At 59.4% G+C, this 57671-nt stretch carries 46 protein-coding genes (1 of these 46 running past the window's edge); 20 read left to right on the forward strand and 26 right to left on the reverse strand.

All coding sequences use genetic code 11. The features are described 5' to 3' along the window. Window positions 1–11 precede the first annotated feature (11 nt). Window positions 12–1310: a hypothetical protein gene (locus AABM55_RS23060; RefSeq protein ID WP_347927853.1), complete on the forward strand. Its 1299-nt coding sequence runs from the start codon at window positions 12–14 to the stop codon at window positions 1308–1310. Window positions 1311–1526: 216 nt separating this feature from the next. Here AABM55_RS23060 and AABM55_RS23065 read toward each other — a convergent pair whose 3' ends face one another. From AABM55_RS23065 to AABM55_RS23075, 3 genes are read right to left on the reverse strand one after another with little or no spacing between them, the layout of a single operon-like run. Further along, a complete protein-coding gene (locus AABM55_RS23065) occupies window positions 1527–2276 on the reverse strand; it encodes an enoyl-CoA hydratase-related protein (RefSeq protein ID WP_347927854.1) in 750 nt (249 codons plus the stop codon). A gap of 28 nt (window positions 2277–2304) precedes the next feature. Then, entirely contained in the window at window positions 2305–3240 is a 936-nt protein-coding gene (locus tag AABM55_RS23070) for an iron-sulfur-binding ferredoxin reductase (RefSeq protein WP_347927855.1), read from the reverse strand. Beyond that, window positions 3233–4339 (reverse strand): GGDEF domain-containing protein, encoded by a 1107-nt coding sequence (locus tag AABM55_RS23075; RefSeq protein WP_347927856.1) that lies wholly within the window; start codon window positions 4337–4339, stop codon window positions 3233–3235. Before AABM55_RS23075 ends, AABM55_RS23070 begins: the two co-directional genes overlap by 8 nt. A 491-nt stretch (window positions 4340–4830) precedes the next feature. On the opposite strand from AABM55_RS23075, the gene AABM55_RS23080 reads away from it, so the two are divergent. The 9 genes from AABM55_RS23080 to AABM55_RS23120 all read left to right on the forward strand — a co-directional run bounded on the left by AABM55_RS23080 (window position 4831) and on the right by AABM55_RS23120 (window position 22852). Beyond that, complete coding sequence (locus tag AABM55_RS23080; protein WP_019693298.1) at window positions 4831–6354, forward strand: fumarate hydratase; 1524 nt, start codon at window positions 4831–4833, stop codon at window positions 6352–6354. A gap of 234 nt (window positions 6355–6588) precedes the next feature. Next, entirely contained in the window at window positions 6589–11133 is a 4545-nt protein-coding gene (locus tag AABM55_RS23085; RefSeq protein ID WP_347927857.1) for a SpvB/TcaC N-terminal domain-containing protein, read from the forward strand. Next, complete coding sequence (locus AABM55_RS23090) at window positions 11130–13817, forward strand: RHS repeat-associated core domain-containing protein (protein ID WP_347927858.1); 2688 nt, start codon at window positions 11130–11132, stop codon at window positions 13815–13817. The genes AABM55_RS23085 and AABM55_RS23090 overlap by 4 nt, the downstream gene beginning before the upstream one ends. A 65-nt stretch (window positions 13818–13882) precedes the next feature. Beyond that, on the forward strand, window positions 13883–16615 hold the full coding sequence (locus AABM55_RS23095) for an RHS repeat-associated core domain-containing protein (RefSeq protein WP_347927859.1): 2733 nt from the start codon (window positions 13883–13885) through the stop codon (window positions 16613–16615). 109 nt (window positions 16616–16724) lie between these two features. Continuing rightward, window positions 16725–18491: an ATP-binding protein gene (locus AABM55_RS23100; RefSeq protein WP_347927860.1), complete on the forward strand. Its 1767-nt coding sequence runs from the start codon at window positions 16725–16727 to the stop codon at window positions 18489–18491. Then, the gene (locus AABM55_RS23105; RefSeq protein ID WP_347927861.1) at window positions 18485–19810 is read left to right on the forward strand and encodes a sigma-54 dependent transcriptional regulator; all 1326 of its coding nucleotides are present in this window, start codon (window positions 18485–18487) and stop codon (window positions 19808–19810) included. Before AABM55_RS23100 ends, AABM55_RS23105 begins: the two co-directional genes overlap by 7 nt. Window positions 19811–20016: 206 nt before the next feature. Further along, window positions 20017–21336 (forward strand): MFS transporter, encoded by a 1320-nt coding sequence (locus tag AABM55_RS23110; protein ID WP_347927862.1) that lies wholly within the window; start codon window positions 20017–20019, stop codon window positions 21334–21336. Window positions 21337–21787: 451 nt separating this feature from the next. After that, window positions 21788–22075: a hypothetical protein gene (locus AABM55_RS23115; protein WP_103315054.1), complete on the forward strand. Its 288-nt coding sequence runs from the start codon at window positions 21788–21790 to the stop codon at window positions 22073–22075. Window positions 22076–22219: 144 nt separating this feature from the next. Further along, entirely contained in the window at window positions 22220–22852 is a 633-nt protein-coding gene (locus AABM55_RS23120) for a flavin reductase family protein (protein ID WP_347927863.1), read from the forward strand. A gap of 9 nt (window positions 22853–22861) precedes the next feature. Here AABM55_RS23120 and AABM55_RS23125 read toward each other — a convergent pair whose 3' ends face one another. Further along, window positions 22862–23125 carry a hypothetical protein gene (locus AABM55_RS23125; protein WP_054593752.1) on the reverse strand — a complete coding sequence of 88 codons (264 nt, stop codon included), beginning with the start codon at window positions 23123–23125 and terminating at the stop codon, window positions 22862–22864. 9 nt (window positions 23126–23134) lie between these two features. Next, the gene (locus tag AABM55_RS23130) at window positions 23135–23500 is read right to left on the reverse strand and encodes a putative quinol monooxygenase (protein ID WP_054593753.1); all 366 of its coding nucleotides are present in this window, start codon (window positions 23498–23500) and stop codon (window positions 23135–23137) included. 335 nt (window positions 23501–23835) lie between these two features. Between AABM55_RS23130 and AABM55_RS23135 the strand changes: the two genes are divergently transcribed. Continuing rightward, window positions 23836–24765 carry an AraC family transcriptional regulator gene (locus AABM55_RS23135; protein WP_347927864.1) on the forward strand — a complete coding sequence of 310 codons (930 nt, stop codon included), beginning with the start codon at window positions 23836–23838 and terminating at the stop codon, window positions 24763–24765. Window positions 24766–24946: 181 nt separating this feature from the next. On the opposite strand, the gene AABM55_RS23140 is transcribed toward AABM55_RS23135, so the two are convergent. The 6 genes from AABM55_RS23140 to AABM55_RS23165 form a co-directional block, all read right to left on the reverse strand. Further along, window positions 24947–26002, reverse strand: coding sequence for an ABC transporter ATP-binding protein (locus AABM55_RS23140; protein WP_347927865.1), 1056 nt, complete (start codon window positions 26000–26002; stop codon window positions 24947–24949). 15 nt (window positions 26003–26017) lie between these two features. Continuing rightward, a complete protein-coding gene (locus tag AABM55_RS23145; protein WP_347927866.1) occupies window positions 26018–26866 on the reverse strand; it encodes an ABC transporter permease in 849 nt (282 codons plus the stop codon). Beyond that, entirely contained in the window at window positions 26863–27771 is a 909-nt protein-coding gene (locus AABM55_RS23150) for an ABC transporter permease (protein ID WP_347927867.1), read from the reverse strand. Before AABM55_RS23150 ends, AABM55_RS23145 begins: the two co-directional genes overlap by 4 nt. Before the next feature lie 218 nt (window positions 27772–27989). Then, window positions 27990–29093 carry an ABC transporter substrate-binding protein gene (locus AABM55_RS23155; RefSeq protein WP_054593758.1) on the reverse strand — a complete coding sequence of 368 codons (1104 nt, stop codon included), beginning with the start codon at window positions 29091–29093 and terminating at the stop codon, window positions 27990–27992. A 217-nt stretch (window positions 29094–29310) separates the two neighbouring features. Continuing rightward, window positions 29311–30759, reverse strand: coding sequence for an aldehyde dehydrogenase family protein (locus AABM55_RS23160; RefSeq protein WP_347927868.1), 1449 nt, complete (start codon window positions 30757–30759; stop codon window positions 29311–29313). Continuing rightward, window positions 30756–32393 (reverse strand): 5-guanidino-2-oxopentanoate decarboxylase, encoded by a 1638-nt coding sequence (locus tag AABM55_RS23165; protein ID WP_347927869.1) that lies wholly within the window; start codon window positions 32391–32393, stop codon window positions 30756–30758. The genes AABM55_RS23160 and AABM55_RS23165 overlap by 4 nt, the downstream gene beginning before the upstream one ends. Window positions 32394–32552: 159 nt before the next feature. Between AABM55_RS23165 and AABM55_RS23170 the strand changes: the two genes are divergently transcribed. Next, a complete protein-coding gene (locus AABM55_RS23170) occupies window positions 32553–33434 on the forward strand; it encodes a LysR substrate-binding domain-containing protein (protein ID WP_347927870.1) in 882 nt (293 codons plus the stop codon). 72 nt (window positions 33435–33506) lie between these two features. On the opposite strand, the gene AABM55_RS23175 is transcribed toward AABM55_RS23170, so the two are convergent. Then, a complete protein-coding gene (locus tag AABM55_RS23175) occupies window positions 33507–34121 on the reverse strand; it encodes an NAD(P)-dependent oxidoreductase (RefSeq protein WP_347927871.1) in 615 nt (204 codons plus the stop codon). A 155-nt stretch (window positions 34122–34276) separates the two neighbouring features. After that, the gene (locus AABM55_RS23180) at window positions 34277–35161 is read right to left on the reverse strand and encodes an MBL fold metallo-hydrolase (RefSeq protein WP_347927872.1); all 885 of its coding nucleotides are present in this window, start codon (window positions 35159–35161) and stop codon (window positions 34277–34279) included. 115 nt (window positions 35162–35276) lie between these two features. On the opposite strand from AABM55_RS23180, the gene AABM55_RS23185 reads away from it, so the two are divergent. Next, on the forward strand, window positions 35277–36182 hold the full coding sequence (locus AABM55_RS23185; protein WP_347927873.1) for a LysR family transcriptional regulator: 906 nt from the start codon (window positions 35277–35279) through the stop codon (window positions 36180–36182). A gap of 274 nt (window positions 36183–36456) precedes the next feature. Beyond that, window positions 36457–36630, forward strand: a complete 174-nt coding sequence (locus AABM55_RS23190) for a hypothetical protein (protein ID WP_173859945.1) — start codon at window positions 36457–36459, stop codon at window positions 36628–36630. A gap of 9 nt (window positions 36631–36639) precedes the next feature. Here the strand turns inward: AABM55_RS23190 and AABM55_RS23195 are convergent, their stop codons facing one another. After that, window positions 36640–37536: a helix-turn-helix domain-containing protein gene (locus AABM55_RS23195; RefSeq protein WP_054593765.1), complete on the reverse strand. Its 897-nt coding sequence runs from the start codon at window positions 37534–37536 to the stop codon at window positions 36640–36642. Window positions 37537–37713: 177 nt separating this feature from the next. On the opposite strand from AABM55_RS23195, the gene pobA reads away from it, so the two are divergent. Continuing rightward, window positions 37714–38907, forward strand: a complete 1194-nt coding sequence (pobA, locus tag AABM55_RS23200) for a 4-hydroxybenzoate 3-monooxygenase (RefSeq protein ID WP_347927874.1) — start codon at window positions 37714–37716, stop codon at window positions 38905–38907. 79 nt (window positions 38908–38986) lie between these two features. After that, window positions 38987–40504, forward strand: coding sequence for an MDR family MFS transporter (locus AABM55_RS23205; RefSeq protein WP_347927875.1), 1518 nt, complete (start codon window positions 38987–38989; stop codon window positions 40502–40504). A 130-nt stretch (window positions 40505–40634) separates the two neighbouring features. Here AABM55_RS23205 and AABM55_RS23210 read toward each other — a convergent pair whose 3' ends face one another. From AABM55_RS23210 to AABM55_RS23220, 3 genes are all read right to left on the reverse strand, one after another. Next, window positions 40635–41483 (reverse strand): ATPase, encoded by an 849-nt coding sequence (locus AABM55_RS23210; protein ID WP_347927876.1) that lies wholly within the window; start codon window positions 41481–41483, stop codon window positions 40635–40637. 100 nt (window positions 41484–41583) lie between these two features. Continuing rightward, the gene (locus AABM55_RS23215; protein ID WP_347927877.1) at window positions 41584–42582 is read right to left on the reverse strand and encodes an NAD(P)-dependent oxidoreductase; all 999 of its coding nucleotides are present in this window, start codon (window positions 42580–42582) and stop codon (window positions 41584–41586) included. A 71-nt stretch (window positions 42583–42653) separates the two neighbouring features. After that, on the reverse strand, window positions 42654–43547 hold the full coding sequence (locus tag AABM55_RS23220; RefSeq protein WP_103315070.1) for a LysR family transcriptional regulator ArgP: 894 nt from the start codon (window positions 43545–43547) through the stop codon (window positions 42654–42656). A 96-nt stretch (window positions 43548–43643) separates the two neighbouring features. Between AABM55_RS23220 and AABM55_RS23225 the strand changes: the two genes are divergently transcribed. The 3 genes from AABM55_RS23225 to AABM55_RS23235 all read left to right on the forward strand — a co-directional run bounded on the left by AABM55_RS23225 (window position 43644) and on the right by AABM55_RS23235 (window position 45424). Next, entirely contained in the window at window positions 43644–44045 is a 402-nt protein-coding gene (locus AABM55_RS23225) for an ACT domain-containing protein (RefSeq protein ID WP_145018033.1), read from the forward strand. A gap of 5 nt (window positions 44046–44050) precedes the next feature. Beyond that, complete coding sequence (locus tag AABM55_RS23230) at window positions 44051–44653, forward strand: LysE/ArgO family amino acid transporter (protein WP_347927878.1); 603 nt, start codon at window positions 44051–44053, stop codon at window positions 44651–44653. Window positions 44654–44827: 174 nt separating this feature from the next. Continuing rightward, window positions 44828–45424, forward strand: coding sequence for a superoxide dismutase (locus AABM55_RS23235; protein WP_054593772.1), 597 nt, complete (start codon window positions 44828–44830; stop codon window positions 45422–45424). 58 nt (window positions 45425–45482) lie between these two features. On the opposite strand, the gene AABM55_RS23240 is transcribed toward AABM55_RS23235, so the two are convergent. From AABM55_RS23240 to AABM55_RS23280, 9 genes are all read right to left on the reverse strand, one after another. Continuing rightward, a complete protein-coding gene (locus AABM55_RS23240) occupies window positions 45483–45776 on the reverse strand; it encodes a hypothetical protein (protein WP_054593773.1) in 294 nt (97 codons plus the stop codon). Between the two features lie 565 nt (window positions 45777–46341). Beyond that, window positions 46342–47292 carry a hypothetical protein gene (locus tag AABM55_RS23245; RefSeq protein ID WP_347927879.1) on the reverse strand — a complete coding sequence of 317 codons (951 nt, stop codon included), beginning with the start codon at window positions 47290–47292 and terminating at the stop codon, window positions 46342–46344. Beyond that, complete coding sequence (locus AABM55_RS23250; RefSeq protein WP_347927880.1) at window positions 47289–47639, reverse strand: hypothetical protein; 351 nt, start codon at window positions 47637–47639, stop codon at window positions 47289–47291. The genes AABM55_RS23245 and AABM55_RS23250 overlap by 4 nt, the downstream gene beginning before the upstream one ends. After that, window positions 47636–48586, reverse strand: a complete 951-nt coding sequence (locus AABM55_RS23255) for a hypothetical protein (protein ID WP_347927881.1) — start codon at window positions 48584–48586, stop codon at window positions 47636–47638. The genes AABM55_RS23250 and AABM55_RS23255 overlap by 4 nt, the downstream gene beginning before the upstream one ends. Further along, window positions 48583–48933, reverse strand: a complete 351-nt coding sequence (locus AABM55_RS23260) for a hypothetical protein (protein ID WP_347927882.1) — start codon at window positions 48931–48933, stop codon at window positions 48583–48585. Before AABM55_RS23260 ends, AABM55_RS23255 begins: the two co-directional genes overlap by 4 nt. Continuing rightward, window positions 48930–49877 (reverse strand): hypothetical protein, encoded by a 948-nt coding sequence (locus AABM55_RS23265; RefSeq protein ID WP_347927883.1) that lies wholly within the window; start codon window positions 49875–49877, stop codon window positions 48930–48932. Before AABM55_RS23265 ends, AABM55_RS23260 begins: the two co-directional genes overlap by 4 nt. Next, window positions 49874–53146 carry a toxin VasX gene (locus AABM55_RS23270; RefSeq protein WP_347927884.1) on the reverse strand — a complete coding sequence of 1091 codons (3273 nt, stop codon included), beginning with the start codon at window positions 53144–53146 and terminating at the stop codon, window positions 49874–49876. Before AABM55_RS23270 ends, AABM55_RS23265 begins: the two co-directional genes overlap by 4 nt. After that, window positions 53143–53976, reverse strand: coding sequence for a DUF4123 domain-containing protein (locus tag AABM55_RS23275; protein WP_103315077.1), 834 nt, complete (start codon window positions 53974–53976; stop codon window positions 53143–53145). Before AABM55_RS23275 ends, AABM55_RS23270 begins: the two co-directional genes overlap by 4 nt. Next, a complete protein-coding gene (locus AABM55_RS23280; protein WP_347927885.1) occupies window positions 53973–55997 on the reverse strand; it encodes a type VI secretion system tip protein VgrG in 2025 nt (674 codons plus the stop codon). The genes AABM55_RS23275 and AABM55_RS23280 overlap by 4 nt, the downstream gene beginning before the upstream one ends. Window positions 55998–56481: 484 nt before the next feature. On the opposite strand from AABM55_RS23280, the gene AABM55_RS23285 reads away from it, so the two are divergent. After that, window positions 56482–57671: the 5' portion of an EAL domain-containing protein gene (locus tag AABM55_RS23285; protein WP_347927886.1), read on the forward strand. The gene runs 862 nt beyond the window's last position; 1190 of the gene's 2052 nt are visible here — the first part of the coding sequence; its start codon is at window positions 56482–56484; the stop codon falls past the right edge of the window.

Genomic DNA, 57671 nt, shown 5'->3' on the forward strand with positions numbered 1-57671 from the left:
GGAATAGAACGATGAGCCAATACACAGCACTGACCGCTCGCGCCGCGGGTGATCTCGACCCGGAATTTGGTGAAGACAAAGACGGTAAAGTCATTCTGCGTTTTCCCGATGCACGAGATACTTCAGGCGAATGTATTGCCGAAGGCCCCGACGGCAAGATCTATGTCGGCGGCAGCGTCGACGCCGAAGGCATTGACATCATCCACAAGCTAGGTATCGCCTGCCTGCACAAGAATGGCACTTTAAATAAAGCGTTCGGCAAGGATGGATATGTAGTCTTACGTTTTGGCCCGATGCAAGACACCCATCTGCGCCAGATCCTTTTTCTCACCGTCGGGGGTGAACCCAGAATCCTGCTGTCCGGTATCGATACGAAAAGAGGTGAAGTTGTGCTTGCTCGCCTTCATATCGACGGGCGTGTGGATGTGCGTTTTGGCGTGAAAGGTCTGCTGACGGTCAAACAGCCTGAAAACCTTGCTAAAGACCTTGGGCTGGGTTTTACACCGCAGACGACCACCAGCATGGACGCCTCTGGGCCTTGCACGGTGGCGGATGGGAAAATTTATGTGGTCATGGAAGTGTACATGCCGATCTGGATTGCCACGGTGGCGTTACTGATCCGCCTCAATGATGACGGCTCGTTTGACACCACCTTTAACAACATCGGTTATGTCGCCGTTACCAATCAGTACTGGGGCAATAGCACCATCAAGGACATTTTGGTGCATAACGAAAAAATCACCGTGTGCGGAACACTGGCAGGTCATGGCATGGTGGCTCGCCTCAATGACGATGGTTCTTTCGTTCACACCTTCGCCGACAACGGTTTCAAACTGCTCGAGAACCCCGGTCCCTCGCTCGAAAAGCTCGTCCAGTATTCCAAAGGCGCTGTTCTTGCAGTCGGTTGGGTGTCGTCTCCGACACAGGGTGTGCTGGTTTGCCTTAACGATAAAGGTGAATTTGAATCAGAATTCAATGGCGGCAAGGTGCTGCTTCAATCCCTCGAAAAACATGTCATGTTTTTGGGTGTTGGGCTGTTTGATGGAAAAATCATCGTATCTGGACGTTTATTTCAAGATGACAAAACCCCTGAATTCCTGGTGGTGCGTTACCTGATTAACGGCAAACTGGATACCGACTTTGGCCACGGGAAAGGTTGGAGCTCCACCCGATTCGAAGACCATTACACGGTCGCAAACACCATGACCTTGCAAAAAGACGGGAACGTGCTGGTCCTGGGCGATTGGGGGGGCGGCGCCAACTACGCTGCGCTAATTGCCTGCTTCCTGAACCCCGCAGCCTCACGTTGAATACAGTGCAGAACCGCCCCCGTAGTAGCTGTCGAGCCTGCGAGGCGGCGTTAGAGGCGGACCGCGGTCGGGCGAAGTCCTCGCAAATCCTGCATACGCGGCTTTCTGGTAAGAATGCGTTGCCTGATTTTACGACTGCTTCGCAGCCGAACGCCGCCTCGCAGGCTCGACAGCTGCTACAGAACCGGATCGCGGGCTCGGCAGCTGCGGCAACCTTCAGGCTCTGTTGATAAACCCCGACAACGCCGCAATCGCTTCCGGCGAGCGCAGCCGTTGGACAAACAGCTTGCCCTCCTCCTCGATCGCTTTGCGCAGCTGTTCGCGGTCCGGGGCTTTCATCAACTGCTTGCTGATACGCACGGCTTCGGGCGCCAGTGTTTCGAAGCGCAATGCCATCTCGCGCGCCTTGGCCACTGCGGCCTCGCCACTGGGCAACGCTTGGGTTGCGATGCCCCAGGCGGCGGCCTGTTCACCGCTGAAACCTTCGCCCAGCAGCAACAGCTCGGCAGCTTTGGCCTGCCCGAGCAAACGCGGCAGGATCAGGCTGGAACCAAATTCCGGGCACAGCCCGAGGTTGACGAACGGCATGCGCAACTTCGCATCCGCGCTGATGTACACCAGGTCGCAATGCAACAGCAAGGTGGTGCCGATGCCCACGGCGGCGCCAGCCACGGCCGCGATCACCGGCTTGCGGCATTCCAGCAGGTTGCGCATGAACTGGAACACCGGGCTGCTGAGGTCGCTTGGCGGCTCTTCGAGGAAATCAGCAATGTCGTTACCCGCGGTAAAGCATTCACGGGTGCCGGTGATCAGTATGGCGTTGATCTCGGGGTCGGCGTCGGCCTGTAGCAAGGCGTCCGCCAATTGGCTGTACATGGCGCGGGTCAGGGCGTTTTTCTTGTCCGGGCGGTTGAGGCGCAAGGTCAGCAGCCCGCGCTCACGTTCCAGCAGGATGGCGTTCGTCATGGTGAGTCTCGTGAAAGTGATTTCGCGTTCAACCCCGCGGCACGAAGACATCGGCCAATAGTTGATTGCGCGGCAGCCCTGCCAGGTACAGGCGCCGGGCAAAGGCGTCGACGCTGTCGGGGTGCCCGCAGAGTAAGGCCAGGGTTTGCCGGGAAACAAGGCGTAATTGCGCCAAAGCCGCCGCCAGCTCAGCCGTCGTCAACAGCTCGACGCTCAGGTTGGGACGCTGTGCCGCCAGCGCCGCCAAGGGTTTGGCCAGGTAATGCTCGCTGGCATCATGGGCCAGGTGAATTACCCGGATGGGGCCTTGATGATCCTGGCGCAACGCCTCGCGCAACACACCGAACAATGGCGCCAATCCGGTGCCGGCCGCCAGCAGCCACAACGGTTGGGTTTGCCAGTCGGGGTCATAATGCAGCGCACCGCCGCGCAACTCGCCCAGGCGAATCGGGTCGCCGATTTTCAGCAAGCGTGCCGCATCGCTGAATTCGCCCGGCAAGCGGCAGTCGAGGTGAAACTCCAGAAAACGATCTTCCTGCGGCAGGCTGGCCAGCGAATACGGCCGCGCCACATTACCGGCCCACAACACCAGATGCTGCCCGGCCTGATAGCGCAAGGGCCGCTCGGGCTGCAAACGCAGGCGCAACACGCTGGCACTTAACCAGTCGGCAGCTTCGACGGTGGCCGGCAAGCCGTCGCGCAGCGGATCGAATACCGCTACGTGCAGGTCATCGACGACCTCGCACTGACAGGCCAGCCGCCAACCTTGCTCACGTTGCTCGGCGCTCAGCGCATCGGGACGTCGGTCGCTCACCTCGCCTTTGAGGCAATGCACCATGCACGCATGGCAACTGCCGGCGCGGCAGCTGTAGGGCACGTGCATCCCCTTCTGGTTAAGCGCGTCGAGCAGGTTGCTGCCCGCTGCCACCGACCATTGGTTATCGCCCACCCTTAGTTCAGGCATCGGCGTTTTCCCAAGCGGCAGCGCAGCGATTGCGACCGTCACGCTTGGCGCGATACAGCGCCTGATCGGCACGCTGCAAGGCGCCATCCAGATCGTCGCCCGACTCAAGCAAGGTCATGCCGGCGGACAGGCTCAGGTCCTGCACCGGCAGACCGACCAGTTCGACCTCGGTAAAGGCAATGCGCAGCCGCTCGCAGCAAGAGGTCAGGCGCTCGGGATCACAATCGGGTAGTAACAACACAAACTCCTCACCGCCATAACGCGCCAGTACATCGTCTTCACGCAGGCAGGCCGTGGCGACACCGGCGAACGCCTGCAACACCTGATCGCCGGCCGCATGGCCATACTTGTCGTTGATGCGTTTGAAATAGTCGAGGTCAATCAGTGCCAGACCATGCACCGTACCCTCTTCCATGCTGCGCAGTTCGCGCGTGGTCAGGCGTAGAAAATGCCGGCGGTTGAACAGCCCGGTGAGTTCGTCGGTGGCAACCAGGTCTTCGAGTTGGCGCATCATCCCGCGCAAGGTGTCTTGATGCGCTTGCAAGGCAAAGCGCCGCTTGCGCATGCGTTGGCGTGAGGTCTGAACGTAGCCGGCATATAGCGTCAGCCAGACCAGCACGATAAACAACACGCAGACTTGCAGCGCCGCCAGCGCCGGGTCGACCGGCTCGAGGTAATAACCTTCCCAGAGGTTAAGGCCCGCAAAGCTGAAAAAGACCAAGGCCGCACATCGGATGAACGCTTGGCGCGGCAGATGGAAAAGTCCGAATAACAGAATCAACAGGTAAAACACCAGGAAGGCGCCACGGGCCGAGTCCAGATGAGCGATCAGCCAGGTCTGCCAGCCAAGCCCCAGGAGCACCTGAACTTCAGTCAGGCCAGGGTCGGCAAAACGCAGATTGCTCCCGGTGGAGAACATCGCGAACAACACCGACTGGCTGAGTATCACCAGCAGCGTACCGATTACCGCGCTGCGCACCGAGCCTTGATAGTGACCACTGAGAATCGCCAGCCACAGCAGCAATAACACCAGCGCATAGGTGCCCGTCGCCAGAATAAAGCGCTTGAGCAACAGACTCTGGAGAGCGTTATGGGTCAATCGTTGGCTCACCGTGCGAAGGGGGGACTGATAACAGTGTCCTACCCTGAAATGCCAGATGTCACTTTAGTGTTGCACCTCAAGAATGACCATTCAATTTTGAGGTGATAGGCACGCACGATGCAATGCAGGCCAGGCAAACCTTTGTGGCGAGGGAGCTTGCTCCCGCTCGGCTGCGAAGCGGCCGCAAATCCGGCCGGCCAGGTGTGCCTGAGACATCGAGGTGAGAAGCTTTAGGCCTGCTTCGCAGTCCAGCGGGAGCAAGCTCCCTCGCCACAAAGGTTTGCCAACAGATGGGCATGCTTGACCCTATGCGACTTTGGTTTGACTGCCGGCGGGTGTGCCCGGCTTCGAGGCGCGTTATACTGCCGCGCCTTTTTAGCGTCGCGCCAGCAACCCCGGCGTGCCTTGAAAGGTGCTTGCAGCCGACCGATGCACCCCAACTGCAAGCACCTTATTGAATGTTCCCGTCTTTTAGAGGAGCGCGACTCATGACCGTGATCAAGCAAGACGACCTGATTCAGAGCGTTGCTGACGCCCTGCAGTTCATTTCCTACTACCACCCCGTGGATTTCATCCAGGCGATGCACGAGGCCTACCTGCGTGAAGAATCGCCGGCAGCTCGCGATTCGATGGCGCAGATCCTGATCAACTCGCGCATGTGTGCCACTGGCCACCGTCCGATTTGCCAGGATACCGGCATCGTCACCGTGTTCGTTCGCGTGGGCATGGACGTGCGCTGGGATGGCGCGACCATGGGCCTGGACGACATGATCAACGAAGGCGTGCGTCGCGCCTATAACCTGCCGGAAAACGTCCTGCGTGCTTCGATCCTCGCCGACCCGGCGGGCGCTCGTAAAAACACCAAGGACAACACCCCGGCGGTGATCCACTACTCGATCGTTCCGGGTAACACCGTGGAAGTCGACGTGGCAGCCAAGGGCGGCGGTTCCGAGAACAAGTCGAAAATGGCCATGCTCAACCCGTCCGACTCGATCGTTGACTGGGTGCTGAAAACCGTTCCGGAAATGGGCGCTGGCTGGTGCCCACCAGGCATGCTCGGCATCGGCATCGGCGGCACCGCCGAGAAAGCCGCGGTCATGGCCAAGGAAGTGTTGATGGAATCCATCGACATCCACGAGCTGAAAAAACGCGGCCCGTCCAACCGTATCGAAGAGATGCGCCTGGAGCTGTTCGAGAAGGTCAACCAACTGGGCATCGGCGCCCAGGGCCTGGGTGGCCTGACCACCGTGCTCGACGTGAAGATCATGGATTACCCGACCCACGCCGCCTCGTTGCCGGTGTGCATGATCCCCAACTGCGCCGCCACCCGTCACGCGCACTTCGTGCTCGACGGTTCCGGCCCGGCGTCGCTGGAAGCGCCACCGTTGGACGCCTACCCGGAAATCGTCTGGGAAGCCGGCCCGTCGGCCCGCCGCGTCAATCTCGACACCCTGACACCTGAAGAAGTGCAGAGCTGGAAGCCGGGCGAAACCGTCCTGCTGAACGGTAAGATGCTCACCGGTCGCGACGCTGCGCACAAGCGCATGGTCGAGATGCTGAATAAGGGTGAAACCCTGCCGGTGGACCTCAAGGGTCGCTTCATCTACTACGTCGGCCCGGTCGATCCGGTACGCGAAGAAGTGGTCGGCCCAGCTGGCCCGACCACCGCGACGCGGATGGACAAGTTCACCCGCCAGATCCTCGAGCAAACCGGCCTGCTGGGCATGATCGGCAAATCGGAACGCGGCCCGACCGCGATCGAAGCGATCAAGGACCACAAGGCGGTTTACCTGATGGCAGTCGGCGGCGCGGCTTACCTGGTAGCGCAAGCGATCAAGAAATCCCGCGTTGTGGCGTTCGCCGAACTGGGCATGGAAGCGATCTACGAGTTCGACGTCAAAGACATGCCGGTGACCGTTGCGGTCGACAGCAAGGGCGAGTCGGTGCACATCACCGGCCCAGCCATCTGGCAGAAGAAAATCAGTGAAAGCCTGGCAGTAGAAGTGCAATAAGCCTTTAACCGCTGGAAAAGAAAGCCGCGCTGTTTGCAAAAACAGCGCGGCTTTTTTTGCCTGTCACTTTCACAAAACGCTACGAACTGACAGCGATAAAAAAACCGACAGACAGACTGATTCGTTCTAGAAAAACCCTTCATACCTGTCAAGTCTGACAGGTTACGTCGTGTGCCCTACTTGGTAGCGTGAGTCATCCGCCCCCCGCTCGCCAGGCTGGAACAAAATCTGACCATGGAAGATCAAGCCTCCCCAAACATCACCCCGCCTTCCATTGCCAAGAGTGCCGCGATTACTACCATCGGCAAAAGCTGGGGCGCTATTGGCAGCAGCGGTAAGGCTTCTTTCGAGTTGCCGTTGCCGATCTCGCCGGGACGCGGCTTTGATCTGGCACTGGCACTGAGCTACGACAGTCAGGCGGGCAATGGCCCGTTCGGCTTCGGCTGGCGCTTGAGCATCAACGCCATTACTCGCCAGACCAGCAAAGGCGTACCGCGCTACCTCGCAGACGATGTCATCGTGGGGCCCAGCGGTGATGAATGGATGCCCGAGCGCGATAAGGATGGTCACATCCAGTCCCGCCCCGAAGATCACTACAACGGTGAACCTGTCGGCAAGCACTCGGTGGTCCGTTACTGGCCTCGGGTCGAAGGCGCCTTCGATCGGATCGAGCTCTGGCAATCGAGCACCAAGCTTAACCAGCCGCCTTTCTGGCTGGTACACGGGGCCGACGGCAGTCTGCACATTTATGGCAAGACCGAGGCTTCGCGGCGCGCCGATCCAAACGACCGGTTACGGGTTGGCGCCTGGCTGCTGCTTGAAAGCAAGAGCGCCCATGGCGAACACATCGTCTATGAGTACAAACCCGAAGACCCGCTCAACGACCAACCCCACGACTACCGGGCCCAGCGTTATCTGCGACGGGTGTGTTACGGCAACTTCAGCGCCAGCGAGCATCTGTATGCCTGGACCGTGGACAACCCGGCCGAACTGGATTGGCACTTTCACCTGGTGTTCGACTATGGAGAACGGACGCTGGAGTGGGACAAGAAACCGGTCTTTGGCGAACCGTTTGCACAACCGAACGATGACATCGGCGAGTGGCTGATTCGCCCCGACTCGTTCTTTACCTATGGCTATGGCTTCGAATTGAGCACCCGCCGCCTGTGCCGGCAGGTTTTGATGTTTCACCACTTCCCCGATGAACTGGGGCCCAATCCCGCGCTGGTCAAACGCCTGTTGCTGGACTATCACCCGGAGCCGGCGTTCTACAGCCAGCTGTGCGCCGCGCACTATCAAGCTTTTAACGCCAGTGGTGCAGTCGAACACCTGCCGCCGATGGAATTCGGCTACTCGCCCTTCGAGATCAACACCCAGTCGGTACCCTTCTTCCCCTTCGAACACATGCCCGGCATCCAGGACGGGCAACACCATCAATGCATCGACCTGTATGGCGAGGGTGTGCCCGGTTTCCTCTGCCAATACACTCAGAGCTGGTACTACCGCGAACCGATGCGAGGGCCGAACCACCCCGACGAAATAATCTACGGCCGGTGGCGGGTATTGCCGACCATCCCGGTCACCGATGGCAGCAAACCGGTGAAGCAGTCGCTTAACGACCTGACCGGTGATGGCTTTTTCGACTGGGTCGTTGCACAACCGGCTTTCAGTGGTTTCTACGCCCTAAACCCTGACCGCAGCTGGTCGCCGTTCAGCCCCTTCACGTCCTTTCCCCTGGAGTTCTTCAACGCTCTGGCACAATTCGGAGACCTGACGGGCAGCGGCCTCAGTTCACTGGCGCTGATCGGTCCAAAAAGCGTACGTCTTTATCCCAGCCTTCGGGAGGACGGTTTTGGGCCCGCGAAGGACGTGCCCCATGAACCGAACGGCGACAACCTGCCATTGTTCAGCAACTCACGCAGCGAACTGGTGTTTCTGGGCCATATGCTCGGCAGCGACCTGCCGGACCTGTGCCGCATTCGTCACGACGAAATCAAATGCTGGCCGAACCTGGGCCACGGACGTTTCGGCAAAGGGTTCGTCATGGATACCTTGCCCTTCGAGTACGGGACGTTCGACGCAGCGCGGGTGCGAATCGTCAACATCGATGGTTGCGGTGCCACGTCGGTGATTTACCTGCATTCGAATCACTTCGATATCTACCTCAATCTCGGTGGCAATCGGCTCAAGCAAACGCCGATCAGCGTGGCCTGGCCCGAGGGTGTGCGCTACGACACCCTGAGCCAGGTCAATTTCGCCGACCTGCAAGGGCTCGGTTGCGCCAGTTTGATCTTCACCGTGCCATACCCATCGCCACGGCACTGGCGTTACGACTTTGTCGGCGTGCGGCCTTACGCGCTGATAGCGACCAATAACAATATGGGTTGCAGTGGCACCGTGCGCTACCGCAGTTCGGCACAAGAGTGGCTGGATGAAAAACGACAATGGCCGGATGCCGATAAACCGCCGCCCTGCTACCTGCCGTTCCCGGTTCAGGTGGTCAGCCAGCAGAGTCAGCTCGACGAGATTACCGGCAACTGCCTGAATCAGTTTTTCAACTATTTTCATGGCTATTACGACAGCCATGACCGCGAGTTTCGTGGCTTTGGCCTGTTGCACCAGACCGACAGCGAAACCAGCCCGGAGGAAGGCGAAACGACGTTTAGCGCACCGGCACTGACCCGTATCTGGTTCCATACCGGGTGTCTGGTCGACTTGCCTCGTGCGGGATATTTCGACGGCGACAGTGAGGCCTGCCCCTTGGGGCCGACGCTGATCAGTCGCTACCACGAAAATGACAATGCCGATGAACTCTTCAAGCCGGTCGACAAGGACACGCTGCATGAAATTGCCCGGGCACTGAGTGGCTCGGTGCTGCGCGTGGAGGTCTTCGGGCTACAGAAAGACCGCGTCGCAGCCATGCCCTACTCGGTAGAGCAATCGCGTTATCTGGTGCGAGAACTCAGGCCCATGGCCCCGCACCATCCCCATGCGATTGTCCTGCCGTTGCTGGTCGAAAAAATCAGCTACCAATATGAACGCTGCGTTGATGATCCGTTGTGCCGTCATGAAATCACGCTGCAGTGGGACCGTTTCGGCACGCCTGTTCACGCGTTGACCGTCAGCTATGCACGGCGCAAAACCGAACGGGACGATTCCCCCTTCCCCGAAGCCCCCGATCAAGATCAATGGTGGCGCGATGCCCACGATAAAGCTCAACAGCGCTATTACCTGAGCGAGTCGCGTGCCGAGTTCATTCACCTGGACTCGTCGCAAGGCTGGAGGCTGAGGCTACCGTGGCGCCAGCGCCTCAACGCACTTGAGCTGCCCAAAGGCTCGCTCCCTACCGGCCTCAATCCCCAAGAAGTGTCGTATGAATGCTTGAGAAAATCCCACACGTGGAAGGAATGGAGCGCGTTGCGGCAGTTGAGCCAGTTGTCGCGGCAAAGCTATCTGTCTGCCGACGGCAGTCTGTTGCCAGACGGTAGCGCTCAGCTCCAGGCATTGGCGGGTCCCCTGGAGCGGGCGGAATATGACAAGACCGCATTGGCCGCCTACGACACCTTGCCCGCTCCATTCGACATCCGAAAGGAACTGCAAAACATCGGCTTCCAACCCATGCCGTTGTTTCTCGACAAAGACGAGGAAGAAGACAAGCTGGAAAACCTCTGGTCGGGCCTGCACGGTTTTTCCCGTTACGCCGACCTCGACGGCTTCTACAAGGTGCTGCAATTCAATGCGACCGCCAGTCACGGCGTAACCACGATCAGCTACGACCCCTATCGCTTGCTGACCACGGCAGTTGAGTTGCCGGACGGCTGCATCACACACGCCCAATACGACTACCACGCACTCCAGCCAAAATGCGTCATTGATGCCAACGAAAATACTCGGGAAGCGATCTACGAACCCTCTGGGCAACCGCTGGCAACCAGTTTTTTTGGCACTGAAAATGGCGCGGACGTCGGCTTCGCCCCCCTCGATAAACACCGTCTCCCCGAAGACTCCAGCCCTGGCGAAGCGATCCGGGACCCGGTCGAAGCCTTGCAAAAAGCGGCCAGCGTATTACGCAAGGACTTGCTCAGCTGGATGGGCACGCTGCCCGATACGGTTCGCCAGCGCCCTGATCAGTTAGCCCAATGGATTGCACAAGGTTACATCTTGCCGTCCCTGCACATTTGCGCCAGCGCACGCACGCGTCTGGCCAGGCTCAAGGCCCGAACAGCGGCCGAACAGACACTGCTGGAGCTGATTCGCGGTGTTGCGCGTGAGCCCGTGCACAACCTGGTGCTGACCGCCGATGACTATCCGGACCCGGACGCCGAAACAGGCCCGCAAATCCAGATGCAGATGACCTGCGTCGATGGCTTTGGCCGTACCTTGCAAACCAAGCAATTGGTTGAACCGGGGATGGCCTATGTCGTCAATCCGCAGGGCGAGCTGGAACTCGACCCGGTAACCGGCAAACCGTTGGAACGTCATGCCGACCCGCGCTGGCGCGTCAGCGAACGGGTGGAATACAACAACAAGGGCTTGGCCGTGCGGGTCTATCGCCCCTACTTCGCCAACGCCTGGCGCTATATCAACGATGCAGCGTTTCGCCGGTTCGGCCATCACGACCAGCAGTTTTATGATCCGTTGGGCCGACCGGTCAAAATCATCAATGCCAAAGGCTATGAGTCTCGCGAGACCTACCACCCCTGGTTTCAAACCAGTGAAGATTTCAACGATACCTATGAACCTGAGCCCGATAAACGCCAGGACCGGAACACGCCATGAACCTTCAGGTGCATCGCAATACACCGACCCTGAAGGTCAACGACAACCGTGGTTTGACCGTCCGGCACGTCGAATACCTGCGCAAGGTCATCGACGGTCCCGTGACAACCCTCGTTACCCGGCAAATCCATGACCCTATCGGGCGACTGATCGCGCAATGGGACCCGCGACTGTTCGGTATCGCCCCAAAGCCCAACATCTCCACAGTCCATGGGTTATCCGGCAATGCACTGCGGGTCGATGGCGTTGATGCAGGTAAGCGTTTGAACCTGCTAGGGGTCGCCGGGCAAGCGCTGCGACGCTGGGATGGGCGCGGTTGTCACTGGCAAACCGATTACGATCCCCAGTTACGCATGATCGCCCTGCACGAACAGCCGCCCGGGCAGCCGCAGACCATCGTCGAACGCCTCATTTACGCCGACCATTCGGCCGATCCGGGCCACAACCTGCGTGGTCAGAAAACGGCTCAAGAGGATCCGGCAGGCAGGCTGGACTTCGCAGGTTTCAGCCTGCTGGGCGCACCGTTGAGCGAAACCCGAACCTTCCTCGACGGCAAGGCCTGCAGCACCTCGTGGCACTACAGCGCCAATGGCGCGGAACTGACCCGGACCGATGCCGCCGGCCATCGACAGCACACTCGCTTCGACCTCGCGGGGCAGCTCAAGCAGAGCTTTCTTCAGCTAAAGGATGAGGACTTGCTGCAACCGGTATTGCAGCGTTTGACCTACAACGCGTTCGCTCAAATTGAAACGAAAACCGCTGGCAACGGCGTGGTCCGCACCTGGACCTATCACCCTGCCGATGGTCGCCTGACGAATCAATGGGCCGGAATCCCAGGGCAACCACTGCTTCAAAACCTCGGTTATTACTACGACCGCATGGGCAACATCCTGCGTATCGAGGATCACGGTTTCAATCCAGTATTCTTTGCCAACCAGCGAGTCGATGGCCACCGTGACTTTGCCTATGACTCGCTGTCCCGGCTGATCCGTGCCAGCGGTTTTGAAGTGGCCGACGCCACGATCCGCCCGGGGCTGCCCGAGTTGATCGTGCCTATCGATCCGAGCCACCTCCTCAATTACACCGAGCGCTACTATTACGATCTGGGTGGCAACCTGACGACGCTCTGTCACCAGCGTGAAGGCAACTGTTACACCCATCACCTGCGCATCGCGCCCAATAGCAATCGGGGCCTCGCCTGGAAGGAAGACGACCCCGAGCCGGTGTTTGAGGAAGGCTTCGATGATCATGGCAATCAGCTGATGCTGCAAAAAGGTCAGCCACTGGCCTGGAATCATCGCGACCAGCTGGGCAGCGCCACCCTGATCAAGCGCGACACAGGGGACGATAAGGAAACCTACGCTTACAGCCAGGGCGTGCGTGTACACAAACAGCTGATCACACACGCCGGGGCCGTCCGCCACCGCTGCGATGTCCGCTACTTGCCGGGGCTGGAAAATCGCACCCTCGACGACAGCGAAGAACTCCACGTCATTACCCTGCCCGGCAGCGTGCGCTGCCTGCACTGGGTCAAGGGCAAACCCGCCGGGATTGAACAAGATCAACTGCGCTACAGCCTCGACGATCACCTGGGCTCCAGTACCCTCGAACTGGACCGCAACGGCGCAGTGATCAGCCACGAGTTGTACTCCCCCTTCGGCAGAACCTGCTGGTGGGCGGCGCGCTCGACCGTGGAGGCCAGTTACAAAACCATCCGTTACTCAGGCAAGGAGATGGATGTGAGCAGGCTTTGTTACTTCGGGCTGCGCTATTGCGCACTCTGGCTGCAACGCTGGGTCAGTGCCGATCCCAAGGGCGCGGTGGATGGGCTGAACCGGTATGCGATGGTGGGTAACAACCCGATGAGTTATATCGACAACGATGGCGGCGCAAGATCGGGGTTCTGGGAACGAGCCACCAGCCTGTTCAAAACGGCAGCCGACGTAGGCAGCAAAGTCGATGAGACGGCCAAGAACTTTGATGGCCCTGATGACGAAGCTCACGTCACTCCCGAGATCAGAAGCAGCATGACCTTTCGCAAGTACCTCTTTTCAAAAAATGGTCTGTCGGCCTTTGGCTTGGGAGCGACCGTCGGTGCCACGTTAGGAGGTGCGGCCGGGACGTTCGCACCCGTCATAGGGAACGCGATTGGAGGCGTGGTGGGCGGCTTGATTGGAGGTCTTCTCGCGTCCTATGTGCGTTACCGTTTTTTCAAGCAAGGCATACGCGTCGCCGAAACGTTGCAGACCGAACAGATCAAGAATGTCACCCGCGATCTCTCCAATGGCGCCAATGACCTGGCCAGCGGCAAGCTCCCGGAGGCACTTCAAAACAAGCTGGATGATTTCCGCGAAAAAGCCGTGACCTCGTTAATGGAGCAATTGTCGCCGCTGGATCAACTCGAAGTGCTGGAGCAAATGCGCCGAGGTATCGATATTCATGACGCCCTGCGCTCAAAAATCGACAGTGCCCAAAACGCGTTGACCGAAGCCAGTAACGTACTGACAGAGCTCAAGGATCAGGCCACCGAGCTCGGTAACTCTGCCACCAAGATGGGTAAAAACGTTGTCCTGATGATTGATGAAGCCGGCAAGTTCGTACTGCCCGAGGCGCCGGGAACTGCATCAGAGCTACGCCCCATTCCCAAACCAAGGGCCCGAAGAGCGCTTGAAACAGCGGTATGAGACCGGAACCCGCCAATAGCAATTGACAGGGCCAGTATGCTAAAGAAAACACCCGAGCAGACCCGATGAGCACAAATGTCCACTGGCGCACACCTGAACTGAAAGCCAACGACCCTCGCGGCTTGCCGATCCGTCAGGTCGGTTATCTGCGCAAGGTCGCTGGTGGAGCACAGGAAACACTGATCACCCGGCAACGCCATGACACGCTCGGACGGCTGGTCGAGCAATGGGACCCGCGACTGTTCGGAAAGGCCCCCAGACCTAACCAGGCCAGCGTCTATCGGCTGTCAGGTGAAGCGCTCAGGGTCGACAGTGTCGACGCCGGTCGGCACCTGAGCCTGGCCGGACTGGCCGGTGAAATCCTTCAGCACTGGGATCAACGCGGTCATCACTGGCGAACCACTCACGATCACCTGATGCGCGTGGTCGCCGTCGAGGAAAACGCGCAACCGAACATCGAAACCTTTACCTACGCCGACGCCTCTGCCGACCCCGGGCACAATCAACGTGGCCAGATGATCGAACAGGTCGATCTCGCAGGTGTGTTGAGTGTCAGTGGCTTCAGCCTGCACAGTCAGCCACTGAGTGAAACCCGCACTTTTCCCGACACCCAGCGCTACACCAGCCGCCGACACTACAGCGCCCTTGGCGCGGTACTGACTCAAACCGATGCCGGCGACCATCATCAGCACACGCGCTACGACATTGCCGGGCAACTCAAGCACGTCATGCTTCAGCTCGATACCGCCAGCCCGCGTCAAGACATTCTCAACGACGCGCAGTACAACGCTGCCGGCCAGATCATCGAACAGAACGCCGGCAACGGCGTGATCAGCACCTGGGGCTACGACCCTGTCGACGGTCGACTGCAGACGCTCAAAGCCGGAAAACCCGGTGAAGCGCTGTGCCAGAACCTTGAGTATGTCCATGACCGCATGGGCAATGTGCTGCGCATCGAGGACCACACACTGACCACGGTGTTCTTCGCCAATCAGCGCATCGACGGTCATCGCGAGTTTGTCTATGACTCGCTGTACCGGCTGACGCAGGCGAGCGGTTTCGAGGCTGAAAAACCCAATCTCCAGCCGGGCTTGCCAGACTTGATCACGCCCATCGACCCCGCTCGACGCTTCAACTACACCCGGCACTACGCTTACGATCTTGGCAACAACCTGACGACGGTGTGTCACCTCCGCGACGGTAACACCTTCACTCGCCAGATGTGCATCGATGAACACAGCAACCGGGGCGTGCGCTGGGAAGAAGGTGATCCAGAGCCGATTTTCGATGAGCTCTTCGACCCCAACGGTAACCAGTTACTGCTGCAACGTGGCCAGCCGCTGAACTGGAATGCCCGTGACCAACTGGCCAAAGTGACCTTGCTCACACACAGCAACGGCCTGCCTGATGACGAAGAAACCTACCGCTACAGCCAAGGCATGCGGGTCTACAAACGCCATGTATGGCATACCCCGTCCGCTAACCACTACCACGACGTGCGCTATCTGCCAAGACTGGAAATCCGCACCCGCAGCGACGGCCAGCAACTGCACGTCATCACCTTGTCGACCGGCGTGGGCAGTGTGCGTTGCCTGCATTGGGTCACTGGAAAACCGGCCGGCATCAAGGCAGATCAACTGCGTTACCACCTCGCTGATCATCTTGGCTCAACCGTTCTGGAGCTGGATCGCAACGGCGCCTTGATCAGTCTGGAGTTCTATTATCCCTACGGCGGTACATGCTGGTGCGCGGCGCGGTCGGTAGTAGAGGCCGATTACAAGACCCTCCGGTATTCGGGCAAGGAGATGGATGACAGTAAGCTTTACTACTATGGTGACCGGTATTACGCGCCGTGGTTGCAATGTTGGATCAGTGCCGACCCGGCCGGGGACGTGGATGGGCTTAATCCGTATGCGATGGTGGGGAACAACCCCATTCGTTACATTGACGAAGAGGGTTCTTCTAAAACAGAAAGCGAATTGCTCAACGAAATAAAGGCGTTCAGCAAAAACCTGTCCACCGCGATCAAGGTCGTGGACAAACAAAACGCATTGTTCGAACACCTCTTTGAGGATAAGGATAGAAACACAACGATCGCCAAAGTCTCCACGTTCACGGTAGTGACTGGCATTGTGACCACCGCTGCAACCATTGCCGGAGGCCTGTTAGGTGGCCTGGCGGGAACGCTCACGTTGCCCATAGCAGGCACTATAGGGGGCGTTGGTCTCGGTGCATTCGGTGCTAAAAAGGCGACCGCTGAGGTCATGAAGAAAATTGGCAAAGAGACCCATTTGGAACCGTCGATCACTCCCAAGGCAGCGGAGCTCTCCTGGGAAAAAATCAAAGAGAAAAACACACCGACATTTACCATTGAAAATGCTCATCAAACTTACAAAAAATATGACCCGAAGACTCAGGAAGGCCAAAAAAATGCCTTTATGAAGCTAGCAAAAAAAACCCTGAAAGAGTTCATGACATACGGTGCAAAAGAGATGATCCAGTTAGGAAAACTCTCTGAAGAGGCAAATGATGCACAAAACGGCTTAAGCCCTATGAAGATCAACAGACTGGGCGATGAGTACGCGAAATTAAAAAGCAATGCCGAAGCAGATTTCCACCTCATGATGGAGAACTTTATCGCGCTGAAAACCAATGTTCTGTTTTCAACCGGCGGTTTGACAGGACGTGATAAGTTGATAACTCTTGCGGGCGTAAAAGCAGACATGAATATATTCCGGGCCAAAGTAAATAAAGGTCAAGAATTAGCATCCAGGTATGCACAGCGGCAGGGTTGGTAAGAGCGATCACCTCATGCACCGCAGGCCCGGAACGTACGTGAGACTATTACTGATACTCGGCAACGGCGTGCTATGGTGCCGATCCCGATGACTGCCCATTCCCGACCGCATGCCTCTGATCTCTCGCGCATCCAGGTTGACGCTCTACACCTTACTGATCCTCGCTGGCGCCGCCCTCGCCGCCGCCCTGGCCATGCGCCACGCCGAACGCCAGGCCCAGGTGGACGATGCCGCCCGCGCCAATCAGCAACTGGCGCTGTACGCCAATTCCCTGCACACCTTGATCGAACGTTACCGCACCCTGCCCGCGGTGCTGGCGCTAGACCCGGAACTGCGCGCCGCACTCAATGGCCCGGTGAGTGCTGATCAACAGGATGCGCTGAACCGCAAACTGGAGAAGATCAACGGCACGGCCCAGTCGTCCACCCTGGAACTGCTGGATCACACGGGCCTGGCCGTGGCCGCCAGCAATTGGCGCTTGCCCAGCAGTTACGTCGGCCACAACTACGGCTTCCGCCCTTATTTCAGCCAGACCCGCAGCCAGGGCGCCGGGCGCTTTTACGCGGTGGGCGTGACCAGTGGAATTCCCGGGTATTTTCTGTCCAGTGCGGTGAAGGGCGATAACGGCGAGTTTCTCGGTGCCATGGTGGTGAAACTCGAGTTTCCGGAACTGGAACGCGAATGGCGTCAGGGCAGCGACACCCTGCTGGTCAGCGATGCGCGGGGCATAGTGTTTATCGCCAATCAGCCGGGATGGCGCTATCGCTTGCTGGGCACGCTGTCGGACACTGATCGCGCCGAGCTCAAAACCACCCGCCAATACGACAAGCAACCACTGACCCCGCTCGACCATCAACCGATTCGGCGCTTTGACGAGAACAGTTATCTGGCCCGCGTCGACGGCCCCGACGGCACAGCGGATTACCTCTGGGAATCGCTGCCCTTGAGCACCGAAGGCTGGACCTTGCATCTGTTGCGGCGCCCGCAGGTAGCCTTCGAAGATTTGCGTAACGCCGGGCTGGCCGCTGCCGGCGTGTGGCTGACGCTGGTGTTTTTACTGTTGTTCCTCAGCCAGCGTTGGCGTCTGGCCAGGTTGCGCCAGCGCAGCCGCGAAGAGCTTGAACGCCTGGTTGAAGAGCGCACTCGCGAGCTGCGCACCGCTCAGGACGGTCTGGTGCAATCGGCCAAACTCGCGGCGCTGGGGCAAATGTCGGCGGCCCTGGCCCATGAAATCAACCAGCCACTCACCGCCCAGCGCACGCAGCTGGCGACCTTGCGCCTGCTGCTCGATCATGGCCGGGTCGACGACGCGTATAAAGCGCTGAGGCCGGTGGATGAGATGCTGACACGCATGGCCGCCCTCACCGGTCATCTCAAGACGTTCGCGCGCAAAAGCCCCAGCGGTTTACGCGAGCGTCTGGACCTGGCGGCGGTGGTCGATCAATCCTTGCAGTTACTTGACGCTCGACTGCGCGATGAACAGATCGACCGGGTTTTGCACATGAGTCGCCCGGCCTGGGTTCGCGGCGATGCGATTCGCCTGGAACAGGTGCTGATCAATCTGCTGCGCAACGCCCTCGATGCGATGCGTGACAAACCACTCAAGCGTCTGGAAATCCGCCTTGAAGCCGATGAACAGCTATGGCGCCTGACCGTCGCCGACAGCGGTGGCGGTATTGCGCCGCAGGATCTGCCGAAGGTCTTCGATCCGTTCTTCACCACCAAACCGGTGGGTGACGGCCTGGGCCTCGGGCTGGCGGTATCGTTCGCCATCGTGCATGAACTCGGCGGTCGCCTGAGCGCCGACAATCACGGCGACGGCGCCGTCTTCACCCTCACCTTGCCCATCGATCTGGAGACGCACATTCAATGTTGAACTCGGTGATCGTGGTCGACGATGAGAGCAGTATTCGTGATGCCGTCGAACAGTGGCTGAGCCTCTCGGGGTTCGAGGTCAAACTGTTCAGCCGCGCCGATGAATGCCTGGCGCAACTGCCGGCAAATTTTCCCGGGGTGATCCTCAGCGATGTGCGGATGCCCGGCATGACCGGCCTGGAACTGCTGGCCCGGCTGCAACAGCGGGACGCCGATTTGCCGGTGATCCTGCTGACCGGCCACGGCGATGTGCCGATGGCGGTTGAAGCCATGCGCGATGGTGCCTACGACTTCCTCGAAAAACCCTTCAGCCCGGAAACCTTGCTCAGCAGCCTGCGCCGGGCGCTCGACAAACGTCGACTGGTACTGGAAAACCGTGCCCTGCACGAACAGGCCGATAACCGCAGCAAACTCGACGCCAGCCTGCTCGGGGTTTCCCGTGGTTTGCAGACCCTGCGTCGGCAAGTGCTGGACCTCGCGGCGCTGCCGGTGAACGTGCTGATTCGCGGCGAAACCGGCAGCGGCAAAGAGCTGGTCGCCCGTTGCCTGCATGATTTTGGTCCGCGCGCCAACAAGCCGTTCGTAGCGCTGAACTGTGCGGCGATCCCCGAACAGTTGTTCGAAGCCGAGTTGTTCGGTCATGAAAGCGGTGCCTTCACCGGCGCTCAGGGCAAACGTATCGGCAAGCTTGAATACGCCGATGGCGGCACTTTGTTCCTCGATGAAATCGAAAGCATGCCGCTGGCTCAGCAGGTCAAATTGCTGCGCGTGTTGCAGGAGCAAAAGCTCGAACGACTGGGCTCCAACCAGAGCATTCACGTGGACCTGCGGATCATTGCCGCAACCAAACCCGACCTGCTGGATGAAGCCCGCGCCGGGCGTTTCCGCGAAGACCTGGCGTATCGACTGAACGTTGCGGAGTTGCGCCTGCCGCCGTTGCGCGAACGGCGTGAGGACATTCCGTTGTTGTTCGAACACTTTGCTCACGCCGCCGCCCAGCGGCTGGGGCGCAGCTTCCCGCCTCTGAGCGGCCCGCAGTTGAGTCGATTGCTGAGCCACGACTGGCCGGGCAACGTGCGCGAACTGGCGAACGTCGCCGAGCGCCAGGTGCTGGGCCTGGGCGAGCCGGAACCGGTCGGCATCGAACCCGGCCAGTCCCTCGCCGCCCAGCAGGAAGCCTTCGAAGCCCACTGCCTGCGCGCCGCACTGACCCGGCACAAGGGCGATATCAAAGCCGTGCTGGAAGAACTGCAACTGCCGCGTCGGACCTTCAATGAAAAGATGCAGCGGCATGGGCTGAGCCGAGAGATGTTCCTGTAATCAATCATTCCCACGCAGAGCGTGGGAATGATCATGCGTAGGCGGTTTTTTGCTCATCACCCTATTCACCATAAGCGGATTTCCGCTCACTCATTCCCGTAACCCCCTCTAAACCGGCCCTCTCCCCCTTGGCACAGCTCCTGCTATAGCCCTCGCAGGCTGCGTTTACGCGCGCTCCACAAAAACAATTAAATGAAGGATCCGTCATGGATAACTCACAAACCCTGCCTCTTGGGTCGGCCGCTGTGCCTGCCAAAGAAAAGACCACGGCCAGCCGCATCAAATCGATCTTCAGCGGTTCTGTCGGCAATATGGTCGAGTGGTACGACTGGTATGTCTACGCCGCCTTCTCGCTGTACTTCGCCAAAGCCTTTTTCCCCAAAGGCGACACCACCGCCCAACTGCTGAACACCGCTGCGATTTTCGCCGTGGGCTTTCTGATGCGTCCGATCGGCGGCTGGCTGATGGGCCTGTATGCCGACCGCGCCGGGCGTAAAGCGGCGTTGATGGCGTCGGTGTACCTGATGTGCTTCGGCTCGCTGATCATCGCCTTGAGCCCGGGTTATGAAACCATCGGCGTCGGCGCACCGATTCTGTTGGTGTTCGCCCGTTTGCTGCAGGGCCTGTCGGTCGGCGGCGAGTACGGCACCTCGGCCACCTATTTGAGCGAGATGGCGACCAAGGAACGTCGCGGCTTCTTCTCGAGCTTCCAGTACGTCACACTGATCTCCGGCCAGCTCATCGCCCTGGGCGTGCTGATCGTGCTGCAGCAAACCCTGACCACCGAACAACTGTACGACTGGGGCTGGCGTATTCCGTTCGGCATCGGCGCATTGTGTGCCATCGTCGCGTTGTACCTGCGTCGCGGGATGGAAGAAACCGAGTCGTTCACCAAGAAAGAGAAGTCCAAAGAAAGCGCGATGCGCACCCTGCTGCGTCATCCCAAGGAACTGATGACCGTGGTCGGCCTGACCATGGGCGGCACCCTGGCCTTCTACACCTACACCACCTACATGCAGAAATACCTGGTGAACACGGTCGGCATGAGCATCTCCGACTCCACCACCATTTCGGCGGCCACGCTGTTCCTGTTCATGTGCCTGCAACCAATCATCGGCGGCCTCTCGGATAAAGTCGGGCGGCGGCCGATCCTGATTGCCTTCGGCATTCTCGGCACGCTGTTCACCGTGCCGATCCTCACCACTCTGCACACCATCCAGACCTGGTGGGGCGCGTTCTTCCTGATCATGGCGGCGTTGATCATCGTCAGCGGCTACACCTCGATCAACGCGGTGGTCAAAGCCGAGCTGTTCCCCACCGAAATCCGCGCGCTGGGCGTCGGCCTGCCGTATGCGCTGACCGTGTCGATCTTCGGCGGTACCGCTGAATACATCGCCCTGTGGTTCAAGAGCATTGGCATGGAAACCGGTTACTACTGGTATGTCACCGCCTGCATCGCGGTGTCGTTGCTGGTGTACGTAACCATGAAGGACACCCGCAAACACTCGCGGATCGAGACTGACTGACCGGCAAAAAATCCCACAAAGGTGCAAGGCCTTTGTGGGAGCCAGGCTTGCCCGCGATAGCGATCTGACAGGCGGCCTGTTGAGTGATCGTTCTCACGCTCCTGCGTGGGAACGATCATCACAGGACGCTTAAGACAACTCGGCAGCCCCACGACTCGCGTACTTGTTCTGCACACCACCAATCCCCCCGCCACACCCGCGACGAACCGATAACGATCCGTTAATGCCCTGCCGACACTCTTGTTCTGTCGCCGCTTGAATCCATATCGACGTCTCGTGCGTATACACAATGCAGGCCTCGAAGCAGTGGTCTGGAACATTCTGCGACGACCTTAATATCTACTTAATCGATTGTTTTTAGCATTTATTTGCGCTTTTTAATCAAATTTTTTTGCGTAGTATGAGCTCCATACCCAACGCACAACACGCAAACACACCTGGAGTACACATCATGAAAACCCAACTGATCCTCGCTCTGACCCTCTCCGTACTGGCCGCCAACACCTTCGCCGCCGACGGTTATGACCGCACCGGTTCTGGCGCTTTCACCGCTGAACGTTCGGCCGCTGTCGCGGCTGATGGTTACGATCACACAGGCTCGGCGTCTTTCGCCGCTGATGGCTTCGATCGCACTGGCTCGGCCAAAGTCGCGTCTGATGGTTTTGATCACACCGGTACCGCTGACGCTATCGCCGCCGACGGTTTTGATCGCACCGGTACTGCCGCCGCTATCAGCTAAACCTTGGGCAGACTTCACAGCCCGGCTTTGGCCGGGCTTAGTTGTTTCTGGGACAGTGAAAACCCGGCGCTGCGAGAGTGGCACTCACCCTCAATGACTTGCACTATGGCAACCTTCACCTTTACGTCTGCACAAGAGCCCGCCATGTCTGATGATATTCACTACTACGAACCTGCCCTGGGCCATGGCCTGCCCCACGACCCATTCAACGCCATCGTCGGCCCGCGGCCTATCGGCTGGATTTCCTCGCAGGATGCCGAAGGTCGACTGAACCTGGCGCCGTACAGTTTTTTCAACGCGTTCAACTACATTCCGCCGATCATCGGGTTCTCAAGCGTCGGCCGTAAAGACAGCCTGAACAACATCGAGCAGACCGGCGAATTCGCCTGGAACCTGGCCACCCGTCCGTTGGCCGAGCAGATGAACCAGAGCTGCGCGACGGTCCCGGCCGACGTCAACGAATTCGCACTGGCCGGGCTGACGCCGGCAGCCTCGAAAATCATTCAGGTGCCACGCGTCGCTGAAAGCCCGGTGTCCTTCGAGTGCAAGGTCACGCAGATCATTCAGTTGCAACGTGCGGATAAAGAAGTGGTGCCGAGCTGGCTGATCCTCGGCGAAGTGGTCGCCGTGCATATTGCCAAGTGGCTGCTCAAGGATGGGGTGTACGACACCGCCGCGGCAGAACCGATTCTGCGCGGCGGTGGGCCGGCGGATTATTTCCAGCTGGGGCCTGAGGCCTTGTTCAAGATGTTCCGCCCGGGGGCCACCAAGGCATAGGTCAAATCGTTACCAGACCAGTTCGCCGTCTTCAGCGACGTCGGTCAACTGCTCAAGCTTCTGCTCGGCAGCCTGATCGGCTTCGAAGGCGGTCTTGAATTTCTGTTCATCGAGGATTTTGTGAAAGCGCGGGGCGCCTGAGCCACCCAGGGCTTTGACGGCGATGGCGGCGCTGTAGCCTCCTTCACCCGGTACTACGGCGGAAACAGCTTCGAACTGTGCAAACTCTTTACGTGCCATGTCGCGGATCCTGGCCAATGGAAAGTCGGCCATTCTAAACCGTCAGCTGGCCAACTGCTGTAGTGAGGCACTGTTCAACTGCGGATATTCGCCGTGTGCCTGAGCCGCCGAGACTTCGCTGAAGGTGTGAAAATCCAGGCTATTGACCACCAACTCTTGCACCAACTCGGCAAAGATCTGCATGGCCGGGGTGCCGAAATAGGCGGTCATGGCCTGCTGGTCGACCCAAAAACCGGACACCAGCCACAGTTCGGGATCGCACAACGAATGCTGCAAGGCAAAGTGCAGGCAACCGCTGGCCTGACGCGACGGTTCGATCAGGCTGCTCAAACGCGCGCCCAACTCCATCGAGCGGCCTGCGCGGGCACGGACAAAAGCCATATGGCTGACGGGGATCTGCGTGGACATGTTCGACTCTCCCTGATGTAGACGATCGGCAGCCTGAGAGAAGCTGCGACAGGGACAGAGATTAAGCGACAGGCGCTAGGCCCGTTAGTCGATTCCTGCCGGCTTATTGCACAATCCTGCACGCAAACAGCGTTATCGCCGTGCCATGGCAAGCGCTGATCCTGGAATGTGACAAAGGGGTTTCAAGCAAGTTTTCCCGCGTTCTGTTTACGTTCTCTATGCTGAATCCGACCACACAGCAGGATCAGGCAAGTTTTGCGCAGGATTTGCCTACCACCCGGACTTGCACAAATTTAAGCTGTGCTCATCCCATCTCCTTGCCGAGGATGTTTTGCATGCCATCTCTGGATTCCACTCACGCCCCGCTGGATGCCAACATGGAAAAACAGCGTGTGGAGCTCTCGGCAATCATTCGTCGCAATACCTGCGAGGATGGCAGCTACGCGACCGCCATCGGCTCGTTGTTTTTGTCGCGTCACAGCCAGTCCCACGACTTTGCCCCGGTGCTCGCGCAACCGGCGCTGTGCATCATGGCCCAGGGGCGCAAGGAAGTTCGGCTGGCCGACGACGTCTTCAACTACGACCCGCTCAACTATTTGGTGGTCTCGGTCTCGATGCCGCTCAGTGGACGGGTGGTCGATGTCTCGCCGCAAGAACCGATCCTGGCCTTGCGCCTGGATATCGACCCGGCGGAAATCACCGCATTGATCGCCGACGCCGGCCCCATCGGCGTGCCAACCCGCCCTGCCGGGCGCGGCCTGTATGTCGAACAACTGGATCAACCGATGCTCGATGCCGTGCTGCGCCTGGCGCGCTTGCTCGACACCCCGAAAGACATCGCGATGCTCGCGCCGCTGATTCGTCGGGAAATTCTCTATCGCTTGTTGCGCAGCCCCCAAGGCCATCGGCTGTATGAGATTGCCGTCGCCAACAGCCAGAGCCATCGCATCGGCCAGGCGATCAAATGGCTCAACGGTAACTACGAGCAGCCGTTGCGCATTGATGAGTTGGCCAAGGAAGTGAACCTGAGTGTGTCGACCCTGCACCATCGCTTCAAGGCGATGACGGCCATGAGCCCACTGCAGTATCAGAAGCAACTGCGCCTGCAAGAGGCGCGGCGCTTGATGCTCGCCGAAGGCATCGATGCCTCGGCGGCAGGTTACCGCGTGGGCTATGAAAGCCCCTCGCAGTTCAGCCGCGAGTACAGCCGGCTGTTTGGCGCGCCGCCGTTGCGGGATCTGGCGCGGTTGCGGATGACGGTTTGAAGCGGTTGCAGAATGCTTATTGTGGCGAGGGAGCTTGCTCCCGCTGGCCTGCGTAGCGGGCCCAACCTCGGCAATCGGGTTGTGTCAGGCAAAACTCGTTTGCTGGGTTACGACTGCTTCGCCCGAGCGCGGACCGGCCGGCGGGAGCAAGCTCCCTCGCCACAGTGATCGGCATCGTAACTTAGGCGGCGAGTACGCGGCAGGCTTCGGATGGAATGGTCACCGACACCGGGTTGCCGATGCTCAGGCCGATGCCCTGGCATGGCGTGCTCAAGGCTGTCAGCGTCACCCCGGAACACTCGACCGTGGTTTCGATGGTCGCGCCGATATCGCGCACGAACGTCACCCTGCCCAGCAAGCGATTACCGGCGGTTGCCTGTGGGTGCGACAGCTGGAGGTCTTCCGGACGCACCAGCATCTTGACCTTTTCACCGACCACGATGCTGCTGCAAATCGGCACCTGAAGCGCATCGCCACCGGGCAAACCGACTTTACCGTCACCCAATGCGGTGGCCGGAAAAATGTTCCCCGAGCCGATAAAGTCGGCGACGAACTCGTTGGCCGGATGCCGGTAGATCTCGATCGGCGTGCCGACCTGCTGCACCCGATTCTGCCCCAACACCACCACGATGTCCGCCATGGTCATGGCTTCGCGCTGGTCGTGGGTGACCATGATGGTGGTGATGTTGAGGCGTTGCTGAAGCTGACGAATCTCCACTTGCATCGATTCGCGCAGCTTGGCATCGAGGGCCGACAGCGGTTCGTCGAGCAGGAGGATTTTCGGGTGTGAGGCAATCGCCCGGGCAATCGCCACGCGCTGACGCTGACCACCGGAGAGTTTCGACACCGGACGATCAATCATTTCTTGCAACTGAATCAGTTGCAGCAATTCAGTGACCCGCGCCTGCTGATCGGCCTTGCTCACGCCACGCAGTTTCAGCGGATAGGCGATGTTCTCGCCGACCGTCATGTGCGGGAACAGCGCCAGCGACTGAAACACCATGCCAAAGTTGCGCAGGTGCGCCGGTGTGTTGCCGATGTCTTCACCGTCCAGACGAATCTCGCCATCGGAAAGGGTTTCCAGGCCGGCAATCATCCGCAGCAAGGTGGTTTTGCCACAGCCCGAAGGGCCGAGAAAACACACCAGCTTGCCCTCAGGCAGGTGCAGATTGACGTCCTTCACCGCACACGCCGTGCCGTAGCGTTTCTCGACGTTTTCCAGAATTAAACCAGTCATGCTTCACCTCAAGAATCAGAACGAGACGCCACCTTCGCCGACTAGCTTCTCCAACGCCCAGATCAGGACGAAGTCGATCAGCACGATCAGCACGGCAAACGAGAATACGGTTGGGTCCAACGACGACACGGTGCGGCTGAACATCCAGATCGGCACGGTCATGACATCGATGGTGTAGAGGAAGTACGTCACGGTGAACTCGTTGAACGAGACAATGAACGCCAGCAGCATCCCGGCAAGGATCCCCGACTTCATCAACGGCACCACCACATCGACAATCGCCCGCATCGGCGAAGCGCCGAGCATTTGTGCGGCCTCTTCGACTTCGCTGCCGATGGACAGCATCGCCGCCGTGCAGTTTTTCACCACGAACGGCAAGGCCAGGATCACGTGGGCAATCACTAGTCGCGACACCGTCATCTGGAACGGCAGGCTGTCGAACACCAGCAACAACGCCAGGCCCAGTACCACCATCGGGAACACCAACGGCAGCGACATCAATTGCAGTGCAATGGCTTTGCCACGAAACTCCAGGCGGGTCAGTGCATAAGCTGCCGGCACCGCAACGAGGGTCGCGAAGATCATGGCCATGAACGACACCATCAGGCTGGTGGTCATGGCTTTGCCCAGGCTCAGCACATCGCTGGCGTCCGGGGACGCGAAGGTATGCCAGGCGGCCTTGTACCATTGCAGGCTGTAACTGCTGGGTGGGAAGTCGAGGTTCGAAGAACCACTGAACGACATGACAATCATGGTCAGGATCGGCAACACCGCCAGAAACAGGATGACGCCTGAAAGGATCCCGGCAAATTTACCGGTATCGCCTGGCAACAGCGACAGGCGCTTCTTGCTCAACGTGCTCATTGCGAAGCCTCCAGCATGCGCCGACGACGGCCAGTGATGTATTCGGACAAGGTCATGATGGCCAGCGTGGTGACGATCAGCACCACACCCGCCGCGGAGGCGGCCGGCCAGTTCATCAGCGGGGCGATCTGGTCATGCACCATCACCGCAAGCATCGGCACGCGCCGACCGCCGAGCAGCAAGGGCACCACGAAGCTGCTGGCGTTATAGGCGAATACCAGGGTCGCGCCGGTGATGATTCCCGGCATGCTCATCGGCAGCACCACCTGGAAAAACACCTTCAAGCGGCTCGCGCCCAAGGTCGCCGCGGCTTCCTCGTAAGTGCGGGCAACGCCGCGCATGGCGCTGGCAATCGGCAGCACGGCCAACGGGAAAGCGGTTTGTACCAGGCCCATCAATACGCCGTTCTGGTTGTACAGCAGCATGATAGGACGCTTGATCAGGCCCAGGCCCATCAGCGCCTGATTGAGCATCCCGCCAGGTCCCAGGATCACCAGCCAGCCGTAGCTTTGTAGCAACAGGTTGACCAGCAACGGCAACAGCACGGCGGCCAGAAACACTCGACGCAGCAACGGCGAGGTCAGGCGCGACATGGTGTACGCCACCGGGATCGCCAGCAGTACGGCAATCACCGCGCTGATCAATGCCAGGCGCAAGGTCAGCAGCAGGGATTTGAGGTAATAGGGTTCCAGCAGCTGGGCATAACTGGCGAGGCTGAAACCGCTCCATTCCGCGCCTTTGGTGCCCACGCTCATGCGCAACACCAGCAGGCTGGCGGCAATCAGCACACCGAGAAACAGCATCGATGGCGAAAGAAATAACCAGGCGCGCGTCGTCGGCGAAACGCCGAAGTTCGGGCGTACGGCAACGGGGCTGACCGTTTGGGTCAGAGGTTGGTGTTCCATAGCAATGGTCTCGTCAATGGAAGGCAAAAAACCTGGAGCCGTACAAGAAACCGTGGCGAGGGAGCTTGCTCCCGCTGGGCCGCGAAGCGACCCCAGAACCTGCCAACCGGTGTTTTTCCGACACACCGCATCTACCGGTTCACGACTGCTGCGCCCGAGCGCGGAACGGCCGGCGGGAGCAAGCTCCCTCGCCACAATGGATCTCCAGGCGGCAGACGTCAGGAAGAGAAGATTTCCGTGTAGCGACGAATCCATTGGTCATGCACAGTCGCCAGGAAGGCGTTGTCGTGCATGATCGCCTTCTCGGCAATCTGCTCCGGCGTCAGGATGTACGGGCTCTTGCGCGCTTCGGCAGAGATGATTGCCTTGGCGTTGACCGGGCCGTTATAGATGTCTTCGGCCATCTTGCCCTGCACCAGCGGATCGAGTGAGTGGTTGATGAAGGCATAGGCCAGGTCGGTATCGCCCGGACGGTTCTTCGGCATGACCGACTGCATCAGGTCGGTGTAGAAACCTTCCTTCATGCCAAAGGTTGCACTCAGACCGTAGTTCGGATCGCGGATCTGTTTCGGGAAGAATGCAGGAGCGTACAACCCACCCATGTCCAGGGAGCCGGTGCGGAACAGTTCGGCGATCTGGTTCGGGTTCTCACCCAGGGTCACCACGCGGCTCTTGAGCTCGGCGAGTTTCTTGAAGCCGGGTTCGATGTTGTGTTCGTCACCACCGGCCAGTTTGGCGGCGATGATGATCAGGTCCATGGCCTCGGTCCAGTTCGGCGGCGGCAGGAAGATGTTCGGCGCCAGATCCGCGTCCCACAGGGCCGCATAGCTGTCCGGGGCTTCTTTCTGAGTGCGGCTGCTGTAGACGAGGCTGTTGCACCAGAGCAGGTAACCGATGCCGTGACCGTTGGCCCCGGTGCGGTATTTCTCCGGTACGTCGATCAGGTTGGGAATGCGGTTCAGGTCCGGCTTTTCCAGCAACCCGGCAGCGGCCAGGCCTTCAGCGCCGACGCCAGCCAGGGTGATGACGTCGTATTGCGGGCGATCACCACCGGCCTTCAGTTTGGCGACCATTTCCGAAGTACTGCCGGTACGGTCCGCGATGACCTTGGCGCCGGTCTTGGCTTCAAAGGTCGCGGCGATGTTACGCAGCGCCGCAAGCCCGGTGTCATCGGACCAGGTCAACAGCCGCAGGGTCTTGCCCTGAAAACGTGTGTCACTGGCGTTGGCGCGGATGAACGGCATGCTCATGGCCGCCGCCGCAACCGATGCAACACCTACGGTCTTGATGAATTGTCTTCTGTTCAGATCATGATCGCCCATGAAGGACTCCCTTTATTGTTGTAGGTATGAGTTAGGAGCATCCCTTGCGCCCGCGCTCTTCGATCCGCTGCAACCCCCCGTGTTACAAGGGTTGTAGCGAGGTCTGCGGGTTCATCCTGAGGTCACGCAAAACGCGCAACAATCGAAAAAAAATCATTGGTGCCATGTCCCTGGCGCATGCCTCGTTACGAGGCATGCGTGGGCCGTTTTCGTGCCGTCAGACGGCGCGAATCACGTGCTTTATTTCTTGAAACGCCTGCAAGCCCCACGGCCCCAACTCGCGGCCGATGCTGCTCTGCTTGTAGCCGCCCCAGGCCGTCTGCGGGAAGATCACCTGCGGCGCGTTGATCCATACCAACCCGGCCTGCAAGGCGTTGGCGACCCGTTCGGCGGTCAGCGGATCAGCGCTGACCACGCTGGCCACCAGACCAAACTGGCTGTCGTTGGCCAGCTCGATCGCCTCTTGCTCCGTGGCAAAACTGCGCACACAGAGCACCGGGCCAAAAATCTCTTCACACCACAACGCACTGTCGAGGGGCACTTCAGTGAAAATGGTCGGCCGCAAAAAATAGCCATGCGGCAGATCGGCAGGCCGGTCACCGCCACAGACCAACCGCGCACCCGCGCTCAAGCCGCGATCAATGTGGCCCAGCACGCGCTGGTATTGCGCCTGATTGACCAGCGCACCCATTTCAACCTCGGGGTCAAACGGGTCAGCCACGCGAATCGCATTGGCACGCGCCGTCAGCCGCAGCAGGAATTCGTCCGCCAGTTCATCGGCGACCAACACCCGGCTGGTGGCCGAACACATCTGCCCGGCGTTGAAGAAACCACCACCACTGGCCAGCTCCACGGCCAGCTCGAGATCGGCATCCGCCAGCACCAACAGCGAGGATTTGCCACCCAGTTCCAGGCTCACGCCCTTGACGGTTTCCGCCGCACGCTGCATGACCTGAACGCCGACCGCGTTGCTGCCGGTGAAGGAAATTTTTGCCACCCGCGGATCGGCCGACAGCGGCGCACCGACCGCCAGCCCGGTACCGCAGACCAGGTTGAACACACCGTTGGGCAAGCCGCTCTCGGCGATGATCGCCGCCAGTTCCAGCTCCGGCAGCGGCGTGACTTCCGAAGGCTTGAGCACCACGCAGCAACCCGCCGCCAAGGCTGGCGCGAGCTTCCAGGCAGTGGTGACCATCGGGAAGTTCCACGGCACGATCAACCCGACCACACCGCACGCTTCACGGCGCACGCGGGCGGCGAAGTCTTCGCTCGGCAGTTCCACAACGCGGTCCTGGCCGGCGTCCAGCGCTTCAGCGAGACCCGCGTAATACTCGAACGTGGCGATCACGTCATCGACGTCGATGCCCGCTTCGAACTGTGGCTTGCCGTTGTTGCTCGACTGCAAATACATCAAGCGTTCACGGCGGGCCTGCACTCCATTGGCGATCTTGCGCAACACCGCGCCACGCTCGGCACCGGTGGTTTTCGACCACTGCACAAACGCCGCACTGGCCGCTGTGACCGCTTGATCAACTGCGCGCTGATCGCCTCCCTTGACGGTGGTCAACAGCGCTTCGGTCGCCGGATTGATGACCCGCAAGTGCTCGTCGCCAGCCGACCATTGGCCATCGATATACAAACCGTCCTGGATGATTGGAAAGCTCATGCCGACACCGCCTTCATCCACTGGGTCTGATCGATTTCGATCAGGGTCGGGCCCTGGCGATCAGTGGCTGCACGCAGTGCCGCGCGCAGTTCTTCAACGCCGCTGACGGCGTGTGCCGCACAACCCAGGCCTTTGGCCACGGCGATGAAATCCGGGGTGTAGATGTCCACGCCAACCGGTTCGATGTCGCGGTTGACCATGTATTTCTTGATCTCTTCGTAGCCCTGGTTATTCCACAGCAGGACGATGACCGGGGTGCGTGCTTCCACCGCGCTGGCCAGTTCCGGCAAGGTGAATTGCAGGCCGCCGTCGCCAATCAGGCACACCACCGGTGGACGACTGTTGCGTTCCTGACCACCGCCGAGCCACGCGCCAATGGCCGCCGGCAAGGCATAGCCGAGGGTGCCGTAACCGGTCGACGAGTTGAACCAGCGACGCGGGCGTTCCGGGTTGAACGTCAGGTTGCCGGTGTACACCGGTTGGGTCGAGTCGCCGACGAATACCGCTTCCGGCAACTCATCCAGCACGGTGTGCAGGAACTGCGTCTGGGCACGGGTTGGCGCGTCCCAGATGGTTTCAAGTTCGGCACGCAAGCTGGCGGCGCGAGCCTGGCCCCAGTCGCTGCAACGTTCGGCCAGAGAATGTTTGGCCAGGCCATCGAGCAAGGCCTGGGCCGCGCTTTGTGCATCGGAGACCAGCGCCACCTTCGGCGGGTAGTTGCGCACGGTCTGGTCTGGATCGATGTCGACCCGCAGCAAGGTGCCTGGAATTTCAAAGCCACCGGCAAAGGTCACGTCGTAGTCGGTCTCGGCCAGTTCAGTACCGATTGCCAGTACCACATCGGCGTCAGCCACCAGGGCGCGGGTGGCCACCAGCGTTTGCGTCGAACCGATCAGTAATGGGTGAGCCGACGGCAGCAAGCCTTTGGCATTGATGGTCAGCGCCACCGGTGCATCGAGCAATTCAGCGAGTCGGGTCAACTCGGCCGCTGCATCGATCGAACCGCCACCGGCGAGGATCAACGGGCGTTTGGCGTTGGCCAGCAGTTCGCTCATCTGCGCCACGGCCGACGGCGCTGCACCGGCGCGAGTGATGCTCACCGGTTGGCTGGCGAGCAAGGCATCGGCGTCTTCGACCAGCACGTCGAGCGGAATTTCGATGTGCACCGGACGCGGCCGACCGGCCTGGAACAAGGCGAAGGCTCGGGCCAGCACGCCCGGCAATTCGGCAGCGGACATCAGCGTGTGGGAGAACGCAGCAACGCCGGCCACCAGTGCGCCCTGGTTCGGCAGCTCGTGCAGCTTGCCGCGTCCGCCGCCCAACTGGCTGCGCGATTGCACGCTGGAAATCACCAGCATCGGGATCGAATCGGCGTAGGCCTGGCCCATCGCCGTGGTGACGTTGGTCATGCCGGGGCCGGTGATGATGAAGCACACACCCGGTTTGCCGCTGGTGCGTGCATAACCGTCAGCCATGAAGCCGGCACCCTGCTCGTGACGCGGAGTAACGTGGTTGATGCTCGAACGGGCCAGCCCGCGATACAGCTCAACGGTATGCACGCCGGGAATGCCGAACACCTGCTCGACCCCGTAACCTTCGAGTAACTTGACCAATACTTCGCCGCACGTCGCCATATCTTTACCCTTCTTGTTCGTTGAGACGCTGGCCCCGCGCGGCATTGGATGGCGCGCCGCGGTGCTCAGTCATGGCGTTATTGGAACGGTCAGCGGGTAGCCGCAACAATCGATAAAAAGTCATACTCGCCATGTCCTCACCTCATGCCTTGGCGTTCTATGAAACGACTTCCCCCCCTTCCCGCGTTGCACACGTTCCTGATCACGGCCCAGTGCTGCAATTTCACCCGGGCAGCCGAGCAACTGCACATCACCCAGGGCGCGGTGAGCCGGCAGATCGCCGGGCTGGAAGAGCATTTGGGCTACACGCTGTTTCATCGCCAGGCACGCGGTTTGAGCCTGACGGCCGAGGGGCTCGAGTGGCTGCCACGGATCCAGCAGGTGTTCGGTTTGATCGATGAGGCGGTGGAACAGGTGGGCGCACACCGCGAAACCTTGCAGCTCAAGGCCCCGACCTGTGTCATGCGTTGGTTGCTGCCGCGTTTGCTGCAATGGCAAAAAGAACGCCCGGACGTGCCGGTGGAACTGACCACCACGGTGCAACATGGCGTGGATTTTCATCGCGAGCAGTTTGACGCTGCGGTCATGTATGGCGCACCGCCGGACAGTTCACTGGCGTCGCTGCACCTGTTTGACGAGCAACTGACGCCGGTCTGTTCGCAGCCTCTGCTCGACGGCCCGGTGCCGCTGCACAGCCCGTCAGACCTGAGTCAACATTTGCTGCTGCACCCAACGCGCGATCAGCGGGACTGGAAGGCCTGGCTGAAAGCGGCGGACGTCAACCTCAACACACTCGGCAAGAGTCAGCATTTCGAAACCCTGGACCTGGCGATGTCCGTGGCGTCTCAAGGAACGGGGGTGGCGATTGGGGATTGGTCGTTGATCGGCGATGACCTGAGTGCCGGACGGCTGGTCATGCCCTTTGATTTGAAGGTGAAAACGGGGCTCGGGTATTACCTGGTATTCCCGCAGAAACCGGGACCGTCGCCGCAGTTGCGTGAACTGATGGAATGGCTGGTGGTGCAGGCGCAGGCGCGCTGAATCTGCCCCCAAACACTTCCCCCTGTAGCAGGCTGCGCCAGCTGCTACAGGGAGCGCGTGGTGTCCTTTGGATTAGTAGCCCACGGTAAACCGCTGGCGGCTATGCGCTGGCTTCTCGACTTCATCGAGCATCGCAATCGCGTAGTCGGCGAAGGTGATCCAGCTCTTGCCTTCGGCGCTCACCAGCAGATGGTCCTTGCCCACACGGAAGGTGCCGGTACGCTCGCCTTCGACGAACAGCGCCGACGGTGAAAGGAAGGTCCAGTCCAGATCCTTTTCCTGGCGCAAGGTGTCGAGGTAGATGCCACCGGCAGTCGCCTCGGCCTTGTACTCTTCAGGGAAGTTCGGGGATTCGATGACTTTGCTGCCATCCGGCACCAACAGGGAACCGGCACCACCGACCACCAGCAGACGCTTCACGCCGGCCTTTTTGACCGGCTCGATAATCGCGCTGGCCGGGATCGTCGAAAAGTGTGCCGCGCTGATCACCACATCAGCACCTGCGACCGCCGCTTGCAGCGCTGCGCTATCGGCAACGTCGACATTTTTGCTGACAACACCGGCACGCGGGCTGATTTTCAAGGTGTCGCGGGCGATGGCGATGACGCTGTGACCGCGACGCAGGGCTTCTTCCAGCAGTTGGCTACCGGCACGACCGGTGGCGCCAATGATTGCGATCTTACTCATGAACAGTGCTCCAGTTGATTAGGTTGACCTGTGGCGAGCGAGCTTGCTCGCGCTGGGCTGCGTAGCAGCCCTAAAGCTTCGTACTCATTGCAGATTTTACGAGTGCTGCGCCCTCGAGCGGGAGCAAGCTCCCTCGCCACAAGGGGTGAAGCGATTTACCACTTCATCTCGCCTTTGGCGACTTTGGCGCTCAGCTCAAGCGAGCTTTCTTCGCCGAGGTTCGGGTAACGCTTTTTCATCGCGGCGATCAGCTCGGCCGAATCTTTGGCCTTGGCAGTTTCAGTGTCGAACGCCTTGATGTAGTCGGCGGTGAAGTGCACAGCGGCCAGCGAACGTGCGCTGTCACCCAGGTAATGACCTGGAACGATGGTGTTCGGTTTCAGGCTGTCGATGGTCTTCAGCGTAGTCAACCAATCGGCATGGGACTGCGCGCTTTGAGTATCGGCCATCCACACGTGGATGTTTTCCGCGACGACCACACCACCGACCGCGGCTTTGATCGACGGGATCCAGACAAAGCTCCGGTCCGGTTGCTTGCCGTCCAGGCCAATGATGTCGAGCTTCTTGCCTTCCAGAGTCAGGCTGTGGCCCTTGAGCACACCCGGCACGATGGTTTTTGCCGGTGCATCGGCACCCAGTTTCGGTCCCCAGAACGCTACTTTGCCTTCAACGGTGGCCTTGATGTGATCAACCGTCGGCTGCGAGGCGAGCACTTTGGCTTTTGGGAACGCAGCGGTGATCGTGTCCAGGCCGAAGTAGTAATCCGGGTCACCGTGGCTGATGTAGATGGTGGTCAGTTGCTTGCCGCTGGCGCGGATTTTTTCCACCACCTGCTCGGCCTGGGATTTGCCGAATTGCGCGTCCACCAGAATCGCTTCTTTCTCGCCGCTGACCAGTACCGAGGTCACCGGGAAAATCGCAGCGGCGCCCGGGTTGTAGACGTCCAGAGTCAGTGCCGGCGTGGCGGCTGCCGCATGAGCGGCAAAACCCAGGGTGGCGGTGGCGAGTAAAAGACGCTTGAAAGAAGTGAAGCCGATCATGGTGCTGCTCCGTTGTGCATAAGCCGTGTTTGGCGATGGGACAGAGCTTAGTTGCCTGACTCGCTACAAAAAATGCGATGCTTGAACATAGTTTGTTTCTGAAAGCGGGCAAATCATGGATCGTCTCCAAGCAATGCGGGTGTTCGTCACCGTCGTCGACCTCGGCAGCCAGTCAGCCGCGGCCGATCACCTGGACCTGTCGCGCCCGGTGGTGTCGCGCTATCTGGCCGAACTGGAGGACTGGGTCGGGGCGCGCTTGATGCACCGCACCACGCGCAAACTCAGCCTGACCGCCGCCGGCACCGAGATCCTGCCGCGTTGCCGGCAGATGCTCGATCTGTCGAGCGACATGCAGGCCGCCGTCAGCGAGCCGGACGATGCGCCACGCGGCTTGCTGCGGATCAGCGTCAGCACCTCGTTCGGTCAGGCACAACTGGCGGACGCCATGGCGGCATACGTCAAACGCTTTCCCGGGGTCAGCATCGACCTGCAAATGCTCGACCGCACGGTGAACCTGGTGGACGAGCGCATAGACCTCGCGATCCGCACCAGCAACGACCTGGACCCGAACCTGATTGCCCGAAAGCTGACCGTCTGCCGTTCGGTGATCTGCGCCTCCCCCGCCTACCTGCGCGAACACCCGACGCCGCAACGGGTCGAGGAGTTGAGCCAGCACAATTGCCTGACCCACTCCTACTTCGGCAAAAGCCTCTGGCATTTCGAACAGGACGGCGAGCAGGTTTCGGTGCCGGTGCAGGGCAACATCAGCGCCAACGAAGCCAGCACGCTGTTGCGCGCAGCAATGGCCGGTGCCGGCGTGGCGATGCTGCCCAGCTACCAGGCCGGCGTGCATATCCACAGCGGCGAACTGGTGCGCCTGCTGCCACACGCCGAACCACGACAGATGAACATGTACGCGGTGTACGCCTCACGCAAACACATGCCCGCAGCGCTGCGCAGCATGCTGGATTTTCTGGTGTCGAGGTTTCCCGAAGAACCTGCGTGGGATGTGGGGCTTTAAAGGCAGAACACATACTTTGTGGCGAGGGGGCTTGCCCCCGTTCGGCTGCGAAGCAGTCGTAAAACTTGCAAGCGAGTTCTATCTGATAGATCTCGATTGCAGGATTTGGGCTTGCTTCGCAAGCCAACGGGGGCAAGCCCCCTCGCCACAATGGTTTCGCTGCTGATACTGAGTAAGTGGTGTGGGCGGGGTTTATGGCAACTCACCACCGCTGACCTATGCTGATATCAGTACCCCTTAAAAAATAAGAGGTATCGGTTCAGAGGTCAGCGCCATGAGCGTTAAAACCAGAAGGTATCTCGCGATCTTTATCACCTGCACCGCCGCGCTGGCGTTGTATGGCACCGCCGCCTATCGCGTTGAACAGGCCCGGCAGCTGCCACGTGAGTACGCCAGCTGCAACTTTGAACGGTGCATTCCACACACCGCGACCCTGAACCTCAAGTAACGAGGGCGCTTAGCCCTCGCTATCCTGATCAGCCTTCAAGCGATCCCGAAACGCCTTCGGCGAGATCCCCACGCGGCGTCGAAACAGCCGGGTGAAATTGGTCGGGTCGGAGAACCCCAACACATCCGACATCTCGTAGATGGTCATGCTGGTGTAGGTCAGCAGTCGCTTGGCCTCCAGCAACTGGCGCTCGTGCATGATCTGCAATGCCGGTTGTCCCGCCAGCTCACGGCAGGTGCCGTTGAGGTGGGACACGGAAATTCCCAGCCGGTGTGCCAGATCCTCGACCTTCACGTGCTGGCGATAATTCTCTTCCACCAGTTGAATAAACCCGTTGAGGTATTCGCGTGCACGCTGTGGTCGCTGACTGGCGGCGCGGCGCTGGATCACCTGGCGGCTGACCCACACCATGATCACGCTGACCAGCGAATGCATGAGCATTTCGCGTGCAGGCTGGTGCCCGACGTATTCATTCTGCAAGGCTGTAAACAGGCTGTTGAGGTAGTCCGCATCGCTTCCTGCCGCGTAACTCTCCGCCACTGCCAGGGCATTCACCGAACTGCCCAGCTGCGCTTGAAGATGAGCCACCAGCGGCGCGGCCAGTGTCACCACAAATCCCTCTACATCTTCGGAAAAACGAAAGCCGTGCACCGACAGCGGTGGCAGGATCTGGATCGCGGCTTCGCTCAGTTGCGTGCGCTGCCCCTCGATCTCCAGCTCTGCCTGACCTTTGTACACAAACAGTAACTGACATAAATCGGCATGCCGATGGGGTTTGATTTCCCATTGATGTTCACGGCTGCGTTTGGAAATGGTTTCGCAATGCAACAAGTCAGGGGTCGGCCAGTCCAGGCTCTCGCCATAGAGTTTGAATACGGGAATCGAAGGAAGGGCAGGCTTGTTCATCACTTCAGTCCAGGCCTCAGCGTAACGGGCGGTAATCGCCCCGATTGGCGAAATGTACAGGTTTCAGCGCAGTTTTCACCTTCAATTGACCGACTCACAAGCGAAAAATGCAAGCACTCGATTCATAAAAACCATTCACCGACTTTGTCCGCGTGAAGCTTGCGAGCCCTAACAATAATGAAAACCCTCAAAACCCAAGTCGCGATTATCGGTGCCGGCCCCTCTGGCCTGCTGCTCGGCCAGTTGCTGCACAACGCCGGCATTGCCACGGTCATTGTCGAACGCCAGACACCCGACTATGTACTGGGGCGAATCCGCGCCGGGGTCCTGGAGCAAGGCATGGTCGAGCTGTTGCGCCAGGCCGGCGTCAGCCAGCGCATGGACGCTGAAGGTCTGGTGCATGGCGGCTTCCAGCTGGCCCTCGATGGACGCCAGGTGCACATCGATCTACACGCGTTGACCGGCGGCAAAACCGTGATGATCTACGGTCAGACCGAAGTCACCCGCGACCTCATGGCCGCCCGTCAGTCGGCGGGGGCATCGACCCTCTACGAAGCCAGCAACGTAATACCTCACGGGATGAAATCCGCCGAGCCGTTCCTGACCTTTGAAAAGGACGGTGAAACCTGGCGCCTGGACTGCGACTACATTGCCGGTTGCGACGGCTTTCATGGTGTCGCACGGCAATCGATTCCCGCCGACACGCTGAACATATTCGAACGGGTCTACCCGTTCGGCTGGCTCGGTATACTCGCCGACACCCCGCCGGTCCACGATGAACTGGTGTACGCCCGCCATGCTCGCGGCTTCGCGTTGTGCAGCATGCGGTCGACCACACGTACCCGCTATTACGTTCAGGTGCCCGCTGACGAAAAGGTCGAGGACTGGTCCGATCAGCGCTTTTGGGAAGAGCTGAAATCGCGCCTGCCGCAGGCGCTTGCCGACACGCTGGTCACCGGTCCGTCGATTGAAAAAAGCATCGCGCCGCTGCGCAGTTTTGTGGTCGAGCCCATGCAGTACGGGCGGATGTTCCTGGTCGGCGACGCGGCCCATATCGTCCCGCCCACCGGCGCCAAAGGCCTGAACCTGGCCGCCAGCGACGTCAGCACCTTGTTCAACATTCTGCTCAAGGTCTACCGCGACGGCCGCACCGAGCTGCTGGAGAAGTACTCGGAAATCTGCCTGCGGAGAGTCTGGAAGGCCGAACGGTTTTCCTGGTGGATGACCTCGATGCTGCACACCTTCGAAGGCAGCGATGCCTTCAGCCAGCGCATCAGCGAGTCGGAGCTCGAGTACTTCGTCGACTCCGAAGCCGGTCGCAAAACCATTGCAGAAAATTACGTCGGGCTTCCGTACGAGGCTATCGAATAGCCTGCTATCGACTTACACTGGCGAGCATCCCCGCTCGCCTTGCCTCTTGCGGGTTAATCACCGCCCGCAGGTTTGACCCGTGACCAATCTGAACCAGCCTGACTCCACCAAACCGGCCATCCGCAGCGTGTTGGTCTCCCTGATGCTGGCGATCTTTCTCGGGGCGCTGGATCAAACCATCGTCGCCGTCTCGATGCCGGCCATTTCAGCCCAGTTCAAGGATTTCAGCCTGTTGGCCTGGGTCATCGCAGGCTACATGGTGGCGATGACCGTGGCAGTGCCGATCTACGGCAAGCTCGGCGACCTTTACGGCCGTCGGCGGCTGATGCTGTTCGGCATGGGGTTGTTCACGCTGGCCTCGGTGTTTTGCGGCATGGCCCAGAGCATGGAGCAGTTGGTCCTCGCCAGGATTTTTCAGGGCATCGGCGCCGGCGGAATGATTTCGGTCAGCCAGGCGATCATCGGCGACATTGTGCCGCCCCGCGAACGCGGGCGTTATCAGGGCTATTTCAGCAGCATGTACGCAGTGGCCAGCGTGGCCGGGCCGGTGCTCGGCGGTTACATGACCGAGTACCTGTCGTGGCGCTGGGTGTTTCTGATCAACCTGCCGCTGGGCATCGGCGCCTGGCTGGTGGCCAACCGCACGCTGATGGGTTTGCCGGTGCCACAGCGCAAGCCGGTCATCGACTATTTGGGCACGCTGCTGATGATCATCGGCCTGACCGCGTTGCTGCTGGGTATCACTCAGGTTGGCCAAGGGCATTCGTGGCGCAGCAGCGAAGTGCTCGGGTTGCTGGCGTGTGCGCTGCTGACCCTGACGCTGTTCGCCTGGCATGAGCGGCGGGCGCGCGAGCCGTTGCTGCCGATGCACCTGTTCGCCAACCGCAATGCGCTCCTCTGCTGGTGCACGATTTTCTTCACCAGTTTCCAGGCGATTTCGCTGATCGTGCTGATGCCGCTGCGTTTCCAGAGTGTCACCGGGGCCGGAGCCGACAGCGCGGCGCTGCACTTGTTGCCGTTGGCGATGGGGTTGCCGATGGGCGCCTACTTCGCCGGTCGCCGGACCTCGGTGACCGGTCGTTACAAACCGATGATCCTGACAGGCGCCCTGCTCACCCCGATCGCAATTCTCGGCATGGCGTTCAGCCCGCCGCAAGCGATGCTCATCAGCAGCGCCTTCATGTTGCTCAGTGGCATTGCCGCCGGCATGCAGTTCCCGACCTCATTGGTCGGCACGCAAAACTCGGTGGAGCAACGCGACATCGGCGTCGCCACCAGCACCACCAACCTGTTTCGCTCACTTGGTGGCGCGGTCGGCGTGGCATTGATGTCGGCCTTGTTGCTGGCGCTGTTGCAGGATTCGAGTTTCGCCCATTTGACCGGCTCGTCGCTGATCGCCGAAGGCAGTTCCGGAAACGTTTTGCTCGATGGCCTGAACGCCGCACCGGGCGAGACTCAAAACGCCTTGCGCGCCGAGCTGCTGCTGACCTTCCAGCATTTGCTGATGGTCAGCGCAGCGGTGTCGTTGCTGGGGCTGGCGGCGGCGATTGCGATGCCGAACAAGGTGTTGCGCGGGCGGGAAGACAAGGTTCGCTGACTACTGATAGACAGCGCAAAACCTGTGGGAGCGTGGCTTGCCCGCGATTACGATAGGTCAGGCGACATCTAATCGTCTGACAGTCAGTCATCGCGGGCAAGCCACGCTCCCACAAGGATTTCGCCCCGCATCAAGGTCGAGCGTTGAGCTGCTGCTGCAGGTTCTGAATCTGGCTCTGCAAGGTGGTGATGTTGCGTGTGACCTGGCCACGGAAGGCGTCGAACTCGGCGACTTTCGCATTGCTGCCTTGAGCCGTGGCCGGGCGGCTGTCCTGCTGGCTTTTGATCACTACCAATTCTTGCTCCAGGCGCTCGATCGCCGCGCTCGGGTTGCCTTGTTTCTTCAAGGCGGCGATTTCGGCACCCAGGCTTTTCAGCTGGGCATCGAACTTGCTGGTGTCGCTCGGGGTATTTTTCAGGGTCGCCACATCAGCGCTCAGGGCTTTCAGGTCGGTTTGCAATTGAGCGTTGACGGCATGTTGCTCAACGCTTTGCGCAGCGATCTGTGCCAGCCGCTTGTCCAGGTCCGACGCTTGGCCGACTACGCCTTGCTGCTGTTGGTTCTGCTCCACCAGTTTGGTTTCAAGTTGCTTGATTTTCAGTTTCAGCGCTTCGCTGTCGCTGGTGACGTTCGACTGACTGGCGACCACTTTGCCGGAAATATCCTGCAAGCGCCCGGCGGCTTCCTCGCTGATGCGGGCAAAACTTTCCTGGGTCGCGACCAGTTGCTGCTCCATCAGCGAGATCTGCTGAAAGCTCCACCAGGCAAGGCCGGCAAAAGCGAACAGCAACGCCCCGACCAAGGCCCACAACGGGCCGGTGCTCGGGACTTTTACTTTGCCCCGGCTCGCGCTTCGCGCATGTACGCCGGAGTGTTCACGGGCAGCGGCGGCGGTTGGAAAATCGTCGGCATCGTGAGGGTCGGCACGCAGGCTCGGTACATCGTCGAAGTCGTCGTTGGCATCGTTACGCATGGACATGAGGCAACCTTTCTGAACCACAGTGATGGCTAAATGCGACGAGTATAAACCCTGAACTCGCCGCATTGATCGACCGTGATCAGTTGGCTCGGTTCAGAGTTTATTTTGCGCCCGGGTCCTGGGCCTTCCACCAGCCGCAAAACTCATCGAGCGCCGTCCACAGACTGACCTTGGGATCGTAGTCCAGATAATGCCTGGCGCGGCTGATATCGAGGGTGAAGTTTTTGTTCATCACTTGCATGCCCAAACGTGACAGGGTCGGTTCCGGACGCCCCGGCCAGAGTGCGCAAAAGCCCTCGTTCAGCGCCGCAATGCTGTAGGCCAAACCGTAGGAGCGATGACGAGTCACCTGCGGGACGTCCATCTGGCGCATTACATAATTGACCACATCCCACAGCGGCACCGGCACGCCGTTGCTGATGTTGTAGGCCTTGCCAAGCGCCGATCCCGTCGCCAGCAAACAGCTGAGCATGGCTTCGTTGAGGTTCTGCATGCTGGTGAAATCGACCTTGTTCAGGCCGTTGCCGATGATTGCCAAACGCCCTTTGCGCTGCATGTTCAACAGACGCGGGAAAATGCTCATGTCACCGGCTCCAGTGACAAAGCGCGGGCGCAGGGCCAGTACTTCAAGACCAAACTCCTGAGCACCGAAGACTTTTTGCTCAGCCAGGTATTTGGTCGCTGCATAAGGATGCTTGAAGCGCTTGGGTACCTGTTCTTCGGTCAGCCCCAAGTGGTCACGGCCATCGAAGTAGATCGACGGCGACGACAAGTGCACCAGCCGCCGGACGTTCTGTTTCAGGCAGGCTTCGACCACGTTTTCGGTGACCAGCACGTTGCCCTGATGGAAGTCCTGATAGCGCCCCCAAAGCCCCACCGCACCCGCGCAATGCACCACGGCTTCGACGTCTGCGCACAGCTCGCGAACCAGTTCCGGGTCACTCAAATCGCCCTGAACGAACTCCGCGCCCCGCCGTACCAGATGTTCGACGCCTTCGGCCCGGCGGCCGTTGACCCGCACGTCCAGGCCCTGCTCCAGGGCGAAACGCGCAAAGCGCCCGCCAATGAAGCCGCTTGCGCCGGTGACCAGAATTTTCATGACTTGCTCCGATGTGTTTCGTTTTTCATGCGTGTCGCATTACAGATTTCGTGTGCTCTTGACGCTGCCCGTCAGTCCAACGGCACCAGCCACTGCCTGGATAAACGTACCAGATGCTCGGTGAGTAACCCCAGCAACTGGCCACCATTGCGCCAATGATGCCAGTACAACGGCACATCAATCGGTTTATCTGGCAACAACTCCACCAGCACACCGCGCTCAAGCTGTTCACGCACCTGCAACTCCGGCACCAGCCCCCAGCCCAGACCGGCTTCAGTCAGACGGATAAAACCTTCGGATGACGGGCACAAATGATGTTCGAAACCACCCTCCACGCCCAATGACGCCAGATAACGGTGCTGCAAAAAGTCATCCGGGCCAAACACCAGCGCCGGCGTGCGCGCCAACTGATCGGCCCTGACCCCGTGGGGAAAATGCCGGGCAATAAACGCCGGGCTGGCCAGCGCGCGGTAACGCATGGCGCCCAGCAATACACTGCGGGCGCCCGCCACCGGACGCTCGCTGGCACACACGCACGCCGCCACTTCGCCGGCGCGCATGCGTTTGAGGCCAACCGTCTGATCTTCCACTACCAGGTCGAGCAATAGATGTTGCTCGGCGCAAAAGTCACTCACCGCCTCGGCCCACCACGTGGCCAGGCTATCGGCGTTGAGGGCGATGCGCAGGCGTTCCGGCAAGCCTTCTTCGTCCAGCGCCGGCACCAGGCTTTGCAGATCGCGCTCCAGCAAACGCACCTGCTGCACATGGTTGAGCAAACGCCGGCCAATCTCGGTCGGCGCCGGCGGTGTAGCCCGCACCAGCACCGGCTGGCCGATCCGCGCTTCGAGCAACTTGATGCGCTGGGAGATCGCCGATTGCGACAACCCCAACACCTGGGCAGCACGCTCGAACCCGGCCTGCTCAACCACCGCAGCAAGGGCGGACAGCAATTTATAGTCGAACATCAGTTTTCCTAATGAGCGATCAGCAATATTTGTTTTTCTTATACAGCCTGGAACAGGAGAATGACCAGCAAGAACTCCTCAACAAGGATCGGCGACATGGCTGGCGAAACCTCATTGAACACCCTGCTGCGCAGCATGAGCCCGCAGCTCAACGACGGCGAATACGTGTTCTGCACGATTCGCGACGGTCATCTGCCGAAGGACTGCGAAATCATCGGCAGTTTCCGCGAACAGGAAGGCCTGACGGTGATCCTTGAGCGCTCGCAAGCCGAAAAGGCCGGGTTGAGTTTCGACTATCTGGCGGCGTGGATCACCCTCAACGTGCATTCGGCCCTCGAAGCCGTTGGCCTGACCGCCGCCTTCGCCACCGCCCTCGGCCAGGCCGGGATCAGCTGCAACGTGATTGCCGGCTATTACCACGACCATTTGTTTGTCGGCCAGGCCGACGCCAAACGCGCGATGTCGGTACTGCGGCAACTCGCGGCCAACGCGGAGTAAACCTTATGTGGCAAAGCTATGTGAACGGCCTGTTGGTCGCTGCGGGACTGATCATGGCGATCGGTACGCAAAATGCGTTCGTGCTGGCGCAAAGCCTGCGCCGCGAACATCACCTGCCGGTGGCGGCGCTCTGCGTGACCTGCGATGCGTTGCTGGTGGCCGCCGGGGTGTTCGGGCTGGCGACGATCCTCGCGCAAAATCCACTGTTGCTGGCAATCGCCCGTTGGGGCGGCGCGGCCTTCCTGCTGTGGTACGGCAGCCTGGCCCTGCGTCGCGCCTGTTCCAGGCAAAGCCTGCAACAGGGTGAAAACCAGACCGTGCGTTCATTGCGCGCGGTATTGCTCAGTGCATTGGCGGTGACCCTGCTCAACCCTCATGTGTATCTGGACACGGTGTTGCTGATCGGCTCTCTCGGGGCCCAACAAACAGTGCCGAGCGCTTATGTGGTGGGCGCGGCCAGTGCATCACTGCTGTGGTTTTTCACCCTGGCGCTGGGTGCCGCGTGGCTGGCGCCGTGGCTGGCACGCCCGAGCACCTGGCGGACTCTCGACCTGCTGGTGGCGGTGATGATGTTTGCCGTGGCCTTTCAACTGATCAGCGCCGCCTGAATATTACAAACGGCTCTGGAACCTCTATTCCACACAGTTGCTGCGTGGTTAAGCCGCACCCCCGGTGCTATGATCCGACACCTGCGCCGCAAAGAGTACAAACTCCCGGCGCTTGTCTGGCCGCCCGTGATCGGCCTTGCGCTCACCGCAACTGACCTGATTAGGAGAATCACCATGGCTTTCGAATTGCCGCCACTGCCTTACGCACACGATGCACTGCAGCCGCACATTTCCAAGGAAACGCTGGAATATCACCACGACAAGCACCACAACACCTACGTCGTGAACCTGAACAACCTGGTGCCAGGCACCGAGTTCGAAGGCAAGACCCTGGAACAAATCGTCAAGACTTCTTCGGGTGGCATCTTCAACAACGCCGCTCAGGTCTGGAACCACACTTTCTACTGGAACTGCATGGCGCCAAACGCTGGCGGTCAACCAACCGGCGCACTGGCTGACGCAATCAACGCGGCTTTCGGTTCGTTCGACAAGTTCAAAGAAGAATTCACCAAGACTTCGATCGGCACCTTCGGTTCCGGTTGGGGCTGGCTGGTGAAAAAAGCTGACGGTTCCCTGGCCCTGGCCAGCACCATCGGCGCCGGCAACCCGCTGACCAGCGGTGACACCCCGCTGCTGACCTGCGACGTCTGGGAACACGCTTACTACATCGACTACCGCAACCTGCGTCCGAAGTACGTTGAAGCGTTCTGGAACCTGGTCAACTGGAAGTTCGTGGCTGAGCAGTTCGAAGGCAAAACCTTCACCGCTTAAGTCTGCTTGCAGTCAAAAAAACCCGGCATTGCCGGGTTTTTTTATGGTTGAACATCGGCTATTGGTGCTGGGAGGCCTCAAAACCACGCTGCTCAATCACCCCAAACACATCGGCAACATCCTGGATCATGATCCGGGCGATGTTGGTGACGGTGTTGATGTCGTTCTCGGCGTAGTCCGGCAGGCTGGTGCAAGCCATGAGGTTGAGGTACTTGAGGACGGCATTAAGGCGTTCGCTGACGCAGTTGTGGAGATCGCGTAGCGGCGCATCACTGTCGATGAGCAGGACGGGGTAATCGGTGGCGAATTGGGCCATGGGGGTGAAGCGGCGTGACGGGTTGTTCATCGTCATAAGTAAATCTTCCTCGAATCTAAAAGAAGAGCTACCGCCGTTCGCTGCGAAACGAATGGGGTGGTAGCTATGTGCGGGTTCGCAGACCAGGGATACGAGGAACCCGGCAGACCCGAAGATCTCCCACACACAGCCACCATAAAACGGACTTCGGGCGTTGAGACGACCGTCGTTACTTTTTAGGGTGCTAGGTTACTACACGTATCGTAAGGGCTGCGAAACCCCGTAGCCGATTGACATTGGCCACGGGAGAACTTTAGGCGTCGACTTTAGTGACTGCAACTGCGGTGTAGGACGGTTGCGCGGTCATTGTGGCGAGGGAGCTTGCTCCCGTTCGGCGGCGAAGCCGGCGTAAACCGGCTACTCGATGTGACTGGAGGAATGAACGCGCAGGTTTTTTGGCTGCTTCCCCCCCCGATGAGAACAAGCTCTCTCGCCACACCGGGAGCAGTCCTACAAGTATTAGGGACATGCAAAAATCAAAAAATCGCAGCTTTCGCAGCGCCTATTTTTGAAAACAAACCTGTCCTTGCGCGTCCCTTGCAGATACCTGCCGGTGGCGTGCTCACGCCGCATCCCTGGCCCGCGTGGCCAGTTCAGTCTCGCGTTTGGCGATGGCGGCGTCCAGTTCCGGGGAGCGTTTGGCCCACTGTTCCGGGGGTAATGGTTTTGACCACTCGATGATGTCGGGATAGGGCAAATCAGGTGGTGGCGATAATTTCCACTCTTGCAACATCATTGCGAGCGGAGCACCCAGGAGCACAGCCCCAATTACCAGCCATAACGCCTTGCCAACTTCTTGCGCGACCAAGTGCTGTCTGATGCCATCTAAATATGCGCAACAAATGCCCCAAAAGACGTTTCTACCCCGCAGCTTTTCTCGTCCGCCCTCAAAGTCATTTGTGATTGGCAGAACGTGCGGCCCAATCTCCATATAACTGCGCATGCACTCCCACAACGCCATGGCCGTGGTGCCGCCGCCACAGTTGAAGCCCAGTGAAAAAGGCGTGTTGTCTTCCTTGGCCTGCGGGTCTGGATTTTCGAAACCAATGATCAGTAAGCCCATCGTCGCTCTCCCCGCCTGACTGACCGACGACTGCTGGGTGGCGGCGGCCGTCACGCTTTCCCACGGGACGATCCAATACTCGCCATTGTCGCGCGGTACGCAGACTTCTCGGCGTTGTCGATTAAAACGCACGGGCAGAGGCACTTCACGGAATAGACCTTGGATCAAAATTAATGAAGGGATACCAATGATGATTAGCGCCCCAATCCAGATCATTCCAGGCTCCGGAGTGATGTAACCCATCAGTACAAACACCACCAATGTCGGCCACATCACCATCACCGCCGAACCGATGCTGTAGCTACCTATGTCGAGATATACCTCGTTCTTGCGCCAGATGGTGTTGAGCACATCTGAGGGTTTTCTACCTGTAGGAATGGGCAACGGCGCCAGGTAGTCATTGTGCGAAAACATCCGTTTTTTCGTGGTGCCTGCCGGTGGCGTGCTCATTGTTTGTCCTTGGGTTGCAGGTAAATCGCGCCGGGGTGGTCCTCGCCGAGCGGGTAACTCGGCACACGATCGAGTTGCGGCGTCGGGTCGGCCCGCAGCTCTATCACGCCAGTGGTGTCATTCAGGGTAAAAGCGAGTCCTAGTTCGCCGCCGATAAAAGTGCGAGCGCCGAGCATCGCGATCAATGGTGTGCGATACCGCAACCGTAGTGAAACTGTGCTGGGTGTCGTGCCCAATACGTTGCGCAGCTCTTTAAAGGGGCCACTCAAACGTAAGCCCTGACCTTCCTTGTACGGTATCCACTGACAGGTGCTGCTGGGCAAGCAGCCTTGAATATTCGCCGTCAAGCCAACGCCCGCTCCGCCTGCGCGGCCAGTTCAGCCTCGCGTTTGGCGATGGCTGCTTCGAGCTCCGGGGAGCGTTTGACCCACTGTTCCGGGGGTAATGGTTTTGACCACTCGATGATGTCGGGATAGGGCAAATCAGGTGGTGGCGATAATTTCCACTCTTGCAACATCATTGCCAGCGGAGCACCCAGGAACACGGCCCCAATTACCAGCCATAACGCCTTGCCAACTTCCTGCGCGACCACGTGCTGTCTGATGCCATCTAAATATGCGCAACAAATGCCCCAAAAGACGTTTCTACCCCGCAACTTTTCTCGTCCGCCCTCAAAGTCATTTGTGATTGGCAGAACGTGCGGCCCAATCTCCATATAACTGCGCATGCACTCCCACAACGCTATCGCCGTGGTGCCGCCGCCACAGTTGAAGCCCAGTGAAAAATGTTTGTTGTCTTCCTTGGACAGCGGGTCCGGGTTTTCAAAACCGATGATCAATAAACCCATCGTGGCTTTACCGGCCTGACTGACCGACGACTGCTGAGTGGCGGCGGCTGTCACGCTTTCCCAAGGCACGATCCAGTACTCGCCGTCGTCGCGGGGGACGCAGACCTCTCGGCGCTGACGATTGAAGCGAATAGGAAGCGGCACCTCGCGAAATAGCCCTTGGATCAACAAAAAAATGGGGATGACCATAATGCAAGCTCCCAGAATCAATGCGTCAGGATCCTTGAGAAAGTACGCCAATCCCAAAAACAACATCACTATCGGCCACATCACCATCACCGCCGAACCGATGCTGTAGCTGCCTATGTCGAGATATACCTCGTTCTTGCGCCAGATGGTGTTGAGCACATCTGAGGGTTTTCTACCTGTAGGAATGGGCAACGGCGCCAGGTAGTCATTGTGCGAAAACATCCGTTTTTTCGTGGTGCCTGCCGGTGGCGTGCTCATTGTTTGTCCTTGGGTTGCAGGTAAATCGCGCCGGGGTGGTCCTCGCCGAGCGGGTAACTCGGCACACGATCGAGTTGCGGCGTCGGGTCGGCCCGCAGCTCTATCACGCCAGTGGTGTCATTCAGGGTAAAAGCGAGTCCTAGTTCGCCGCCGATAAAAGTGCGAGCGCCGAGCATCGCGATCAATGGTGTGCGATACCGCAACCGTAGTGAAACTGTGCTGGGTGTCGTGCCCAATACGTTGCGCAGCTCTTTAAAGGGGCCACTCAAACGTAAGCCCTGACCTTCCTTGTACGGTATCCACTGACAGGTGCTGCTGGGCAAGTAACCTTGAATATTCGCCGTCAAGCCAACGCCCGCTCCGCCTGCGCTGCCAGATCAGCCTCGCGTTTGGCGATGGCGGCTTCCAGTTCCGGGGAGCGTTTTACCCACTGTTCCGGGGGTAATGGTTTTGACCATTCGATGATGTCGGGATAGGGCAGGTCGGGGGGCGGATTCAGTTTCCAGCGTTCAAGGACATCTATCAGTAGTGTGTTGAAAATGAAAAGCCCGCAAAACCCTTCCCACAGGGCGGTTACGAACCAGCCTCTCAATTTCGCGGCTTTGATCAGATCGTCCAGGTAAGTAGCCCATATTCCTTTTGATCTGTCGAAACGTGCGGTTTGATCCTCAACAGCCTGCGGACCAATCTCCATGTAACTGCGCATACACTCCCACAACGCCATCGCCGTGGTGCCGCCGCCACAGTTGAAACCCAGTGAAAAGTGCTTGTTATCTTCCTTGGCATGCGGGTCTGGGTTTTCGAAACCGATGATCAATAAACCCATCGTGGCTTTACCGGACTGACTGACCGACGACTGCTGGGTGGCGGCGGCCGTCACGCTTTCCCACGGCACGATCCAATACTCGCCATTGTCGCGCGGTACGCAGACTTCTCGGCGTTGTCGATTGAAGCGCACGGGTAGGGGCACATCGCGGAGTAGCCCTTGGATTAAAAACAGTATTGGGATGCTCATAATCACTGCACCAAGAATTAACACACCTTGGCTAAAATCAGAGTTGAGATTACGAGTGAAGAAAGACATGGCTAGGACCACCATTACTCCCGGCCACATCACCATTACCGCCGAACCTATGCTGTAGTTCCCAATATCCAAAAACACGTCGTTCTTGCGCCAAATGATGTTGAGTGCATCACAGGGTTTTCTACCCGTAGGAATCGGCAACGGCGCCAAGTAGTCATTGCGCGAAAACATCCGTTTTTTCGTGGTGCCTGCCGGTGGCGTGCTCATTGTTTGTCCTTGGGTTGCAGGTAAATCGCGCCGGGGTGGTCCTCGCCGAGCGGGTATTTCGGTACACGATCCAATTGCGGCGTAGGGTCGGCCCGCAGCTCTATCACGCCAGTGGTGTCATTCAGGGTAAAAGCGAGTCCTAGTTCGCCGCCGATAAAAGTGCGGGCGCCGAGCATGGCGATCAATGGTGTGCGATACCGCAACCTTAGTGAAACTGTGCGGGGTGTCGTGCCCAATACGTTGCGCAGCTCTTTAAAGGGGCCACTCAAGCGTAGGCCCTGACCTTCCTTGTTCGGTATCCACTGACAGGTGCTGCTGGACAACCAATGAGGCGTCATATCTCGCCAAGGACGGGGCAGCTTGAAATTATTAGTCGGGCTGTTTTTGATCAGATTACGGTAGCCCTGAGTATCCACCGGGTCACCAACCATGCTCATCTCCAGATAGACACTGCCCGGCTCCGCCCCCGGTAAATCGATGGTCAGGGCATTGATGGAGCTGACGAAAGCGAGGCCGGAAGGGCCATTGCTCGGGGCCGACTGTGAGTTGCTTTGCATACTGACCCGAGGCGAATACAGGATGCGGTACAGCCGATCGAGTTCCTCCACTTGGGTTTTCGGCGGGATAGGTGCCAGGTCCATCGCCCGGGCTTTTGACCAGCAGCAGTAACTCAGGAAGTTCTGCAGCGGAGTCTGCTGCAAGAGCGTGGTAATCAGGTGCAACGCACCCAGCACCAGAATGATCCAGTTCAATGGTCCCATGTACTGCGTGTAACGCAAGATGGCGACTTCGACTGTTGTTGAGCCTGCCAAAGCACGAGCGGTGTAGCCAAACCCTAACATCGCTTGGGCGCCGAAGGCCGCTACTTGTCCACCGACCACGATTTGGCGCATCTCCAACCATGGATCGACTCGATTTTTGGCGTTTTCCAATTGTATTTTCAGCGAATCGAACTCTGCGAATGCTGCACCAGCAGATAGAAGACCAATCACCCCACCAAACAACGTAAGCGTCGGAGCCGCAGATGATCGAATAAAGAACCGATCCTTCCCAAACCCCTTCCGCACCTGGTTATCAACCACCCCCACCAAAGCCGCCGCCGCATACAACGTCGCCGACACCGTGTCATTCACCCGCCGACTGTCCATCCCCTCCAGCACCCCGGCCTGACTCAAATAGTTATGCGCATTCAGCACGTTCAACAACAACGCCGCCAACGGCACCACTCCACCGCTGTCGGTCACAAAAGGCGATCTGACAATCCGTTCCACACGCCCCATGCCTATGGCCTTCGCTGTGGCATTCACCCATTGACGAAGCCCTTCGGCCTGTTGCCCCAACAATTTCCACACCTGTCGGCCCCCCTCGGTCACGAACTGCAAACGCGTGTCGCTGCCCAGTCGGGCGGCGATGAGGATGCCCATCCATGAGCCGCTGAAGGTGCCGTCACCCTTGAGCAACAACAGTGCCGCCGCCAGCCGGTTGACCAGCACGCTCCATTGGCTGCCGGCGTCTCGGGCCATGGCCGCGATGTCGTTCAGAACCGCTGCGCTCAAAGGCGCCAGTGCCTGATGGGTGGCGCTGATGTTGTCGGAGGCCAGTGCCGCCATCAGCTCGCCCAGACGAGAGATGTCGTTAACCGCCGCCTCGATCGAGGGCGTCCAGGCGTTGAACAGTTGTTTCAGGGCGCCGCCATCGGCGGCCCGCACGTAATCGGCGAATTGTTCGGCACCCTGGGCACGGATGCATTGGGCCGTCAGGCAACCGTTGGCCAGTTCGGTCAGCCAGTGGCGCGTCTCCAGGTCGTGGTAATCGACAAACCAGGTGCCGCTGCGGGAGCGTGTCAGGTACACGCCTCGGTCGGCAAACAACGTGGTGTGACACTGTTCGATGTGCTGATAGTGCGTCGCGGCAGTTTCGGCGAACCAGCGGTTCATGGCGTGCAGATCGATGTACTCACCGACCTTGGCACTGAAGATCTGGTTATCGATATTGGCCTGTTTTTCAGCGCGGTATTCGCGCACCAGGTATTCCACTTCGGAGTACAAGTCCGCCGGAATAAACGCCCGCACCGGGGCCACGATGTGAGTGATGCGCGCATCACGGGCGGCGACTTCGGCCTGGCTGGGCTGGCCGCCGTGCTGCCGGGCCTGGGTTTCAGCCCGGAGTGCTTCATCGAGCTGACGCTGAGTATCGAGCATGACCTGGCCCTGCTCGGGCGTGAGTTTGATGTCGCGCCCCTTGTAGCGGTAGCTGATGGACCCGGCCAATTCGGCGCCGTCTTCACTGATCAGGCTGCGCACAAAGCCGCCGATGCTCAGGCGCAGGTGGTTATCTGCGAGCCATTGCTCGTGATCCGCCTCTAGCCACTCCTGCTCGTGATTGATGTCACGCAGCACGCCCAGGTCGTCGTCCAGGCAGGCGAACACGGGAAACAACGCCCCGGCCTTCGCCTTGGCGGTATCCAGCCAATCCTGGGTGCCCTGAGCGTCCCAGCGTTCGGCGCTCCACTCGCCCGGCACCTGATCACTGGCCTCAGGATGCCGGGCGATGACTTTCTCGCGCTCACGTGCCCGATGCATGGCGTCGGTGTAGGCCTTGATGTTGGCCTGGGTCGGGTCTTTCATCAGGGTTGCGCCCAGCGCGTCGGTGTCCTCAGCGCCCTGTTGCTGGTCAGCCTTCATCGACCGCGCATAGGTACTCGGAATGAGTTCGGCCATGACCTGAACGGCTTTTTCCAGTGGCGGACAATGCTCGGCTTGCAGTTCGTTGGCCACGGTGCGCAAGGCCAACTGGCGCATGTGCGCGCTGCGTTGGGCGCTGCTGTCGCTCAGCGATTGGCAATGTTCCGGGCCCAGTGGGAACTCGCTGTAGAGCATCCAGGCATCGTGGACTTTTTTCAGGGCCAGGCCCGTGAGAGTGGCGTCGAGCACCTGAGTGGCATCGGCCTCCAGCGTCTGTTCCTTGAGCAAACCATTCGGCGAGACGGCAAAACGCTTGAGGGGGCCTGTGTCCTGCCACAGATAAACAAACCCGGCCCGCAGACGACGCGCCGCCATGGGATGACTTTGCGTGTTCACACCGGGAGCGCAGCAAGGGTGCTCGGCCTTTTCCTCAGCCAAGGCATAGCGCACGGGCACCACGAACAGCTCGGACTGGCTGGCCGGACAAGGTGCCATCGTAGTGTTGATATCGACGTGAGGCTGAGCCTTGGCGGCCCGTTCGGCCTGAGCGGCGCGGTCGACCATCGCCAGTTTTTGGGCGCTCATACGCAGCCTTCCTTGTCGGTGAGCTGTTGACGCGTCAGTTCGGCATTCAGGTTTTCCAGCCGTTGCCTGGGCGATACGCCGGGCTCGACCAATATCTGTCGGTAAGCCGCGTGAGCCGGCGCATCGGGAAAGTCAGTGCCCAGCACTGCGTGGAAGCGAGCCCAAAGCAGGACTTCATCGATGGCGCTGTAACCGTGACGTCCGGCAGTGTGCTGGCACTGCGACGCCCACTGTTGCAGGGCAAAGGCGTCCAGCCCTTGCAGGTATTCGGCAAAGTACTGTTGGCTATGTTCGATCAACCGTTGAGCGAGCTGCTGCCGTTGGGCGGTGCCCAAGTGCTCCAGTTGCTCCGCAGGCAGGTATAACCAAGGCTCTTGCGCATACTGTGCAGCGGGCTGATCCGGATTTTCCTGATGGATATCCAATTCCGGAAGCCGGATCAAGCGCACCGGTCCCATCAGCCGATCACGCTCATGGGGAGGCAAACCCGTCAGCCACAAGGCTGTGATGCGAGGGTCGTAATAACGAAATAAAACCGTGACATCCCCTTCGACACGAGCGTGAATCAGACTGCGTAAATGCTCAAGCACGACCGCTTCTTGCGCCTCTGACTCCAGCCAGATGCCACACATTGCGCTCCACTCCCGAAAAAAGATGTCAGCCAGCGGACTATTGGGGGAAACAGGCACCAAAACCGGCCCGACTTCCTCCAATGGGTCAAAAGCGGTGGTCTGGTAAAGCGATTGGAACGTTGTGCTCTCGAGTTCGAACAAACGCTCAGGCAGGCGTTCAATCTGGGCGCGATCCAGCAGCAGGTAAGCCTGACTCATGCCGATGTCTCCGCCAGTTTTTGACACACGGCACAGATCGGTGCGGCCTGCTGCGCCGCCTCAGTCAATGCCTGTTTTTGCACGGCCAGTGATGGCGTAATCAAAGCCTGTGGCGCCACGGGGAGCAATGAACGAGCAGGCTCCGGAGCTATCCCGGCCATCGGCGCGCCACCTTCAACAATGGCCACGCTGCTGAAAATCCCGCTGGCATTGATCACGATGTGGTGACCCCCCGCCTTGAGCGTCAGGCTCATGCCGGCATCGATCACCACGTTGGTGGCGGTAACGCGAGCCTGTTGACCCGCCTTAATCACCAGCGTGCCTTCTGCCGTCGTGCTGCTGTTGCTGCTGATAGTGATGAGTTCATCACCACCGATCACCGTGTTACGCACGCCTTGGGTGGTGTGCAGTTCGTCGCCCTTGATCAGACTGGTGCTGTTTTTGTGCACCTGTTCGAAGCGGTTGTTGCTGATCAGACAGTGGCTGTCGTTGAGGATCAGTTGCTCGATGTCGCGTTGGGCACGCAGGTAGATTTTTTCCTGCCCCGCACGGTCTTCAATCGACAATTCGCTGTAGCCGCCACTACTGCGCGGCGAGCTTTGGCTGCGCAGAACCGTTCTGGTCTTGTTCTTGGGCAATTGATGAGCGACGGACGTGACCTTGTTGACCACGCAACCGGTGATCAACGGTTGATCCGGATCGCCTTCCTGAAAGGTCACGACCACTTCCATGCCGACGCGCGGGATGGTCACTGCCCCAAAACCCTCGCCGGCCCAACTGGATGCAACCCGTAACCAGCAACTGCTCTTTTCGCTGTTGAGTTCGGCCCTGCACCAAGGAAACTCAACTTTGACGCGACCGTACTCATCGCAAAAAATCTCCTCTCCGGGCGGTCCTGTGACACGAGCGGTCTGGCAGACCAGCACGGGTTTGCGGGGAGGCAGCGGTGGACGGTAGAGCACGTACGACGCAATTACGCTGAAGCGGTTGCGGTAGCCTTGGGTAAAACCGCTTTCGGGTGTGGCGTCGCTGGTGATCGCTTCCTCCAGTGATTGAGGTTGTCGCCCAACGTGCTGAACGCTGACCAGCAGCCATAAATCGTTGCACGTTTTGCGCGGATGCTCGGTCAGGTCGAAGAAGTGACCGCTGCGCAAGGTCGGCTGATCGCTGTTGCCCTCGGCCAGTTGATAATCGGTACGGTGCCGTTCCAGCGCCTGGCGGGCGAGCTGTTTGCCGCGTTCTTCAGTGTCCATCCGCACCGGGTAGCGATAGTCCTCAAGCTCTGGGCTGAACTCGGCCGTGAAGCGGCTTTCCAGCAGCAAGCTCGGGCGTATCAGGTCATAGTCACGGCGTGTGACTGTGCTGGTGCGAGTACTGAAACGCAGAGAGAACTGGTTAACGACCGGATGCTCCGCCACCATGCCGGCGTCTTGTTGATAAGGGGTTTCGCCCAGCTTTGGGAAAAAGACCTGATCGTCCGTGAATACCAGCACATGGCCGTCAGGCGAATGCTGGTGATGCCACGCGATACCATCTTCGGCACACAGGCGCTGAATGAACTCAAAATCACTTTCCCCATATTGGGTGCAGTATTTGCGGACGGGACTGGTGCTGACATGAAAGATGAAGGCATCGGCCTGAACGCCGTGGCCTTTGAACACCTTCGCAATGATCTGCGGCACCGTCAGGTTCTGGAAAATCCGCTGATCGTGACTGAACTGCAAGTAATGCAGCGTCGGTACGAGGGTCAGGCGATAACGGGTCAGGCGCCTACCGGTTTCACCGACGAACACCTCTTCGATATGGCCATGAAGGCCTTCGCCGTTATGACCGAATTGAAGGAATGCGGGTTGGGCGAGCAGGCTCTCCAGATCGAAATCAGGGTTTTCGCTGACCAGTTCAACCTGGATCGCGTACAAGGCGCTGATGGCCTCAGTGCCGTCGAAGGCCAGCACCTTGAAATCGTTGCGAACAGCGGGAATCTGCAGCGCGAAGTGCACCGTATTGGCCGAATCGAACATACGCTTATCCCTAAGCAAAGAGGAAATGAAGCGCGATGTCCAAACCGTCCATGGTTTGTGCACGCGAAAATTGGCGGGCACGTTAACAATGGGGAAATTGGATTGATGTAGGAGCGTTCCTCGAATACAGCCAGACTGTTCTGCCCTTCAAGATGTTGCGTTAACAAATTGAAGCAGGCGGCCGGCACCCTGAGCCTTGGCGACTTGCAGGACCTGAAGCGTTATCTCGAAAACAAACGTTCCCTTGCCCCAACGCCACAGCCGTCTACCATCAACCAGACACAAATATTCGCCCCTCCCCCTCAAGTTGCAGGAGGTGCCTACCGAAACACTACTAATGGGCTCTAATTGCCAATACCCCGGGCAATGCGGCCAAGCCAGCAGACAAAATCTACACGGCTTGATTGTCCCTTTGACTGCCATCATCGGATTGCCAATACTCATGGCAACTTGACGTTACCCGCACGGAACAAGGAAAAACCCTTTGAAGCTGGAACTCAAAAACAGCTTGTCGGTGAAGTTGCTCCGGGTCGTGCTCCTGTCGGCATTGATCGTCGGTGTGGTGTTGAGCTGCGCGCAGATTGTTTTCGATGCTTATAAAACGCGCCAGGCCGTGGCCAATGATGCCCAGCGCATCCTCGACATGTTCCGCGACCCCTCGACCCAGGCGGTGTACAGCCTCGATCGGGAAATGGGTATGCAGGTTATCGAAGGCCTGTTCCAGGACGATGCCGTGCGCATGGCCTCCATCGGCCATCCCAATGAAGCCATGCTTGCGGAAAAAACCCGTGACTTGCAGCATTCTCACAGCCGTTGGCTGACCGACCTTATTCTGGGCCAGGAACGCACGTTCACCACGCAACTGGTGGGGCGCGGCCCCTATAGCGAGTATTACGGCGACCTCAGTATCACCCTCGACACCGCCACCTACGGTCAGAGTTTTATTGTCAGCTCGGTGATCATCTTCATCTCCGGCGTATTGCGGGCCATGGCCATGAGCCTGGTGCTGTACTTGGTCTATCACTGGCTGCTGACCAAACCGCTGTCACGGATCATCGAACACCTGACCAACGTCAATCCCGACCGTCCCAGCGAACACAAGATTCCACAACTCAAAGGCCACGAAAAGAACGAACTGGGGATCTGGATCAATACTGCCAACCAGTTGCTTGAGTCCATCGAACGTAATACCCACCTGCGCCACGAAGCCGAAAACAGCCTGTTGCGCATGGCGCAATACGATTTCCTCACCGGCCTGCCGAATCGCCAGCAATTGCAGCAGCAACTGGACAAGATTCTGGTAGACGCCGGTCGCCTGCAACGCCGGGTCGCCGTGCTGTGTGTGGGCCTGGATGATTTCAAAGGTATCAACGAGCAGTTCAGCTACCAGACCGGCGACCAATTGCTGCTGGCCCTGGCCGACCGTCTGCGTGCCCACAGTGGTCGTCTCGGCGCGCTCGCCCGCCTGGGGGGCGATCAGTTCGCGCTGGTTCAAGCCGATATCGAGCAACCCTACGAAGCCGCCGAGCTGGCACAAAGCATCCTCGATGACCTGGAAGCGGCGTTTGCCCTCGATCATCAGGAAATCCGCCTGCGCGCAACCATCGGCATCACCCTGTTCCCGGAAGATGGCGACAGCACCGAGAAGCTGTTGCAGAAAGCCGAACAGACCAT

This window comes from Pseudomonas helvetica (assembly GCF_039908645.1).
GTDB classification, from domain to species: Bacteria; Pseudomonadota; Gammaproteobacteria; order Pseudomonadales; family Pseudomonadaceae; genus Aquipseudomonas; species Aquipseudomonas helvetica.

Excerpts from the sequence above, each read along its gene's own strand:
- AABM55_RS23145 (WP_347927866.1), bottom strand. The coding sequence starts at position 26,866 with ATGAGCACGTTGAGCAAGAAGCGCCTGTCGCTGTTGCCAGGCGATACC.
- AABM55_RS23085 (WP_347927857.1), top strand. The coding sequence starts at position 6,589 with ATGGAAGATCAAGCCTCCCCAAACATCACCCCGCCTTCCATTGCCAAG.
- pobA (WP_347927874.1), top strand. The coding sequence starts at position 37,714 with ATGAAAACCCTCAAAACCCAAGTCGCGATTATCGGTGCCGGCCCCTCT.
- AABM55_RS23090 (WP_347927858.1), top strand. The coding sequence starts at position 11,130 with ATGAACCTTCAGGTGCATCGCAATACACCGACCCTGAAGGTCAACGAC.
- AABM55_RS23195 (WP_054593765.1), bottom strand. The coding sequence starts at position 37,536 with ATGAACAAGCCTGCCCTTCCTTCGATTCCCGTATTCAAACTCTATGGC.
- AABM55_RS23220 (WP_103315070.1), bottom strand. The coding sequence starts at position 43,547 with ATGTTCGACTATAAATTGCTGTCCGCCCTTGCTGCGGTGGTTGAGCAG.
- AABM55_RS23185 (WP_347927873.1), top strand. The coding sequence starts at position 35,277 with ATGGATCGTCTCCAAGCAATGCGGGTGTTCGTCACCGTCGTCGACCTC.
- AABM55_RS23270 (WP_347927884.1), bottom strand. The coding sequence starts at position 53,146 with ATGAGCGCCCAAAAACTGGCGATGGTCGACCGCGCCGCTCAGGCCGAA.
- AABM55_RS23060 (WP_347927853.1), top strand. The coding sequence starts at position 12 with ATGAGCCAATACACAGCACTGACCGCTCGCGCCGCGGGTGATCTCGAC.
- AABM55_RS23150 (WP_347927867.1), bottom strand. The coding sequence starts at position 27,771 with ATGGAACACCAACCTCTGACCCAAACGGTCAGCCCCGTTGCCGTACGC.
- AABM55_RS23225 (WP_145018033.1), top strand. The coding sequence starts at position 43,644 with ATGGCTGGCGAAACCTCATTGAACACCCTGCTGCGCAGCATGAGCCCG.
- AABM55_RS23180 (WP_347927872.1), bottom strand. The coding sequence starts at position 35,161 with ATGATCGGCTTCACTTCTTTCAAGCGTCTTTTACTCGCCACCGCCACC.
- AABM55_RS23255 (WP_347927881.1), bottom strand. The coding sequence starts at position 48,586 with ATGAGCACGCCACCGGCAGGCACCACGAAAAAACGGATGTTTTCGCAC.
- AABM55_RS23245 (WP_347927879.1), bottom strand. The coding sequence starts at position 47,292 with ATGAGCACGCCACCGGCAGGCACCACGAAAAAACGGATGTTTTCGCAC.
- AABM55_RS23065 (WP_347927854.1), bottom strand. The coding sequence starts at position 2,276 with ATGACGAACGCCATCCTGCTGGAACGTGAGCGCGGGCTGCTGACCTTG.
- AABM55_RS23125 (WP_054593752.1), bottom strand. The coding sequence starts at position 23,125 with ATGGCCGACTTTCCATTGGCCAGGATCCGCGACATGGCACGTAAAGAG.
- AABM55_RS23190 (WP_173859945.1), top strand. The coding sequence starts at position 36,457 with ATGAGCGTTAAAACCAGAAGGTATCTCGCGATCTTTATCACCTGCACC.
- AABM55_RS23230 (WP_347927878.1), top strand. The coding sequence starts at position 44,051 with ATGTGGCAAAGCTATGTGAACGGCCTGTTGGTCGCTGCGGGACTGATC.
- AABM55_RS23140 (WP_347927865.1), bottom strand. The coding sequence starts at position 26,002 with ATGACTGGTTTAATTCTGGAAAACGTCGAGAAACGCTACGGCACGGCG.
- AABM55_RS23070 (WP_347927855.1), bottom strand. The coding sequence starts at position 3,240 with ATGCCTGAACTAAGGGTGGGCGATAACCAATGGTCGGTGGCAGCGGGC.
- AABM55_RS23080 (WP_019693298.1), top strand. The coding sequence starts at position 4,831 with ATGACCGTGATCAAGCAAGACGACCTGATTCAGAGCGTTGCTGACGCC.
- AABM55_RS23155 (WP_054593758.1), bottom strand. The coding sequence starts at position 29,093 with ATGGGCGATCATGATCTGAACAGAAGACAATTCATCAAGACCGTAGGT.
- AABM55_RS23135 (WP_347927864.1), top strand. The coding sequence starts at position 23,836 with ATGCCATCTCTGGATTCCACTCACGCCCCGCTGGATGCCAACATGGAA.
- AABM55_RS23095 (WP_347927859.1), top strand. The coding sequence starts at position 13,883 with ATGAGCACAAATGTCCACTGGCGCACACCTGAACTGAAAGCCAACGAC.
- AABM55_RS23105 (WP_347927861.1), top strand. The coding sequence starts at position 18,485 with ATGTTGAACTCGGTGATCGTGGTCGACGATGAGAGCAGTATTCGTGAT.
- AABM55_RS23210 (WP_347927876.1), bottom strand. The coding sequence starts at position 41,483 with ATGTCCATGCGTAACGATGCCAACGACGACTTCGACGATGTACCGAGC.
- AABM55_RS23275 (WP_103315077.1), bottom strand. The coding sequence starts at position 53,976 with ATGAGTCAGGCTTACCTGCTGCTGGATCGCGCCCAGATTGAACGCCTG.
- AABM55_RS23160 (WP_347927868.1), bottom strand. The coding sequence starts at position 30,759 with ATGAGCTTTCCAATCATCCAGGACGGTTTGTATATCGATGGCCAATGG.
- AABM55_RS23215 (WP_347927877.1), bottom strand. The coding sequence starts at position 42,582 with ATGAAAATTCTGGTCACCGGCGCAAGCGGCTTCATTGGCGGGCGCTTT.
- AABM55_RS23235 (WP_054593772.1), top strand. The coding sequence starts at position 44,828 with ATGGCTTTCGAATTGCCGCCACTGCCTTACGCACACGATGCACTGCAG.
- AABM55_RS23170 (WP_347927870.1), top strand. The coding sequence starts at position 32,553 with ATGAAACGACTTCCCCCCCTTCCCGCGTTGCACACGTTCCTGATCACG.
- AABM55_RS23120 (WP_347927863.1), top strand. The coding sequence starts at position 22,220 with ATGTCTGATGATATTCACTACTACGAACCTGCCCTGGGCCATGGCCTG.
- AABM55_RS23265 (WP_347927883.1), bottom strand. The coding sequence starts at position 49,877 with ATGAGCACGCCACCGGCAGGCACCACGAAAAAACGGATGTTTTCGCGC.
- AABM55_RS23165 (WP_347927869.1), bottom strand. The coding sequence starts at position 32,393 with ATGGCGACGTGCGGCGAAGTATTGGTCAAGTTACTCGAAGGTTACGGG.
- AABM55_RS23110 (WP_347927862.1), top strand. The coding sequence starts at position 20,017 with ATGGATAACTCACAAACCCTGCCTCTTGGGTCGGCCGCTGTGCCTGCC.
- AABM55_RS23100 (WP_347927860.1), top strand. The coding sequence starts at position 16,725 with ATGCCTCTGATCTCTCGCGCATCCAGGTTGACGCTCTACACCTTACTG.
- AABM55_RS23240 (WP_054593773.1), bottom strand. The coding sequence starts at position 45,776 with ATGACGATGAACAACCCGTCACGCCGCTTCACCCCCATGGCCCAATTC.
- AABM55_RS23130 (WP_054593753.1), bottom strand. The coding sequence starts at position 23,500 with ATGTCCACGCAGATCCCCGTCAGCCATATGGCTTTTGTCCGTGCCCGC.
- AABM55_RS23175 (WP_347927871.1), bottom strand. The coding sequence starts at position 34,121 with ATGAGTAAGATCGCAATCATTGGCGCCACCGGTCGTGCCGGTAGCCAA.
- AABM55_RS23280 (WP_347927885.1), bottom strand. The coding sequence starts at position 55,997 with ATGTTCGATTCGGCCAATACGGTGCACTTCGCGCTGCAGATTCCCGCT.
- AABM55_RS23115 (WP_103315054.1), top strand. The coding sequence starts at position 21,788 with ATGAAAACCCAACTGATCCTCGCTCTGACCCTCTCCGTACTGGCCGCC.